This is a genomic window from Micromonospora carbonacea, assembly GCF_014205165.1.
GTDB lineage: Bacteria > Actinomycetota > Actinomycetes > Mycobacteriales > Micromonosporaceae > Micromonospora > Micromonospora carbonacea.
The window spans coordinates 5228999-5285519 of the sequence record NZ_JACHMZ010000001.1 but is presented as its reverse complement, the minus strand read 5'-3'; the positions used below and the strand labels follow the sequence as shown (position 1 = coordinate 5285519).

At 75.1% G+C, this 56521-nt stretch carries 56 protein-coding genes and 3 tRNA genes (2 of these 59 cut by a window edge); 37 read left to right on the top strand and 22 right to left on the bottom strand.

Going from position 1 to position 56521, the window contains the following annotated elements:
- Window positions 1-961: the 3' portion of a ketol-acid reductoisomerase gene (ilvC, locus tag HDA31_RS22110; protein ID WP_074473763.1), read on the top strand. 53 nt of this gene lie to the left of the window's left edge; 961 of the gene's 1014 nt are visible here — the last part of the coding sequence; its start codon lies off the left edge, out of view; the stop codon is at window positions 959-961.
- Between the two features lie 266 nt (window positions 962-1227).
- Entirely contained in the window at window positions 1228-2826 is a 1599-nt protein-coding gene (gene serA / locus HDA31_RS22105) for a phosphoglycerate dehydrogenase (protein ID WP_074473764.1), read from the top strand.
- Between the two features lie 139 nt (window positions 2827-2965).
- On the opposite strand, the gene HDA31_RS22100 is transcribed toward serA, so the two are convergent.
- Both HDA31_RS22100 and HDA31_RS22095 read right to left on the bottom strand, forming a co-directional pair.
- Complete coding sequence (locus tag HDA31_RS22100; protein ID WP_176734805.1) at window positions 2966-3322, bottom strand: hypothetical protein; 357 nt, start codon at window positions 3320-3322, stop codon at window positions 2966-2968.
- A gap of 405 nt (window positions 3323-3727) precedes the next feature.
- The gene (locus tag HDA31_RS22095; protein WP_178063755.1) at window positions 3728-4603 is read right to left on the bottom strand and encodes an FAD:protein FMN transferase; all 876 of its coding nucleotides are present in this window, start codon (window positions 4601-4603) and stop codon (window positions 3728-3730) included.
- Window positions 4604-4828: 225 nt separating this feature from the next.
- Here HDA31_RS22095 and HDA31_RS22090 point away from each other — a divergent pair, with 225 nt between their 5' ends.
- Both HDA31_RS22090 and HDA31_RS22085 read left to right on the top strand, forming a co-directional pair.
- Complete coding sequence (locus HDA31_RS22090) at window positions 4829-5860, top strand: 3-isopropylmalate dehydrogenase (protein ID WP_074473767.1); 1032 nt, start codon at window positions 4829-4831, stop codon at window positions 5858-5860.
- A gap of 176 nt (window positions 5861-6036) precedes the next feature.
- On the top strand, window positions 6037-7131 hold the full coding sequence (locus tag HDA31_RS22085) for a branched-chain amino acid aminotransferase (RefSeq protein ID WP_178063756.1): 1095 nt from the start codon (window positions 6037-6039) through the stop codon (window positions 7129-7131).
- Window positions 7132-7212: 81 nt separating this feature from the next.
- On the opposite strand, the gene HDA31_RS22080 is transcribed toward HDA31_RS22085, so the two are convergent.
- The 4 genes from HDA31_RS22080 to HDA31_RS22065 all read right to left on the bottom strand — a co-directional run bounded on the left by HDA31_RS22080 (window position 7213) and on the right by HDA31_RS22065 (window position 9843).
- Window positions 7213-7953, bottom strand: coding sequence for a tyrosine-protein phosphatase (locus HDA31_RS22080; protein WP_178063757.1), 741 nt, complete (start codon window positions 7951-7953; stop codon window positions 7213-7215).
- Between the two features lie 183 nt (window positions 7954-8136).
- On the bottom strand, window positions 8137-8595 hold the full coding sequence (locus HDA31_RS22075; RefSeq protein ID WP_178063758.1) for a PRC-barrel domain containing protein: 459 nt from the start codon (window positions 8593-8595) through the stop codon (window positions 8137-8139).
- 154 nt (window positions 8596-8749) lie between these two features.
- Window positions 8750-9280, bottom strand: a complete 531-nt coding sequence (ahpD, locus tag HDA31_RS22070; RefSeq protein ID WP_178063759.1) for an alkylhydroperoxidase, AhpD family — start codon at window positions 9278-9280, stop codon at window positions 8750-8752.
- A gap of 2 nt (window positions 9281-9282) precedes the next feature.
- Window positions 9283-9843, bottom strand: a complete 561-nt coding sequence (locus HDA31_RS22065; protein ID WP_043962272.1) for a peroxiredoxin — start codon at window positions 9841-9843, stop codon at window positions 9283-9285.
- Between the two features lie 372 nt (window positions 9844-10215).
- Here HDA31_RS22065 and cimA point away from each other — a divergent pair, with 372 nt between their 5' ends.
- A complete protein-coding gene (cimA, locus tag HDA31_RS22060) occupies window positions 10216-11799 on the top strand; it encodes a citramalate synthase (protein WP_178063760.1) in 1584 nt (527 codons plus the stop codon).
- A gap of 94 nt (window positions 11800-11893) precedes the next feature.
- Here cimA and HDA31_RS22055 read toward each other — a convergent pair whose 3' ends face one another.
- Window positions 11894-12973, bottom strand: a complete 1080-nt coding sequence (locus tag HDA31_RS22055; RefSeq protein ID WP_246384472.1) for an endonuclease/exonuclease/phosphatase family protein — start codon at window positions 12971-12973, stop codon at window positions 11894-11896.
- A 266-nt stretch (window positions 12974-13239) separates the two neighbouring features.
- On the opposite strand from HDA31_RS22055, the gene HDA31_RS22050 reads away from it, so the two are divergent.
- The 7 genes from HDA31_RS22050 (at window position 13240) to HDA31_RS22020 (ending at window position 19778) form a co-directional block, all read left to right on the top strand.
- Window positions 13240-13770: a hypothetical protein gene (locus HDA31_RS22050; protein WP_074473773.1), complete on the top strand. Its 531-nt coding sequence runs from the start codon at window positions 13240-13242 to the stop codon at window positions 13768-13770.
- 170 nt (window positions 13771-13940) lie between these two features.
- On the top strand, window positions 13941-14990 hold the full coding sequence (locus tag HDA31_RS22045) for an AAA family ATPase (protein ID WP_178063761.1): 1050 nt from the start codon (window positions 13941-13943) through the stop codon (window positions 14988-14990).
- 83 nt (window positions 14991-15073) lie between these two features.
- Window positions 15074-16090, top strand: coding sequence for a DUF58 domain-containing protein (locus tag HDA31_RS22040; protein WP_178067151.1), 1017 nt, complete (start codon window positions 15074-15076; stop codon window positions 16088-16090).
- Entirely contained in the window at window positions 16087-17046 is a 960-nt protein-coding gene (locus HDA31_RS22035) for a VWA domain-containing protein (protein ID WP_178063762.1), read from the top strand. The genes HDA31_RS22040 and HDA31_RS22035 overlap by 4 nt, the downstream gene beginning before the upstream one ends.
- Before the next feature lie 70 nt (window positions 17047-17116).
- Entirely contained in the window at window positions 17117-17980 is an 864-nt protein-coding gene (locus HDA31_RS22030) for a S1C family serine protease (protein WP_074473776.1), read from the top strand.
- A gap of 68 nt (window positions 17981-18048) precedes the next feature.
- Window positions 18049-18474 carry an alternative ribosome rescue aminoacyl-tRNA hydrolase ArfB gene (arfB, locus tag HDA31_RS22025; protein ID WP_178063763.1) on the top strand — a complete coding sequence of 142 codons (426 nt, stop codon included), beginning with the start codon at window positions 18049-18051 and terminating at the stop codon, window positions 18472-18474.
- A 134-nt stretch (window positions 18475-18608) separates the two neighbouring features.
- A complete protein-coding gene (locus HDA31_RS22020; RefSeq protein ID WP_178063764.1) occupies window positions 18609-19778 on the top strand; it encodes a cellulose binding domain-containing protein in 1170 nt (389 codons plus the stop codon).
- A 201-nt stretch (window positions 19779-19979) separates the two neighbouring features.
- On the opposite strand, the gene HDA31_RS22015 is transcribed toward HDA31_RS22020, so the two are convergent.
- The 3 genes from HDA31_RS22015 to HDA31_RS22005 all read right to left on the bottom strand — a co-directional run bounded on the left by HDA31_RS22015 (window position 19980) and on the right by HDA31_RS22005 (window position 23169).
- Window positions 19980-20696 carry a class I SAM-dependent methyltransferase gene (locus HDA31_RS22015; protein ID WP_178063765.1) on the bottom strand — a complete coding sequence of 239 codons (717 nt, stop codon included), beginning with the start codon at window positions 20694-20696 and terminating at the stop codon, window positions 19980-19982.
- 87 nt (window positions 20697-20783) lie between these two features.
- A complete protein-coding gene (locus HDA31_RS22010; RefSeq protein ID WP_178063766.1) occupies window positions 20784-21656 on the bottom strand; it encodes a 3-methyladenine DNA glycosylase in 873 nt (290 codons plus the stop codon).
- A 37-nt stretch (window positions 21657-21693) separates the two neighbouring features.
- Window positions 21694-23169 (bottom strand): hypothetical protein, encoded by a 1476-nt coding sequence (locus tag HDA31_RS22005; protein ID WP_178063767.1) that lies wholly within the window; start codon window positions 23167-23169, stop codon window positions 21694-21696.
- 167 nt (window positions 23170-23336) lie between these two features.
- On the opposite strand from HDA31_RS22005, the gene HDA31_RS22000 reads away from it, so the two are divergent.
- From HDA31_RS22000 to HDA31_RS21985, 4 genes are all read left to right on the top strand, one after another.
- Window positions 23337-24140, top strand: a complete 804-nt coding sequence (locus tag HDA31_RS22000; RefSeq protein ID WP_074473781.1) for a fumarylacetoacetate hydrolase family protein — start codon at window positions 23337-23339, stop codon at window positions 24138-24140.
- Window positions 24141-24265: 125 nt separating this feature from the next.
- Window positions 24266-24337 (top strand) — tRNA-Gln (locus HDA31_RS21995).
- A gap of 134 nt (window positions 24338-24471) precedes the next feature.
- Window positions 24472-24544: transfer RNA gene (locus HDA31_RS21990), tRNA-Glu, on the top strand.
- A 195-nt stretch (window positions 24545-24739) separates the two neighbouring features.
- Window positions 24740-24812, top strand: a tRNA-Glu gene (locus HDA31_RS21985).
- A 178-nt stretch (window positions 24813-24990) separates the two neighbouring features.
- Here HDA31_RS21985 and HDA31_RS21980 read toward each other — a convergent pair.
- Window positions 24991-25677, bottom strand: a complete 687-nt coding sequence (locus HDA31_RS21980) for an IclR family transcriptional regulator (RefSeq protein ID WP_013284529.1) — start codon at window positions 25675-25677, stop codon at window positions 24991-24993.
- 49 nt (window positions 25678-25726) lie between these two features.
- Between HDA31_RS21980 and leuC the strand changes: the two genes are divergently transcribed.
- From leuC to HDA31_RS33135, 4 genes are all read left to right on the top strand, one after another.
- Window positions 25727-27169 carry a 3-isopropylmalate dehydratase large subunit gene (gene leuC, locus HDA31_RS21975; protein ID WP_178063768.1) on the top strand — a complete coding sequence of 481 codons (1443 nt, stop codon included), beginning with the start codon at window positions 25727-25729 and terminating at the stop codon, window positions 27167-27169.
- A gap of 16 nt (window positions 27170-27185) precedes the next feature.
- The gene (leuD, locus tag HDA31_RS21970) at window positions 27186-27773 is read left to right on the top strand and encodes a 3-isopropylmalate dehydratase small subunit (RefSeq protein WP_074473783.1); all 588 of its coding nucleotides are present in this window, start codon (window positions 27186-27188) and stop codon (window positions 27771-27773) included.
- 172 nt (window positions 27774-27945) lie between these two features.
- Window positions 27946-28665 carry an HU family DNA-binding protein gene (locus HDA31_RS21965; RefSeq protein ID WP_178063769.1) on the top strand — a complete coding sequence of 240 codons (720 nt, stop codon included), beginning with the start codon at window positions 27946-27948 and terminating at the stop codon, window positions 28663-28665.
- Window positions 28666-28816: 151 nt separating this feature from the next.
- Window positions 28817-30793 (top strand): endonuclease/exonuclease/phosphatase family protein, encoded by a 1977-nt coding sequence (locus HDA31_RS33135; protein WP_178063770.1) that lies wholly within the window; start codon window positions 28817-28819, stop codon window positions 30791-30793.
- 147 nt (window positions 30794-30940) lie between these two features.
- On the opposite strand, the gene HDA31_RS21955 is transcribed toward HDA31_RS33135, so the two are convergent.
- From HDA31_RS21955 to cofC, 4 genes are read right to left on the bottom strand one after another with little or no spacing between them, the layout of a single operon-like run.
- On the bottom strand, window positions 30941-31819 hold the full coding sequence (locus HDA31_RS21955) for an NUDIX hydrolase (RefSeq protein WP_178063771.1): 879 nt from the start codon (window positions 31817-31819) through the stop codon (window positions 30941-30943).
- A 15-nt stretch (window positions 31820-31834) separates the two neighbouring features.
- Entirely contained in the window at window positions 31835-34270 is a 2436-nt protein-coding gene (locus HDA31_RS21950; RefSeq protein ID WP_376701406.1) for an RNA degradosome polyphosphate kinase, read from the bottom strand.
- 53 nt (window positions 34271-34323) lie between these two features.
- Window positions 34324-34521 (bottom strand): cold-shock protein, encoded by a 198-nt coding sequence (locus tag HDA31_RS21945; protein ID WP_074473787.1) that lies wholly within the window; start codon window positions 34519-34521, stop codon window positions 34324-34326.
- 55 nt (window positions 34522-34576) lie between these two features.
- Complete coding sequence (cofC, locus tag HDA31_RS21940) at window positions 34577-35215, bottom strand: 2-phospho-L-lactate guanylyltransferase (protein ID WP_178063772.1); 639 nt, start codon at window positions 35213-35215, stop codon at window positions 34577-34579.
- Window positions 35216-35338: 123 nt separating this feature from the next.
- Between cofC and HDA31_RS21935 the strand changes: the two genes are divergently transcribed.
- From HDA31_RS21935 to HDA31_RS21925, 3 genes are read left to right on the top strand one after another with little or no spacing between them, the layout of a single operon-like run.
- Window positions 35339-36085: a lysophospholipid acyltransferase family protein gene (locus HDA31_RS21935; RefSeq protein ID WP_178063773.1), complete on the top strand. Its 747-nt coding sequence runs from the start codon at window positions 35339-35341 to the stop codon at window positions 36083-36085.
- The gene (locus HDA31_RS21930) at window positions 36082-37089 is read left to right on the top strand and encodes an NAD(P)H-dependent glycerol-3-phosphate dehydrogenase (protein WP_074474037.1); all 1008 of its coding nucleotides are present in this window, start codon (window positions 36082-36084) and stop codon (window positions 37087-37089) included. Before HDA31_RS21935 ends, HDA31_RS21930 begins: the two co-directional genes overlap by 4 nt.
- A gap of 10 nt (window positions 37090-37099) precedes the next feature.
- Window positions 37100-38305: a cystathionine gamma-lyase gene (locus HDA31_RS21925; RefSeq protein WP_311774370.1), complete on the top strand. Its 1206-nt coding sequence runs from the start codon at window positions 37100-37102 to the stop codon at window positions 38303-38305.
- Window positions 38306-38629: 324 nt separating this feature from the next.
- Here HDA31_RS21925 and HDA31_RS21920 read toward each other — a convergent pair whose 3' ends face one another.
- Window positions 38630-38830 carry a DUF397 domain-containing protein gene (locus HDA31_RS21920; protein ID WP_074473790.1) on the bottom strand — a complete coding sequence of 67 codons (201 nt, stop codon included), beginning with the start codon at window positions 38828-38830 and terminating at the stop codon, window positions 38630-38632.
- A 3-nt stretch (window positions 38831-38833) separates the two neighbouring features.
- Window positions 38834-39679, bottom strand: coding sequence for a helix-turn-helix domain-containing protein (locus HDA31_RS21915; protein ID WP_074473791.1), 846 nt, complete (start codon window positions 39677-39679; stop codon window positions 38834-38836).
- A gap of 227 nt (window positions 39680-39906) precedes the next feature.
- On the opposite strand from HDA31_RS21915, the gene HDA31_RS21910 reads away from it, so the two are divergent.
- From HDA31_RS21910 to HDA31_RS21900, 3 genes are all read left to right on the top strand, one after another.
- Window positions 39907-40110: a hypothetical protein gene (locus HDA31_RS21910; RefSeq protein ID WP_074473792.1), complete on the top strand. Its 204-nt coding sequence runs from the start codon at window positions 39907-39909 to the stop codon at window positions 40108-40110.
- Window positions 40107-40322 (top strand): hypothetical protein, encoded by a 216-nt coding sequence (locus HDA31_RS21905; RefSeq protein WP_074473793.1) that lies wholly within the window; start codon window positions 40107-40109, stop codon window positions 40320-40322. The genes HDA31_RS21910 and HDA31_RS21905 overlap by 4 nt, the downstream gene beginning before the upstream one ends.
- Before the next feature lie 270 nt (window positions 40323-40592).
- Window positions 40593-41690 (top strand): D-alanine--D-alanine ligase family protein, encoded by a 1098-nt coding sequence (locus tag HDA31_RS21900; protein WP_074473794.1) that lies wholly within the window; start codon window positions 40593-40595, stop codon window positions 41688-41690.
- A gap of 86 nt (window positions 41691-41776) precedes the next feature.
- Here the strand turns inward: HDA31_RS21900 and HDA31_RS21895 are convergent, their stop codons facing one another.
- Both HDA31_RS21895 and HDA31_RS21890 read right to left on the bottom strand, forming a co-directional pair.
- The gene (locus HDA31_RS21895; protein WP_376701405.1) at window positions 41777-42409 is read right to left on the bottom strand and encodes a DUF3515 family protein; all 633 of its coding nucleotides are present in this window, start codon (window positions 42407-42409) and stop codon (window positions 41777-41779) included.
- A complete protein-coding gene (locus HDA31_RS21890) occupies window positions 42410-42643 on the bottom strand; it encodes an Lrp/AsnC ligand binding domain-containing protein (RefSeq protein WP_043962303.1) in 234 nt (77 codons plus the stop codon).
- Window positions 42644-42858: 215 nt separating this feature from the next.
- On the opposite strand from HDA31_RS21890, the gene HDA31_RS21885 reads away from it, so the two are divergent.
- Window positions 42859-43797 carry a thiamine-phosphate kinase gene (locus HDA31_RS21885; protein WP_178063774.1) on the top strand — a complete coding sequence of 313 codons (939 nt, stop codon included), beginning with the start codon at window positions 42859-42861 and terminating at the stop codon, window positions 43795-43797.
- Window positions 43798-43826: 29 nt separating this feature from the next.
- Window positions 43827-44294, top strand: a complete 468-nt coding sequence (locus HDA31_RS21880) for a GNAT family N-acetyltransferase (RefSeq protein ID WP_178063775.1) — start codon at window positions 43827-43829, stop codon at window positions 44292-44294.
- 49 nt (window positions 44295-44343) lie between these two features.
- Here HDA31_RS21880 and HDA31_RS21875 read toward each other — a convergent pair whose 3' ends face one another.
- Entirely contained in the window at window positions 44344-45600 is a 1257-nt protein-coding gene (locus tag HDA31_RS21875) for an ATP-grasp domain-containing protein (protein WP_178063776.1), read from the bottom strand.
- A gap of 92 nt (window positions 45601-45692) precedes the next feature.
- Window positions 45693-45884: a 50S ribosomal protein L28 gene (rpmB, locus tag HDA31_RS21870; RefSeq protein WP_007075181.1), complete on the bottom strand. Its 192-nt coding sequence runs from the start codon at window positions 45882-45884 to the stop codon at window positions 45693-45695.
- A 289-nt stretch (window positions 45885-46173) separates the two neighbouring features.
- Here rpmB and HDA31_RS21865 point away from each other — a divergent pair, with 289 nt between their 5' ends.
- Window positions 46174-47811: a fatty acid kinase ATP-binding subunit FakA gene (locus HDA31_RS21865; RefSeq protein ID WP_178063777.1), complete on the top strand. Its 1638-nt coding sequence runs from the start codon at window positions 46174-46176 to the stop codon at window positions 47809-47811.
- Window positions 47808-50039: an ATP-dependent DNA helicase RecG gene (recG, locus tag HDA31_RS21860; protein ID WP_074473799.1), complete on the top strand. Its 2232-nt coding sequence runs from the start codon at window positions 47808-47810 to the stop codon at window positions 50037-50039. Before HDA31_RS21865 ends, recG begins: the two co-directional genes overlap by 4 nt.
- 595 nt (window positions 50040-50634) lie before the next feature.
- On the opposite strand, the gene HDA31_RS21855 is transcribed toward recG, so the two are convergent.
- Complete coding sequence (locus tag HDA31_RS21855) at window positions 50635-51906, bottom strand: hypothetical protein (RefSeq protein WP_074473800.1); 1272 nt, start codon at window positions 51904-51906, stop codon at window positions 50635-50637.
- A gap of 318 nt (window positions 51907-52224) precedes the next feature.
- Here HDA31_RS21855 and rsmD point away from each other — a divergent pair, with 318 nt between their 5' ends.
- The 7 genes from rsmD to rnc all read left to right on the top strand — a co-directional run.
- Window positions 52225-52788: a 16S rRNA (guanine(966)-N(2))-methyltransferase RsmD gene (rsmD, locus tag HDA31_RS21850; protein ID WP_178063779.1), complete on the top strand. Its 564-nt coding sequence runs from the start codon at window positions 52225-52227 to the stop codon at window positions 52786-52788.
- A complete protein-coding gene (gene coaD / locus HDA31_RS21845) occupies window positions 52785-53273 on the top strand; it encodes a pantetheine-phosphate adenylyltransferase (RefSeq protein ID WP_074473802.1) in 489 nt (162 codons plus the stop codon). The genes rsmD and coaD overlap by 4 nt, the downstream gene beginning before the upstream one ends.
- 259 nt (window positions 53274-53532) lie before the next feature.
- Window positions 53533-54030 (top strand): hypothetical protein, encoded by a 498-nt coding sequence (locus HDA31_RS21840; RefSeq protein WP_074473803.1) that lies wholly within the window; start codon window positions 53533-53535, stop codon window positions 54028-54030.
- 109 nt (window positions 54031-54139) lie between these two features.
- Window positions 54140-54703, top strand: coding sequence for a YceD family protein (locus tag HDA31_RS21835; RefSeq protein ID WP_043962314.1), 564 nt, complete (start codon window positions 54140-54142; stop codon window positions 54701-54703).
- Window positions 54704-54708: 5 nt separating this feature from the next.
- On the top strand, window positions 54709-54882 hold the full coding sequence (rpmF, locus tag HDA31_RS21830) for a 50S ribosomal protein L32 (protein WP_043962315.1): 174 nt from the start codon (window positions 54709-54711) through the stop codon (window positions 54880-54882).
- A gap of 114 nt (window positions 54883-54996) precedes the next feature.
- Window positions 54997-56025, top strand: a complete 1029-nt coding sequence (locus tag HDA31_RS21825; RefSeq protein ID WP_074474040.1) for a phosphate acyltransferase PlsX — start codon at window positions 54997-54999, stop codon at window positions 56023-56025.
- Window positions 56026-56122: 97 nt separating this feature from the next.
- Window positions 56123-56521 carry the 5' end (the start) of a ribonuclease III gene (gene rnc, locus HDA31_RS21820; protein ID WP_246384474.1) on the top strand. 546 nt of this gene lie beyond the right edge of the window, so the window shows 399 of its 945 coding nt (coding positions 1-399); its start codon is at window positions 56123-56125; its stop codon lies off the right edge, out of view.

Here is a 56521-nt window from a genome sequence, read left to right as displayed (position 1 = left end):
CAAGAAGGTCGCGGTGATCGGGTACGGCAGCCAGGGCCACGCCCACGCGCTGTCGCTGCGCGACTCCGGCGTCGACGTGGTGATCGGCCTGCCGGCGGGCTCGAAGAGCCGGCCCAAGGCCGAGGAGCAGGGCCTGCGGGTGCTCACCCCGGCGGAGGCCGCGGCCGAGGCCGACGTGATCATGATCCTGGCCCCGGACACCGCGCAGCGCGGCCTCTACACCGAGGCGATCGCCCCGAACCTGGCCCCGGGCAAGGCGCTCTTCTTCGGCCACGGCTTCAACATCCGGTACGACCTGATCAAGCCTCCGGCCGACGTGGACGTGGCGATGGTCGCCCCGAAGGGCCCGGGTCACCTGGTCCGCCGCCAGTACGTCGACGGCAAGGGCGTGCCCTGCCTCGTCGCCGTCGAGCAGGACGCCAGCGGCACCGCGTTCGCCCTGGCCCTGGCGTACGCCAAGGGCATCGGCGGCACCCGGGCGGGCGCGATCCGGACCACCTTCAAGGAGGAGACGGAGACCGACCTGTTCGGCGAGCAGGCGGTCCTCTGCGGCGGCGCGGCGGCGCTGGTGCAGACCGGCTTCGAGGTGCTCACCGAGGCGGGCTACGCCCCGGAGATCGCCTACTTCGAGTGCCTGCACGAGCTGAAGCTGATCGTCGACCTGATGTACGAGGGCGGCATCGCCCGGATGCGCTACAGCGTCTCCGACACCGCCGAGTACGGCGACCTGTCCCGCGGCCCGCGCGTCGTCGACGCCCGGGTCAAGGAGGAGATGCGCAAGATCCTCTCCGAGGTGCAGTCGGGCGAGTTCGCCCGCGAGTGGATCGCCGAGGACGACAACGGCCGCCCCAACTTCGCCAAGTGGCGGGCCGAGGGCGCGGCGCACCCGATCGAGGCGACCGGCCAGAAGCTGCGGTCCATGATGAGCTGGGTCGACCGGCCGATCACCGAGACCGCCTGAGCACTGCCCGCACCGCGGCGACCCGCCCGACGCTCTCCCCGGCGTCGGGCGGGTCGCCGTGTCATTTCACCCAGCCTTAACACCCTTGACATGTCGGGTTTGTGAGGGCACTCACCCCAGCGTCCGGGGCACGCCGGGCGGCCCGCGCCCTACGATCGCGGGTAGGTGCGTAGCCGGCACCTGACGGCCATGGCACGAACCAGCGCAGGGCGCAGCGCGGCGCCCCGTCGCCCCGGCCGACCGCCAAACGACCTCTACGAGGACCGATGAATCCTGTCGTACTGATCGCCGAAGAACTCGCTCCCGCCGCCATCGAGGTGCTCGCCCACGACTTCGACGTCCGTCACGTCGACGGCACCGACCGCCCGGCCCTGCTCTCCGCGCTCTCCGAGGCCGACGCGGTGATCGTGCGCAGCGCCACGCAGATCGACGCCGAGGCGATCGCCGCCGCCCCGCGGCTGAAGGTGGTCGCCCGGGCCGGTGTGGGCCTGGACAACGTCGAGGTGCCGGCCGCCACCGCGCGGGGCGTCATGGTCGTCAACGCCCCCACCTCCAACATCGTCTCCGCCGCCGAGCAGGCCGTCGCGCTGCTGCTCGCCGTGGCCCGCAACACCGCCAGCGCCAGCGCCGCGCTCAAGGCCGGCGAGTGGAAGCGGTCCAAGTACACCGGCGTCGAGGTGCAGGGCAAGACCGTGGGCGTCGTCGGCCTCGGCCGCATCGGGGTGCTCTTCGCGTCCCGGATGGCCGCCTTCGGCACCCGGCTGATCGCGTACGACCCCTACATCCAGCCGGCCCGCGCCGCCCAGCTCGGCGTGCGCCTGGTCGGGCTGGAGGAGCTGCTGCGGGAGAGCGACTTCATCTCGATCCACCTGCCGAAGACCCCGGAGACCGTGGGCCTGATCGGCGAGAAGGAGCTGTCGATCGTCAAGCCGGGCGTGCGGATCGTCAACGCCGCCCGGGGCGGGCTGGTCGACGAGCAGGCCCTCGCCGACGCGATCGCCGAGGGCCGCGTCGGCGGCGCGGGCGTCGACGTGTACGCCAAGGAGCCGTGCACCTCCTCGCCGCTGTTCGCCTTCGACAACGTGGTGGCCACCCCGCACCTGGGCGCGTCCACCGCCGAGGCGCAGGACAAGGCCGGCCTCGCCGTGGCCAAGAGCGTGAAGCTGGCCCTCCAGGGCGAGTTCGTGCCGGACGCGGTCAACGTCCAGGCCGGCGGCGTCGTCGCCGAGGACATCCGCCCGCTGCTGCCGCTGGCCGAGAAGCTGGGCCGGGCGTTCACCGCCGTGGCCGGCGGGGTGGCCGCCAGCGTCACCGTCGAGGTGCGCGGCGCGGCCGTCGCCCACGACGTGTCGGTGCTCAAGCTCGCCGCGACCAAGGGCCTGTTCAGCTCGGTGGTCGAGGAGCAGGTCACCTACGTCAACGCGCCGCACCTGGCCGCCGAGCGGGGCGTCGAGGTCAACCTGGCCAGCCAGGCCGAGACGACCGACCACCCGACCCTGGTGACGGTCCGCGGCGCGCTGCCCGACGGCCGCACGGTCAGCGTCTCCGGCACGGTCGCCGCGGCGGGCGCCCGCGACGTGCTGAAGCTGACCGAGGTGGACGGCTTCGACGTGGAGATCGGCGCGGAGGGCATCCTGCTCTTCCTGCGCTACGTGGACCGTCCGGGCGTGGTCGGCACCGTCGGCACGCTGCTCGGCGAGGCCGGCATCAACATCGCCGCGATGCAGGTGGCCCGCCGGGAGGCCGGCGGCGAGACCCTGATGACCCTCACGGTCGACCAGGCCCTCGGCGCCGACCTGCTCACCTCGGCGGCCGACTCGATCGGCGCGACCGCGGCCAGCGCCGCGGACCTGCGCGACGAGTAGGCATCCGTCCACCGTGGACCGTCGCGCACGGTCCACCCGGGACGACCGCGGGGCCCGGCCGGATCGGCCGGGCCCCGCGTCGTGTCGGACGGCGTCGGATCGTGTCGTTCGGATGGGCGGACGGGCGGGAGCGGACGGGTCAGCGCCGGGTGCGGGCGGGCGGCGGATAGACCGAGCCGTCCTGGTAGTCGAAGAGCATCAGGTCGTACTCGCCGGCCAGCCGCTCGATGTCGAGCAGCACCTGGTCCTCGCAGGCGGGGTTGAGGTTCATCTCGATGTGGTCGTTCGCCGCGTGCAGCGGCACGACCTCCCACGGTGAACCCGGGCCGGCCGGCCGGTCGGGATAGCTGGCCGTGATCGCCCGGTAGAAGGCGACGACCCGCGGGTCCGGGTAACGTTCGCCGTGCTGCCCCTGCCGGCACCGTTGCACCGCTGCCCGCACGTCCGCGGGCGTGGCCCCGTCCGGGAGGGCCCACACGCTCAGATCGAAACTCACGGCGGACAGCGTGCCATCTTGGGCCCGGGAAGTCACCGCGACCCCACCGCAGGTGAACGGGGAAAGTTCCGAACGTCCCTCCGGGACGGTCCGCTGTGGAGACTCTTGCGTCGAGTTGCGTCGATTCGCTAGCGTACTCGTGCGGTCACTGGCTGAGTTCGGTCGTCGGCCCGTCTTCGGGTGGCGTGGTCTGACCTCGGGCCCGGCCGGTCCCGCACCCCTCGATTGCGCGAGCCACGCGCACTCGTCGCTGATCGGCCCCCACGGTCGTTGCCGAGACCGTGGGGGCCGATCGCCGACCACCCGGCGGCCGGGATGCGAAAGCCGGCCGGCGCGGGTGGCGGCGGCCCGCGACCGGTGGGTCGTGCCGGTTCACCCGGCGGCGGGCCCGGCGTCGAGGCCGGCTCAGCGCCGGCGGTGGGCGAACAGCGCCCGGTAGTCCGATCCGTTGCGGAACCAGGCCAGCCCCGCCGGGCCGGCGGCGTAGAGCGCGGTGGCGTAGGCGTCGGCCACGGCCAGGTCCGGGCCGATCACGGTGGCCGCGTCGAGCTGGTCGGCCGGCTCCCCGGTGTGCGGGTCGACCACGTGTCCCCGCCGGCCGGTCACCCCGGAGGTCCCCACCGCCCCGGCCGTCATCTCCAGCGCCAGCGGGGCGCGCCGGGGGTCGGTCGGGTGGTGCACCGCCACCCGCCACGGGCCGCCGTGCGGGGCGTGGCCGCGGACGACGAGGTCGGCGCCGGCGACCACGGCGTAGTCGTGGATGCCGGCGGCGCGCAGCCGGGCCGCGGCCCGCTCCACCGCCCAGCCGCCGAGCAGGCCGCCCGGGTCGAAGCCGCCGGGCACCGCCCACGCGTCGAACCAGCCGTCGGTGGCCGCCCGCATCGCGGCGCACCGGTCGACCAGGTCGGTCAGCGGCGCGTACGACTCGGGGCTGATCTCTCCCCGGCGCAGCCGGGAGACCAGGCTGTCGGGGCGGGTCGGGCTGTAGGTGAGGTCGACGGCGCGCAGCTCGGCGACGGCGTCGGCCAGCGCCTCGCCGACCCCGCGCCGGCCCAGCCAGCTCGGGGCGTTGAGCAGCAGCGAGTATTCGGCGGTGCCGGTCCGGACGGTGTGCTGCACGGCGATCCGGTCGACGGCGGCGCCACCGGCGGGGTCGAGGCGGTGGCTGCGGGCGCCCAGCCGCAGGTCGGGGCGGCGGCTGGCGAACGTCGACTGGTCGACCCAGCGGGTGCGCGGCTGTTCGTCGACCCGGCGGTGCCGAGGCTGCTCGTCGATGCGCATCCTGCCGCTCCTTCGCTGACGGTGCCGCGGCACCGCGGCGACCACCCGTCCGGGCCCCCGTGACCCGTTCGCCACCGACCCTACGCAGGGAAGTTGACCGCACCATGAATCTCACCTGGGAGCCTGCTGTGCATTCCGCTTTCCCGAATTGTGGAAGGCTCGTACCGGGAGGCGGGACGGGGCCGTACCGTTGGGCGGAGACGACGAGGTGAGGGAGCTGACGACGTGGCACGCATCGCGGTGGTGGCCGGGGACGGGATCGGACCCGAGGTGGTCGCGCAGGCCCTCAAGGTCGTCGACGCCGTGCTCCCCGGGGTGGAGACCACCGCCTACGACCTCGGCGCGGCCCGCTACCACCGCACCGGCGAGGTGCTGCCGGAGTCGGTGCTGACCGAGCTGGCCGGGCACGACGCCATCCTGCTCGGCGCGGTCGGCGACCCGACGGTCCCGCCGGGCGTGCTGGAGCGGGGCCTGCTGCTCAAGCTCCGCTTCGCCTTCGACCAGTACGTCAACCTGCGCCCCTCCCGGCTGTGGCCGGGCGTGGCCGGCCCGCTGGCCAGCGTCAAGCCGGGCGAGGTCGACCTGGTCGTGGTCCGCGAGGGCACCGAGGGGCTCTACGCCGGCGCCGGCGGCTCCCTGCACCGGGACACCCCGGCCGAGGTGGCCACCGAGGAGAGCCTGAACACCCGGCACGGCGTGGAGCGGGTCATCCGCGACGCGTTCGCCCGGGCGGCGCGCCGCGAGCGGCGCAAGGTGACCCTGGTGCACAAGACCAACGTGCTGACCCACGCCGGGTCGCTGTGGGCCCGCGCCTTCGAGGCCGTGGCCGCCGAGCACCCCGACGTCACCACGGAGTACCAGCACGTCGACGCCGCCGCGATGTTCCTCGTCACCCAGCCCCAGCGCTACGACGTGGTGGTCACCGACAACCTCTTCGGCGACATCCTCACCGACATCGCCGCCGCCGTCACCGGCGGGATCGGGCTGGCCGCCAGCGGCTGCATCAACCCGTCCGGGGCGTACCCGTCGATGTTCGAGCCGGTGCACGGCTCCGCGCCGGACATCGCCGGCCAGGGCGTCGCCGACCCGGTCGCCGCCGTGCTCTCCGCCGCCCTGCTGCTCGACCAGCTCGGGCACGCCGAGGCCGCCGCCCGGGTCACCGCCGCCGTCGGCACGGAGCTGGCCAACCGCACGGCCGGCGTACCGCTGCGCACCGCCGAGGTAGGCGACCGGCTCGCCGGCTACGCGGTGGCCTGAGCCGCCGGGGCCGTCGCGAGCACCCGGTGACCGGCCGGCACCGCCGGCACCCTGTCGGAGGCCACCGCCCGTCGGTTGGCGCTACCCGCTGAACGAGCGTTCGGGGTAGGTTTCTGGCAGCACTTTCCCCCGGCGTGCGGTCCCGCGCGCCGTCGTTCCCCAGGGAGGCACGCGCGATGAGCGGTGGTGACATGCTCGACTTCGAGATCCGTCCGAATCCCACGCCGGTATCCGCCGTCGAACGGGCGGCCCTGCTCGCGGCCCCGGGGTTCGGCCGCGTCTTCACCGACCACATGGTCACGATCCGCTACGCCGAGGGCAAGGGCTGGTACGACGCCCGGGTCGAGGCGCGCGGGCCCATCCCGATGGACCCGGCCTCCGCCGTGCTCCACTACGCGCAGGAGATCTTCGAGGGGCTGAAGGCGTACCGGCTCGCCGACGGGTCGATCACCATGTTCCGGCCGGAGGCCAACGCCGCCCGGTTCGTCGACTCGGCCCGCCGGATGGCGATGCCGGAGCTGCCGCCGGAGCTGTTCGTCGACTCGCTGCGCCGGCTCGTCGACATCGACCGGGACTGGATCCCCGAGGGCGACGGGGCCAGCCTCTACCTGCGCCCGTTCATGATCGCCAGCGAGGTCTTCCTCGGCGTCCGGCCGTCCAACGAATACCTCTACGTGGTGATCGCCTCCCCGGCCGGGTCGTACTTCTCGGGCGGGGCCAAGCCGGTCACGGTCTGGGTCTCGCCGGACTACACCCGCGCCGCCCCCGGCGGCACCGGCGCGGCCAAGTGCGGCGGCAACTACGCCGCCTCGCTCGCCGCCCAGGCCGAGGCGATCGAGGCCGGCTGCGACCAGGTCGTCTTCCTCGACGCGGTGGAGCGCCGCTACGTCGACGAGCTGGGCGGGATGAACGTCTTCTTCGTCTACGACGACGACACCCTCGTCACCCCGCCGCTGACCGGCACCATCCTGCCCGGCATCACCCGGGACGCGCTGCTCACCCTGGCCGCCGAGGCCGGCCACCGGGTCGAGGAGCGGCCGGTCAGCTTCGCCGACTGGGAGGCCGACGCGGCCAGCGGCCGGCTGCGCGAGGCGTTCGCCTGCGGCACGGCGGCCGTGATCACGCCGATCGGCCGGGTCAAGTACCCCGACGGCGAGTTCGCCGTCGCCGACGGCGGGCAGGGCCCGGTGACCACGGCGTTGCAGCAGCGGCTGGTCGACATCCAGCGCGGCCGGGCCGCCGACCCGCACGGCTGGGTCACCCGCCTGTAGGTGCAAGGAAGGGCCCCTTCTTAACACCTGGCGTAGAGAAGGGGCCCCTTCTCACTCCCGCCGGAGCGGGGGTGGTGCGGCTCAGGTCAGCAGGTGCGCGCGGAGCGCGGCGAGCTGGGCGTCGGTGACGCCGGCGTGCCGCAGGTAGCCCTCCGCCGAGCCGTGCCCCTCCCGCAGCTCGGCCAGGAACAGCGTCATCGCCTCGGCGGGCGAGGCCAGATAGGGCGCCGGCAGCTCCCGGGCGTCCGGCATCGTGGCGGCCACCCAGGCGCTGAACCGCTGCGACGCCTCGGTGCTCAGCGCGTAGTCGGCGGCGATGTCGGCGTCGCTCACGCCCAGCGCCGACAGGGTCAGCGCGCAGACGATGCCGGTGCGGTCCTTGCCGGCCACGCAGTGCACGACGACCGGCTCGGCAGCGCTGTCGGCGATCAGCCCGACCGCCTCGGCGAGCCCGGCCGCGCCGGTGCCGGCGAGGTCGGCGTACCGGTCGGCGAGGAAGCGGGCGAGGCTGGCCCCGGGCTCGTACTGGGCCTCCGCCCAGTCGGCGTGCTCCGGGTGGATGTGCCGGTAGGCGAGCCCGGGCAGCTCCGGCACCCGGCCGTCCCGGGCCACCTCGGTCGGGCGGCGCAGGTCGATCACGGTGCGCACGCCGAGGGCGACGAACGCGTCCCGGTCGGGGCCGTCGATGCGGTGCGGGGAGTCGGAGCGGTAGAGCCGGCCCCAGCGGACCGTGCGCCCGTCGCCGGCCGGGTAGCCGCCGACGTCGCGGAAGTTGAACAGGGCGGTGAAGGGGATCCTGCGCTTGTCCTCGGTCGCGTCCACGCTGACAAGGTAACGGCCGGTGGGTCGGAACCCCACCGGCCGTCACGGCGGGCGGTGGCCGTCGCGGTGAGCGCCGCCGGTTACGGCGGGCGGTGGCCGGCGCGGCGAGCGCCGCCGGGCACGGCGGGCGGTGGCCACCATGGCGAGCGCCGCACCGGCACCGCCACCGCGGCGGGCGGCGGCTCAGCGGGCGGTGCCCGGGGGCAGGTTGCCGTAGCTCTCGTCGTAGTAGCCGCCGAGCCGGTCGCGGAACGCCGGGTCGCCGTGGCTGTCCTCGTCGTACTCGGGGGCGGCCTTGATCTGGTCGCGCGTCCGGTCGACGTGCACGGTGCGGGCGTCGTGGTCGACGTGGTTGACCGTGCCGGCGGGCAGCATGACCTTCCTGCCGAAGATCCAGGGGCCGGTGTCGACCACCAGGTAGCTGCCGCCGACCTCGTGGCTCGCGCTGTCGATCTTGCCGATGCCGCCGTCGGTGGCCTCGACGTGGTAGCCGACGAGGTCGGCGTCGGCGACCGAGGGCCGGTCGCGGTAGCTCCACGGGTCGAACGCCCCGGCGGGGGCGCCGCCGGCGATCGCGCCCTGGTCGCCGTGCCGCATCGGGTCGGGCGTGCCGGTGGCGGCGTGCGGGTCGAGCCTGTCCATGGGTGCTCCTGCCCCGACCGTCGTGGTCGTCTGAGAGGGATCGTCTCGGCGGGGTCGTCCCCGAACGACCACCTACCCGGGCCCCGGGCCGCCTACACGCGGACACCCGCCGGGCCGCGGGGTGCGGCGTCGGCGGGTGTCCCGGGCGTACGGCTCAGGCGAGCGCGGCCTGCGCGTCGAGGGCCACGGCGGCGGCGTGCACGACGGCGGCGATGCGCAGCCCCTCGTGCACCTGCTCCCGGGTGAACCCGGCGGCGCGCAGGGTCTTCTCGTGCGACTCCAGGCAGACCCCGCAGCCGGTGATCGCCGAGACGGCGAGGCACCACAGCTCGAAGTCGCCCTTCTCCACGCCCGGCCGCGCGATGATCTGCATCCGCAGCCGGGCCGGCATCGACGCGTAGTTCTCGTCGCCGATGAGGTGCTTGGCCCGGTAGTAGACGTTGTTCATCGCCATGATCGTCGCGGCGCCCTTGGCGGCCTCGACCGCCTCGGCGGTGAGGTGGCCGGCCGCCTCGGCGGCGATCTCCCGCAGCACGACCGGGTTGCGGGCGGCGACGGCGCAGGCCAGCGCCGTGCCCCACGCCTGCTCCGGCTTGAGCGTGGAGGCGCCGACGGTGGAGCCCAGGTTGAGCTTGATGTCCTTGGCGTACTCGGGCAGGGCCGCCTTGATCGCGTCGAGGCCCATCGTCAGGCCCCGGCCCCGGCGAGCAGCTTGGTGGCGTCGAGGGTGTCGCCGCCCTTGTTCCAGTTGCACGGGCACAGCTCGTCGGTCTGGAGGGCGTCGAGCACGCGCAGCACCTCGGAGACGTTGCGGCCGACGGAGCCGGCGGTCACCATGGCGAACTGGATCTCGTTGTCCGGGTCGACGATGAAGGTGGCCCGCTGGGCCACGCCGTCGGCGCCGAGCACGCCGCAGGCGTCGGTCAGCTCGCGCTTGATGTCGCTGAGCATCGGGAACGGCAGCTCACGCAGGTCGGGGTGGTCCTTGCGCCAGGCGTAGTGGACGAACTCGTTGTCCACCGACACGCCGAGCACCTGGGCGTCCCGGTCGGCGAACTCGCCGTTGAGCCGGCCGAACTCGGCGATCTCCGTCGGGCAGATGAACGTGAAGTCCTTCGGCCAGAAGAAGACCACCCGCCACTTGCCCTCGTACGACTTGTGGTTGATCGACTCGAACGCCCGGTCGGCGTCCAGCGAGACGCAGGCGGTCAGCTCGTACTCGGGAAAGCGGTCACCGACAGTGAGCACGGGGTCCTCCTTGGCAGCGGCACGGGGCCGGTAACTTGATCGGTTCCAGATACTGCCGCAGCGGTGTTTCGGCTCGATAGCGGCCGGATGACTTGTGAAGTCGATCACCGACGGCGCGTTCCGCCCCGGGTGGGGCCCGCCCTGCGGTATGCAACCCTCCGTGACCGTCCCGGTATGTGGATTGTTCCTCCCGAAACCCGGGTGCGGGTGGCAGAGTGGCGACCGTGACCAGCACCGTCGCCATTATTGGCAGCTAGCGCGCCCGGCAACCGACTCGCCGAGCGCGCAGACCTCCCGCATCCGCGGGGGGTCTTTTTGTTGGTCCCCCTCCGCCGCCGTACCCCGTCCCGTCCGTGCCCGAAAGGACTCCCCATGACGTTCCAGCTGTACGACACGACGCTGCGCGACGGCGCCCAGCGCGAGGGGCTCACCTACTCGGTCGTCGACAAGCTCGCCGTGGCCCGGCTGCTCGACGAGTTCGGGGTGGGCTTCATCGAGGGCGGCTGGCCGGGCGCGGTGCCCAAGGACACCGAGTTCTTCCGCCGGGCCCGCACCGAGCTCGACCTGAAGAACGCCCTGCTCGTCGCGTTCGGGGCCACCCGCAAGGCCGGCGTCGCCGTCGCCGACGACCCGCAGGTGCGGGCGCTGCTGGACGCGCAGACGCCGGCCGTCGCGCTGGTCGCCAAGGCCGACCTGCGGCACGTCGAGCGGGCGCTGCGCACCACCGCGCAGGAGAACCTGGCGATGATCCGGGACACGGTGCGCCACCTCGTCGCCGAAGGGCGTCGGGTCTTCGTCGACGGGGAGCACTTCTTCGACGGCTACCGCAACGACCCCGCGTACGGCGCGGAGGTCGTGCAGACCGCCCTGGCCGCCGGGGCCGAGGTGATGGTGCTCTGCGACACCAACGGCGGCATGCTGCCGTCCCACGTGAGCGCGGCGATCGCCGACCTGACCGCCCGCACCGGGGTCGACCCCGCCCGCCTGGGCATGCACGCCCAGAACGACACCGCCTGCGCGGTGGCCAACACCATCGCCGCCGTCGAGGCCGGCGTCCGGCACGTGCAGGGCACCGCCAACGGCTACGGCGAGCGCCCCGGCAACGCCGACATCTTCGCCGTCGCCGCCAACCTCCAGCTCAAGCTCGGGCTGCCGGTCCTACCGGAGGGCTGCCTGGAGCAGATGGTGCGGGTCTCCCACGCCATCGCCGAGATCGCCAACATCGCCCCCGACACCCACCAGGCGTACGCCGGGGCCGCCGCCTTCGCCCACAAGGCGGGGCTGCACGCGAGCGCGATCAAGGTGGATCCGCTGCTCTACAACCACGTCGACCCGACCGTGGTGGGCAACGACATGCGGATCCTGGTCACCGAGATGGCCGGCCGGGCCAGCGTCGAGCTGAAGAGCCGCGAGCTGGGCCTGGACCTGGCCGGCCATCCGGAGACCCTGTCCCGGGTGACCAGGCGGGTCAAGGAGCTGGAGGCCGGCGGCTGGTCCTTCGAGGCCGCCGACGCCTCGTTCGAGCTGCTGGTCCGCTCCGAGCTGCCCGACGCCGCCCCGGCCCGGCCGTTCGCCCTGGAGTCCTACCGGGTGCTGGTCGAGCACCGGGAGGACGGCTCGGTGGTCTCCGAGGCCACCGTCAAGATCCGGGTACGCGGCGAGCGGCTGATCGCCACGGCCGAGGGCAACGGCCCGGTCAACGCCCTCGACGAGGCGCTGCGGGTCGGCTTGTCCCGGCACTACCCGGAGCTGCGCGACTTCGAGCTGGCCGACTACAAGGTGCGCATCCTGGAGGGCAGCCACGGCACCGGCGCGGTGACCCGGGTGCTGGTGGAGACGGCCGACGGGGCGGGCCGCGACTGGACCACGGTCGGCGTGCACCCCAACGTCGTCGAGGCGTCCTGGCACGCCCTCGTCGACGCCCTCACCTACGGCCTGGACCGCGCCCGCGTGTAAGGAGGGGCCCCCGGTTAACGCCTGCGGTAGAGAAGGGTCCCCTTCTCGCCACCGCAGGCGGCGCGGCGCGGCGCGGGGCGGCGCGGCGCGAGGCTCAGGCGGCGGGCAGGCGCAGCTCGGCGAGGACCGCGCGGTGGTCGCTGCCCGGCACCGCGCGCACCGACACGGACCGGACTGCGATCCGCCGGTCCGCCAACACGTGGTCGATCGTCACCGGCGGGATCGGGTCGCCGTCGTACGGCCCCCAGGTGCCGACGAGCCCGGTGCCGGTGGCGTCGGCCGCGTCGACGTACCCGGTGGCGAGCAGGTCGCGCAGCGGGGCGTGGTCGAGGGTGGCGTTGAAGTCCCCGGCGAGGATCGACAGCCCCGCATCGGGGGTGGCCGGCGGCTGCGCCGCCAGGTCGGCGCGCCAGAAGCCGACCTGGTCCAGCGCGTACGGGGCCGACGGGTGGACCGACTCGACCCGCACCGGCGGCCCGCCGGGCGGGGTGATCGTCCCGTACGCCTGGGTGAAGCCCCAGCCGCCGCGGTGCTGCCGGATGCCGCCCCCGGCGATCGGGAAGCGGGCGTAGAGCCCCGAGCCGACGGTGCCGACCTGCGGGTTGAGCTGCCGGTGGGGCAGCAGGGCGGCCAGGCCGAGCCGGTCCAGCTCGGCCGCCGCGCCCGGGGTGAACTCCTGCACGGCCAGCACGTCGACCCGCAGGTCGCGCACCAGCCCGACGACGGTGCCGGCGTCGGCGGCGCCGGCCAGCAGGTTGGCGGTGAGCACCCGCAGCGTCGGCCCGCCGGCCGGCGGCTGCGCCGACGGCACGGCCCGGGGCACGACCACGGCGATCAGCGCCGCCGCGACCAGGGCCGCGACCGCCGCCGGCCAGCGCCGCCGCAGGGCGAGCGCGAGCAGCAGCGGCACGGGCGTCCAGGCGGCGACGTACGGGGTGAAGGCGACCGCCTGCACCGCCGGCCCCCGTTCGAGGCCGGGCAGGCGCACCGCCGCCCACACCACCCCGGGGGCGACGGCGAGCCAGCACAGCCAGGCCCGGGTCCGGGCGGCGCGAGCGGCCGGTCGGGCGGGGGTGTCGGCGTGGGTGAGCACGTCGACACCGTAGCGGCAGGGCGCGACCGGCGACGCCGCCCGTGCCGGAGCGGCGGGCATCGTGAATTGTCGAGCGTTCATGTTTCGCAATTTGTGGGCTGGGCTGGAACAGTCTGAAACGCCGCCTTCCGCCATTGACCCCGCGCTTTTGCCGGTGCTACTTTCCACCTGGTTCCAGCCCCGATTCTCAGGGAGTAATAGCTGCTCAAGGCGGGTGTGGGTGCTTCTTCAGCCGGCTTGACGGTGGTCGCTTCAGCGACATTTTTCGGTGCTGGCAGGCTCGGATAAAGCCGGCTCGTTGTTTCGCGGGTCGGTCGTGTCGACACGGTCAACAAGGGGGACCTGTCATGGCAAGAATCATTTCCCGTAGGGCGGTCGCGGTCACGTTCGGCGCGCTGGTGCTGACGCTGGCCGGCGGCGGGATCGCCGCCGCCCAGACCACCACGGCGGCCAGGCCCGCGGCCCAGACCGGGCAGCCGGGTGGAAGCGCCGTCGCGCCGTCCGGACAGCCGCAGCCGACGGTGGCCGAGGCGGCGGCGGCCAAGGCGGCGATGAAGAAGGGGGTGAGCCCCTCCTACGTCAACGGCTCGACGTCCTTCGCCGTCGTCAGCAGCGCCGGCACCCTGCTCCGCTCGCGGGACGCCGTCTCCGCGACCAAGTACGGCCCCGGCCAGTACCAGGTCATCTTCAACCGCAGCCTGACCAGTGCCGCCTTCGTGGCCACCATCGGCACCACGGACTCGTGCTGCATCCCGCCGGCCGGCGAGATCTCGGTCGCGCCGCGGCTGGCCACGCCGAACGGGGTCTTCGTGCAGACGTACGACTCCACCGGCGCGCCCGCGGACCGGCCGTTCCACCTGGCCGTGTTCACTCCCTGACCCCGTACCGCCCGGCGCGGGTGCCGGCCCCGGTGACGGGGCCGGCACCCGCGTGCCGCCCGCGAGCCCTGCGGCCTTCGGTCGCGGTTGAGGGCGCTCGTCCCGGTTCGGCCCGGTAAGGTGCTCGAATTCCGACGTTTGCCCGGGTGCCGGCCCGGGAAGCAAGCACCGTGACGGACATCTCGGACACCCTGGCCAGCCTGCCCACCGCGGTCGATCCCGATCCGAGCGGCGTCGAGCTGGAACAGACCCTCTTCGAGGTCAAACGCGTGATCGTCGGGCAGGATCGGCTCGTCGAGCGACTGCTCACCGCCCTCGTCGCCGGCGGCCACTGCCTCCTGGAGGGGGTACCCGGCGTGGCGAAGACCCTCGCCGCGCAGACCCTCGCGACCGTGGTCGGCGGGACGTTCTCCCGGATCCAGTTCACCCCGGACCTGGTCCCCTCCGACATCGTCGGCACCCGCATCTACCGGGCGTCGAAGGAGAGCTTCGACGTCGAGCTCGGCCCGATCATGGCCAACCTCGTGCTCGCCGACGAGATCAACCGGGCCCCGGCGAAGGTGCAGTCCGCCCTGCTGGAGGCGATGGCCGAACGGCAGGTCTCCATCGGCGGGCGCGCCTGGCCGGTCCCCGTGCCGTTCCTGGTGCTGGCCACCCAGAACCCGATCGAGTCGGAGGGGGTCTACCAGCTCCCCGAGGCGCAGCGGGACCGGTTCCTCATGAAGATCGTCGTCGACTACCCCGGGGACGCCGACGAGCTGGCCATCCTCTACCGGATGAGCACCGACCGGCCCACCCCGCGCCGGGTCCTCGACCCCGACCGGCTGCGCGCGCTCCAGCGGCGGGCCGGCGACGTCTTCGTGCACCACGCCGTCGCCGAGTACGTCGTGCGGCTGATCCTGGCCACCCGGGACCCGGGCCGGTTCGGGTTGCCCGAGATCGCGCCGCTGCTGGCGTACGGGGCGAGCCCCCGGGCCACCCTCGGCCTGGTCGCCGCCGCCCGCGCCCAGGCCCTGCTGCGGGGCCGCGACCACGTGCTGCCCGAGGACGTCCGGGAACTGGCGGTGGACGTCCTGGCCCACCGGCTGGTGCTCTCCTTCGACGCGGTCGCCGACGGGGTCTCCGCCGAGGCGGTGGTGCACCGGCTGATCCAGGCCGTGCCCCCGCCCCGGGTCGCCGCCCAGCACACCGGACACGCCACCGACCTGGCGGCGGCGTGAGGGGCTTCGCCGGCCCGCCCGCCGGCGCCGCCCGGGCGACGCGGGCCGCCGGGGGAGCACCCGCCGCCGGGGGAGCCGGGTCGGTGCCGCCGGACCCGACCCTCGCCGACCTCGCGCCGGACCGGCGGCTGCGCCGGCTGGAGCTGACCGTCACCCGCCGCCTCGACGGGCTGCTGCACGGCGAGCACCGGGGCCTGCTGCCCGGCCCCGGCAGCGAGATCGCCGGCAGCCGCGAGTACCGGCCCGGCGAGGACGAGGTGCGCCGGATGGACTGGGCGGTCACCGCCCGGACCACCGTCCCGCACGTCCGCGAGGTCGACGCCGACCGGGAGCTGACCACCTGGCTGCTGGTCGACGCCAGCCCCAGCATGGAGTTCGGCACCGCCGAGCTGGACAAGCGCGAGCTGGCGGTGGCCGCCGTGGCGGCGGTCGGCTTCCTCACGGCGGGCTCCGGTAACCGGCTCGGCGCGCAGCTGCTCGGCGCGCACGGGCTGCGCCGGTTCCCCGCCCGGGGCGGGCGTACCCACCTGCTCGGTCTGCTGCGGGCCCTGCTGGCCGCGCCGCGCGCCGCCGCGACCGACCCGGCCGCCGGCCCGCCCGCCGCGCCCGGCCTCGCCGACGGGCTGGCCGCCGTGGGCCGGGCCGCCACCCGGCGCGGCCTGGTCGTGGTGGTCTCCGACCTCCTCGACGGGCTGCCGGACGACCCGGCGGACCCGCCGCCCTGGGAGGTGGCGCTGCGCCGGCTCGCGGTCCGGCACCAGGTGCTCGCCGTGGAGGTGACCGACCCGCGCGAGCTGGAACTGCCGGACGTCGGCCTGATCACCCTGGTCGACCCGGAGACCGGCCGCCGGCGGGAGGTCTGCACCGGCGACCGCCGGCTGCGCGAGCGGTACGCCGAGGCGGCCCGCGCCCAGCGCGACCAGGTCCGCCAGGTGCTGCGCCGGTGCGGGGCGGCCCACCTGCCGCTGCGCACCGACCGCGACTGGTGCGCCGACATCGTCCGGCACGTGCACGCCCAGCGCCGGCTCGCCCTGGCCCCGGCGGCCAGCGGCACCGGCCGGACGGCCCGCTCCGGAGCGCTGTCGGGAGGTGCCGCGTGAGCTGGGAGTCGCCCCTGCGGCTCTGGCTGCTGCTCGGGGTCGCCGCGCTCGCCGTCGGCTACCTGCTCGCCCAGCGCCGCCACAGCCGGTACGCGGTCCGCTTCACCAACCTGCGGCTGCTCGACCGGGTGGCCCCGCACCGCCCGGCCTGGCGGCGGCACGTGCCGGCGGGCCTGTTCCTGGCCATGCTGGCGCTGCTGGTGGTGGGCTTCGCCCGGCCCAGCGCCGAGGTGCGGGTGCCCCGGGAACGGGCCACCGTCATGGTGGCGGTCGACGTGTCCACCTCGATGCTCGCCTCCGACGTGGAACCGGACCGGCTCAGCGCCGCCAAGGAGGCGGCCCGGCGCTTCGTCGACGGCCTGCCCGACGAGTTCAACGTCGGGCTCGTCGCGTTCGCCGGCAGCGCCGCCGTGCTGGTGCCGCCCGGCACGGACCGCCAGGCCCTGCACGACGGCATCGAACGCCTCGCCGAGGGCAGCACCGGCGTGCAGGGCACCGCCATCGGGGAGGCGATCAACACCTCCCTCGGCGCGGTGAAGGCGCTGGACAGCCAGGCCGCGCAGGACCTGCCGCCGGCCCGGATCATCCTGCTCTCCGACGGCGCGAACACCTCCGGCATGGACCCGATGGAGGCCGCCGCCGAGGCCGTCGACGCGAAGGTGCCGGTGCACACCATCTCGTTCGGCACCCCGTCCGGGTTCGTCGACCGGGGCGGGCGGCCCATCCAGGTGCCGGTGGACGGGCAGACCCTCAAGGCGGTCGCCGACTCCACCGGCGGCGGCTTCCACGAGGCGACCACCCGCGAGGAGCTGCGGGCGGTGTACGACGACATCGGCACCTCCGTCGGCTACCGCACCCAGCGGCAGGACGTCTCCGCCCGGTTCATCGGGCTGGGACTGGTGCTGGCCATGGGGGCCGCGGCGGGATCGATGCGGTGGTTCTCCCGGCTGCCCTGAACACGGCGGCCCCACCGGCCGGCCCGGTCCGGCCGGACTCCCCGACAGACGTCGACGTGAGGAGCAGCGGATGGCAGTACAGACCGGACTGGGCGAGCCGCGCGGGCCGTGGTTCGTCTCGCCCGAGCTCGACCCCGACGGGCGTGGCCGGCGGGACGTACCCGGTGGGGGCGGGGCCGACCGGCGTCGGACCTGGCAGGGCCGGCTGCTGGCCGCCGCCGGGGTGGTGGCGCTGTCCACCCTGTCCGGCGCGGCGGCGGGCGCCTGGGTCGCCGACCCGGCCGCCGCGCCGGGCCCGGAGGCGGCGTCGGCCGCGCCCGTGCCGGCGGAGCTGGTGACCGCCGCCGAGCGCACCGTGCCGGGGGTGGTGTCGGTGCTGGTCGGCGGGGCCACCGGCAGCGCGGCGACGGGGTCCGGCTTCGCCATCGACGACCAGCAGCACCTGATCACCAACGACCACATCCTCGCCAAGGGCGGCGGCGGGGCGGTGACGGTGGAGCTGCCGGACGGCCGGCGGTTCGCCGCCGAGGTCGTCGGTCGGGAACCGGGCAGCGACCTGGCCGTGCTGCGGGTGCCGCCGGACGCCGGCCTGGCCCCGCTGCCGCTGGCCAAGCCGGGGGCCACTCGGGTCGGCGAGCCGGTGCTCGCGGTCGGCTCCCCGCTCGGGCTCGCCGGCACCGTCACCGCGGGCATCGTCAGCGCCCTCGACCGTCAGGTGCGCCTCGGCGCGACCCGGCACCGCGCCGTGCAGACCGACGCGTCCATCAACCCGGGCAACTCCGGCGGCCCGCTGGTCAACGCCCGGGGCGAGGTGGTCGGCGTGAACACCGCCATCGCCACCATCGACGGCAGCGGCTCGATCGGCATCGGCTTCGCCATCCCGATCGAGCAGGTGCAGCAGAGCGCCGACGCGATCATCGGAAAGGGCGGCTGACCCCGGCCGGGCCGCCGCCGGGCCCCACGGCCACCCACCACGCCCGGGCGGGGCGCTAGCCTGCTCACGTGGACGACGGACTGCGGGTGACCGACCGGCTGGTCGTGCCGGCCGCCGAGCTGCGGGAACGCTTCTCCCGCTCGTCGGGCCCGGGCGGGCAGGGCGTCAACACCACCGACTCGCGGGTGGAGCTGAGCTTCGACGTCGCCGGCTCGCCGAGCCTGCCCGAGCCGCTGCGCGTCCGGGCCCTGGACCGCCTGGCCGGGCGGCTCGTCGACGGGGTGCTCACCATCGCCGCCAGCGAGCACCGCGCCCAGCTCGCCAACCGGGAGGCCGCCCGGGAACGGATGGCGGCCCTGCTGCGCGAGGCGGTCGCCCCGCCGCCCCCGCCGCGCCGCCCGACCCGCCCGTCGCGGGGCGCGAAGGAACGCCGCCTCGCCGACAAGAAGCGCCAGGCACAGCGCAAGCGCGACCGCCGCGTCGACGGCGACTGACCGCGCCGCGCCCTGCACCGGCGCGACTGCCACCTCCGCGCGTTGCCCGCCGCGCCGGGGTCTGCTGGAATGGCTTCGGGAGCAACAGGGCCGTCACCGACCGCACGACGTCACGTGACAGGAGTCCCTCCACCATGCCCCGAAAGCCCTTCCTCACCGCCCTCCTCGCCGCCCTCGCGGCCGTGCCGCTGACGTTGCTGCTCGGGCTCGTCGCCGCGCCGCCCGCCCTGCCGGCCGCCGCCGACCCGGTGCGCGTCATGCCGCTGGGCGACTCGATCACCGGCTCGCCCGGCTGCTGGCGCTCCCTGCTCTGGAACCGCCTCCAGTCGACCGGCCACACCGGCGTCGACTTCGTCGGCACCCTCGGCCCGCAGGGCTGCGGCCAGCCGTACGACGGCGACAACGAGGGCCACGGCGGATACCTGGTGACGAACGTCGCCAACCAGAACCTGCTGCCCGGCTGGCTCTCCGCCACCGACCCCGACGTCGTGCTCATGCACTTCGGCACCAACGACGTGTGGAGCAACATCCCCCCGGCGACCATCCTGGCCGCGTACTCCAAGCTGGTCGACCAGATGCGGGCCAGCAACCCGGCGATGCGGGTGATCGTTGCGAAGATCATCCCGATGGCCCCCGCGAGCTGCGCCGAGTGCGGGCAGCGGGCGGTGGCGCTCAACAGCGCGATCGACGGCTGGGCGGCGGGCAAGACCACCGCGCAGTCGCCGATCGTGGTCGTCGACCAGTGGACGGGCTTCAGCACCGCCGCCGACACCTACGACGGGGTGCACCCGAACGCCGCCGGCGACCAGAAGATGTCGGACCGCTGGTATCCGGCGTTGGTCGCCGCGCTGACCGGCGGCACCCCGACGGCCACGCCCACGGTGACCCCGACGGCCACGCCCACGGCCACCCCCAGCGCGACGCCGTCGGTCACGCCGACGCCCACCCCCACCGTCACGCCGACGCTGTCGCCGCCGGTCACCCCGACCTCGAACCCCGGCGGCGGGTGCACGGCCAGCTACCGGATCGTCGGGCAGTGGCAGGGCGGCTTCCAGGGCGAGGTGACCGTACGCAACACGGGCACCGCGGCGCTGAAGGGCTGGACGGTCCGGTTCGGCTACGCCGACGGCCAGCGGATCGACCAGGCGTGGAACGCCGACGTGACGCAGAGCGGAACCGCGGTGACCGCACGGAACGTCAGCTGGAACGGGGCCCTCGCGCCCGGCGCCGAGGCGGCCTTCGGGTTCCTCGGCAGCGCCGGCGCCAGCAACCCGGTGCCGCAGCCGAGCTGCGCCACGTCCTGATCCCCGGCCGGGCCGTGCGCTCGGGCCGACCGACCTGCCGTCGCCGCCCCCCGTTTCCGCCCCTTTGCCCTGCACCCTGACACGCAACGGTCGCCCTCGGTGACCGCTGCGCCCGTGGGTGCAGAGCAAAGGGCGGAGAAGCGGCGGGTGCGGGGGTGGGTCGGCGGGTCGGTCGGTGGAGGCCGGCGCGCGGCGTCGCCGTCAGCGGGCGTGCCCGTGGGCCCGCCCCGGCAGCAGCCAGTGGTTGAAGTCCCAGCCGAAGACCGAGGTGCAGGTCATCCGCTGGATGCCGGGCTTGAAGCCCCAGAGGTCGAGCCGGCCGAGGCCGTGCGCGGCCAGCTCCGCCGCCGCCGGGTCGGTCGTCGCCAGGTCCGTGTCGTCGAGGACCACCAGGCCGGACGGGGCGAGGTGCTTCGGCGCGACCCGGGCGCAGACGGTGCGGGAGGCGCCGTCGATCACCACCACGTCCCAGGGGGCCCCGTCGGCGACCGCCGTCACGTAGGGGGAGTCCGCCGAGCCGTCCCACCAGCCGTCGGCGCAGGGCACGTGCCGGATCTCCCCGTTGGCCGGCTGGGGGAGCTGGGCGAACCAGGCGGCGTCGTGCTCGACGGAGACGATCTCGCCGACCCGGCCGGGCCGGGCGAACCAGGACGTCGACGACCCCGAGCCGTACTCGAACACCCGCACCCCGGGGTGCAGCACGTCGTCCAGCCACCGCACGGCGGAGTAGCTGAGCCAGGGCAGCGGCCGGCCCTCGCCGTCGACGGGCGCCGCCCCCACCGACCGGTGCCAGCCCTGCCCGCGCAGGGTGGCCAGCGCCTCCAGCGACGTCTGCGCCTCGCGGCGGGAGCGGGGGATGCCGGGCGCGGTGCGTCGGATCAGGCCCCGCGCCCGCCCGGCGAGTGATCGTCTGGTCATGGTGCTCCCGTTTCCTCGGTCCCGCGGGTACAGGAAGCCAACGAACGGAAAGCGCGAAAGGTGATGAAAGGTGCGAAAAGGGGAGGATCAGGCGATGTTCAGCGCGGCGAGCAGGCGGGCCCGCAGGCCGGCGGCGCGCTCGGCGAAGCCCCGCTGGGCGGCGGCGTACTCGGCCCGGCCCTCCGGCGTCTCCACCCGCACCGGCGGGTAGCCGAGCGCGGCCAGATCGTAGGGGCTGGCCCGCATGTCCAGCGTGCGGATCTCGCGGGCCAGCGCGAACGCGTCGGCGACCAGCTCGCTGGGCACCAGCGGCGACAGTTTGTAGGCCCACTTGTAGAGATCCATGTTGGCGTGCAGACAGCCCGGCTGCTCCAGCTCGTGCTGGCGCTCCCGGGTCGGGGTGAGCACGTTCAGCGGCCGGGCCGGCGCGGTGAAGAACCGGTACGCGTCGAAGTGGCTGCACCGCACGCCCCGCTCCTGCACGACCTCGGCGGTGCGCGCCGGGCTGAGCCGCAGCGGCCACGCGTTGTGGCGCACCTCCTCCTGGGTCTGCCGGTAGACCATCGCCCACTCGTGCATCCCGAAGCAGCCCAGGTGCGCCGGGCGGCCCGCCGTCGCCGTGAGCAGGGCACGGATCCAGTCGACCGACCCGGCCCGCCGGGCGCGTACCGCATCGGTGTCGAGGGTGAGCCCGGCGGCGGTGGCGCGGTAGTCCCGGCCGAACTCGGCCGGGTCCGCGCCCCGCAGCACCGCCCCCGCGCCCGGGTGCCAGCGGCGCAGCTGGGCGGGGCGGTGCGAGTAGTAGGTGAAGAGGAAGTCCTCCACCGGGTGCTTGCGCCCGGCGCGGCGGCGGGCCAGGTGCGGGGCCAGCCACCCGTCGACCCGCTCCTCGTGGGCCCGGCGCCGCGCCTGCCAGTCGGCCAGGTCGAGCGGCGCGGCGGGGGCGAGGGCGGCGGTCACCCGACCAGCGTACGACCGCCGCCCGGCCGACCCGGCCTCAGGGAACGTCGACCCGGACCCCGGCGGAGAACACCCCGCTGCGCAGCTCCAGTTGCTCGGGCCGGTCCCCGTCGTCGACGGTGAACACCAGCGGCAGCACCAGCCGGCTGCCCGCGGCGAGGGGCTGGCCGAAGACGTCCCGCCCCTGGTTGGCCAGCCGGGTGGCGGCCTCGTCGACGCCGACCCAGGTGCCACCCGGCAGGTACGCCCGCTGCATCTCGCCGTGCCAGGTCTGCTGCTCGGGGGTGAGGTTGCGCACCCCGACCGTGGCCTGGCACTGCCGCCCCGCGACGGACGGCGTCGACGGGCAGGCGACCCGGTAGACGGTGAACTCCAGCGCCTGCTCCCGCAGCGGCACGCCGACCACGCCGGTGGTGCTGGTGCCCACCCACGCGCCGCTGCTCGGCTGCTTGGTCGTGTCGATCGCGGCCACCCGCTGCGTGGCCGTCACCGTCGCGGCGAGCACCACGCCGGCCAGGACCGCGACGGCCGCCCCCACCACCAGCCACACCGGGGGCCTGCGGCGGCGGCCCACGGCGACCGTCGGGACCGGGCGGGGCGGCCCGCCCGCCCCGCCGGGTGCCGCCGCGCCCACGTCGGCGGACCCCGCGCCGGTGCCCGCGTAGACGGTCCCCGCCCCGGCGGCGCGGATCCCCGCCCCGGCGGATCCGGCACCCGGGCCGGTCGGCCCGGCCGTGGCCCGGGCCCGGCGGCGTCGCTGCCACCACCAGAGCCCGGCGGCCGTGAGCAGGAGCACTCCGGCCAGCGCGGCGAGCAGCGCCGCGGGCCGTCGCCAGGCCGGCGCGTCGGTGGCCTGGGCCGCCGGGACCGGGGAGCGGTCCCAGGTCGCGGTCGCGCAGTCGTACGGCCGGTCGCCGCCGGCCGCGAAGGCGCAGGCGGGCGCGGACAGGGCGCGGCCCGGCGCGGCGGTGGTGAGCGCCGTGTGCAGGGTGGTGGTGCTGCGCGCCGGGAGCCGTAGCTGCCAGGTCACCTCCGTGGTGGTGGCCGAGCGGCTGGTCCGCCCACCGGGCGTGACCCAGGTGGCCGACGTGCCGGGCGGCAGCTCCTGGCGCACCGTGGTGGCCACGGCCATGCTGCTGGCGTTGCGCACCTGGACCTGGTAGCCCGGGGCCGGCGTGCCGGCCGGCGTGACCAGCACCGTCACGGCCGACGCCGCGCCCCGCGTCGGCACGACCACGGACGGGGAGACCAGCGGCGGCGGCGCGGGGGCCGCGGGCGTCGCCGCGGTGCCCGTCGGCGTCGGCGTCAGCGTGGCCGCCGCCGCCCGGAGCACCCCCGGTGACGCGGCGGCGGCCCGGGGTGCGGTGGCCGGTGGCGCGGCGGCCCGGGGTGCGGTGGCCTCCGGTGCGGCGGGCTCCGGGGCCACCGTGGGCAGCGCCGGAACGGCGGCGAGAATGCCGAGGCAGTGCACGAACACTGCGAGGGCCCTGTGGTGTCGTCTCGATGCAGGCATACGAACGAACCTCCGGTAGCCGACGCTAGGTGCGGCTCCCCGCCGTGCGGGTACGAAGCGGCGAACCCGGCCCGCGGCGGCGGCATCCGGCGTACGCTGGCCCGCCGCGCGCCGGCCCGTGGCCGACGCGCCGGTGCCGCCCCGGCCGGGCGGGCTAGATTGGCCCGGTGCGTATCGCTCGTTTCGCTCATGCCAAGGGAATGTCGTTCGGGGTCGTCGAGGGCGAACCGGGGGCGGGCCCCGAGGGCCTGACCATCGCCGAGATCGAGGGCCACCCGTTCGGCCAGATCCAGTTCAGCGGCGCCCGGTGGGCGCTCTCCGACGTCCGGCTGCTCTCCCCGATCCTGCCCAGCAAGGTGGTCTGCGTCGGCCGCAACTACGCCGAGCACGCCGCCGAGCTGGGCAACGACGTGCCCAAGGAGCCACTGCTGTTCCTCAAGCCGTCCACCTCCGTGATCGGGCCCCGGGACGCCATCCGGCTGCCGATCTTCTCCAAGCAGGTCGAGCACGAGGCCGAGCTGGCCGTGGTGATCGGCGCGCCGGGCGCCCGCCGGGCCGACCGGGCCGCCGCCGAGCGGGCCATCTTCGGCTACACCTGCGCCAACGACGTCACCGCGCGGGACCTCCAGCGTTCCGACGGGCAGTGGACCCGGGCCAAGGGCTTCGACTCGTTCTGCCCCATCGGCCCGTGGATCACCACGGGGCTCGACGTGACCGACCTGGAGGTCCGCTGCGAGGTCGGCCGCAACCCGGAGGAGATGGAGGTACGCCAGCTCGGCCGCACCCGGGACATGGTCTTCGACGTGCCGGCCCTGGTGTCGTACGTCTCGCACGTGATGACGCTGCTCCCCGGCGACGTGGTCCTCACCGGTACGCCGGCCGGGGTTAGCCCGCTCACGGAGGGGGATACGGTCACCGTGCGTATCGAGGGGATCGGGGAGCTGAGCAACCCGGTCGTCCCGGTGACCTGAGTCGTCGGAAGCCCGAAGCCGCAGGCCAGATGCGGTTTCGGGCCCCCGATTTGGCCTGTGGGGGGCGGGAGGGTAAAGTTTCTCTCCGGTGCCGCAAGGCACCGAACGGCACCGCGAGGTGCCAATGGGGTATGGGGTAATTGGCAGCCCGACTGATTCTGGTTCAGTTAGTCTAGGTTCGAGTCCTGGTACCCCAGCAACCGGCGTTCGCGAGAGTGTCGGTCGCTGGATCACGTCGGAGAGCGTTCCGGCCCGCGCGAGCAGGCAGGAGTGATCGACCGGTAGTGTTCAGTGGCACCGCCCGGCAGGGCGGTGGAGCAAGGCAGGTTCTGGCCCCGTCGTCTAGCGGCCCAGGACGCCGCCCTCTCAAGGCGGTAGCGCGGGTTCGAATCCCGTCGGGGCTACAGGTGTCTCCAGCCCGTCTCACTGCGGTGAGGCGGGCTGATTTGCGTCACGGGCCCGCCCGCGGCGGGTCCTCTCGGCATGGTCGTCCCGTCGGCGCGCCTTCGCGCTCCGTCCACCCCTGCGCGCGCGCCCCGGGGACCCGTCGCTAGACTACAGCGGCACCGTCCGGCAGGGCGGTGAAGCAGGAAAGTTCTGGCCCCGTCGTCTAGCGGCCCAGGACGCCGCCCTCTCAAGGCGGTAGCGCGGGTTCGAATCCCGTCGGGGCTACACCCAGGAAGGCCCGTCTCACCCCGGTGAGCCGGGCCTTCCCCCGTCCCACCCACCTCGTGCGCGCCCTCCGCGCCCCTCCCGTGCCGGTGATCAAGAGGTTCGCGTCAGCTGTCGCGCCGAATCTGACGCAACCTCTTGATCACCGGGGCGGACGGGGCGGAACGGGGGGTGGGGGTTAGAGGCCGCTCAGGCGTTGGCCGGCTCGGACGACGGCCATGGCGTGACGTTCGCCGGGGCGGCGGCCGAGGCGCTCGATGGGGCCGGAGATGCTGATCGCGGCGATCACCCGGCCCGTGCGGTCCCGGATCGGGGCCGAGACGCTCGCCACACCCGCCTCCCGCTCGGCGACGCTCTGCGCCCAGCCGCGCCGGCGCACCTCGGCGAGGGTGCGCCCGGTGAACTTCGACCGGGGCAGCAGCGGCATCACCGCCTCCGGCGGCTCCCAGGCCAGCAGGATCTGCGCCGCCGAACCGGCGGTCATCGGCAGCACCGAGCCCACCGGGACGGTGTCCCGCAGCCCGCTGGCCCGCTCGGCGGCGGCCACGCAGATCCGCTCGTCCGCGCGGCGCAGGTAGAGCTGGGCGCTCTCCCCGGTGGCGTCGCGCAGCGCGGCCAGCAGCGGCTCCGCCGCCGTCAGCAGCACGTCCGGCGCGGCGTTGGCGAGCTCACCGAGCCGGGGCCCGGGGCGCCAGCGGCCCTGGGTGTCCCGGACGAGCATCCGGTGGATCTCCAGCGCCTGCGCCAGCCGGTGCGCGGTGGCCCGGGGCAGCTTGGTGCGTTCAACGAGTTCGGCCAGGCTGGCGCCGTCGACACAGGCGGCCAGGATGACCACCGCCTTGTCGAGAACGCCGACACCGCTCATACTGTGTCCCACAAGCCGAAATTTACCTCCCAGAATTTAGGATGTCCAGATGGTGGGAGACACTCGACCGAGGACCCTGGCCGAGAAGGTCTGGGACGCGCACGTCGTCCGGTCCGCCGACGGTGAACCGGACCTGCTCTACATCGACCTGCACCTGCTGCACGAGGTCACCAGCCCGCAGGCCTTCGACGGCCTGCGGCTCGCCGGCCGCCCCGTGCGCCGCACCGACCTCACGCTCGCGACCGAGGACCACAACACCCCCACGGGGTACGCCGACCCGGCGTTCTCGCAGCGGCGCGGCGACCTGCTCACGATCGCGGACCCCACCTCCCGCACCCAGATCGAGACGCTGCGCCGCAACTGCGCCGAGTTCGGTGTGCGGCTGCACCCGCTCGGCGACGCCAACCAGGGCATCGTGCACGTCATCGGCCCGCAGCTGGGCGTCACCCAGCCCGGCATGACGATCGTCTGTGGCGATTCCCACACCGCCACCCACGGCGCGTTCGGCGCGCTCGCGTTCGGCATCGGCACCAGCGAGGTCGAGCACGTGCTGGCGACCCAGACGCTGCCGCAGGCCCGCCCGAAGACGATGGCCGTGAACGTCACCGGCCAGCTCGGCCCCGGCGTCACCGCCAAGGACCTGGTGCTCGCCCTCATCGCCCAGGTCGGCACCGGCGGTGGGCGGGGTCACATCGTGGAGTACCGGGGCGAGGCGATCCGCGCGCTCTCCATGGAGGGGCGGATGACCGTCGCCAACATGTCGATCGAGTGGGGCGCCAAGGCCGGCATGATCGCGCCGGACGAGACCACGTTCGCGTACCTCAAGGGGCGGCCGAACGCGCCCCAGGGGGCCGACTGGGACGCGGCGGTGGAGTACTGGCGGAGCCTGCCCACCGACGACGGCGCGACGTTCGACGCCGAGGTGACCCTCGACGCGAGCCGGATCACGCCGTTCGTGACCTGGGGCACGAACCCGGGCCAGGGCGCGCCGCTGGGCGCTGCCGTCCCCGACCCGGAGGCGTTCGCCGGCGAGTCCGAGCGGGCCGCCGCCCGCCGCGCGCTGGAGTACATGGACCTCACCCCCGGCACCCCGCTGCGCGACCTCTCCGTCGACGTGGTCTTCGTCGGCTCCTGCACCAACGGCCGCCTGGAGGACCTCCGCGCCGCCGCCGACGTGCTGCGCGGACACACGGTCGCCGACGGCGTACGGATGCTCGTGGTGCCCGGCTCGGCCGCCGTCCGGGAGGCCGCCGAGGCCGAGGGGCTGGACAAGGTCTTCACCGACGCCGGGGCCGAGTGGCGGTTCGCCGGCTGCTCGATGTGCCTGGGCATGAACCCGGACACGCTCGCCCCGGGTGAGCGTTCCGCCTCGACCTCCAACCGCAACTTCGAGGGCCGCCAGGGCCGGGGCGGACGCACCCACCTGGTGTCGCCTCCGGTCGCCGCCGCCACCGCCGTGGTCGGCCGGCTCGCCGCCCCCGCCGACCTGTAGAAGGGCAGCCGCACAGATGGACAAGTTCACCGTGCACACCGGCACCGCCGTGCCGCTGCGCCGCTCCAACGTGGACACGGATCAGATCATCCCCGCCGTGTACCTCAAGCGGGTGACCCGGACGGGATTCGCCGACGGGCTCTTCAACGCGTGGCGGGAGGATCCCTCATTCGTGTTGAACGATGCCGCGTATTCGGGTGCGTCGATTCTTGTGGCGGGCCCGGAGTTCGGCACGGGGTCGTCCCGGGAGCACGCCGTGTGGGCGCTGCGCGACTGGGGGTTCAAGGCGGTGGTCTCGCCCCGCTTCGGTGACATCTTCCGTGGCAATGCCCTCAAGGAGGGTCTGCTGCCGGTCGAGTTGGAATTGCGGGCCGTCGAGGAGCTGTGGGCCCTCGTCGAGTCCGACCCGACGACCCCGGTCACCGTCGACCTGACGTCCCGTGAGGTCCGGGCCGGTGACGCCACCTGGTCCTTCCCCCTCGACGACTTCAGCCGGTGGCGGCTGATGGAGGGGTTGGATGACATTGGACTCACACTTCGGCACGAGGCCGACATCACCTCCTACGAGCGCGGCCGGAGCCCGTTCCTGCCCTCCGTGGCATAGCCGTACGCCCGATCCCGCATCGGTTTCCGCCCCCACCGGCCCCGCCGGTGGGGGCGAATCCGTTACGACACAAGGGCTTTTTTCCACCGAATGTTTGTGTCCAGGCAGCACAGGGCATACCGTGCGCGCAGAATGGCTCGCGTCGAGTCAGTTGCACAATCGGGAGGAAGTAGTGAACAAGGCCGAGCTCATCGAGGCGCTCGCCGTTCGCCTGGGGGACCGGAAGACGGCGACGGCCGCGCTCGACGCGGTCCTCGCTGAGGTCCAGGCGGCGGTCACCAAGGGCGAGAAGGTGGCGATCACCGGATTCGGAGCGTTCGAGAAGCGCGTCCGGGGTGCGCGAACAGCGCGCAACCCGCGTACCGGCGAGGCGGTGAAGGTCAAGAAGACATCCGTCCCGACCTTCCGGGCCGGCGCCGGTTTCAAGGAGATGGTGGCCAGCGGGAAGGTGCCGAAGGCCACGGTGGCGGCGAAGAAGACCGCCACGGCCGCCACCAAGGCGACGACCGCCAAGGCCACCACGGCCAAGGCGGCCGGGACCAAGGCCACCACGGCCAAGGCCACCACCGCGAAGGCGGCCGGGGCCAAGGCCACCGGGGCGAAGGCCACCACGGCCAAGGCGGCGGGGGCCAAGGCGGCGGGGGCGAAGGCCACCACCGCGAAGGCCGCCGCGACGAAGAAGGCCGCCCCGGCGAAGGCGACCAAGACGACGGCGGCCAAGACCGCCACGAAGAAGGCCGCCCCGGCGAAGAAGTCGGCGGCGGCGACCAAGTCGACCGCGGCAAAGAAGACCACCACGGCGGCGACCAAGAGCACCACGGCCAAGAGCACGGCGGCCAAGAAGGCGCCGGCGAAGAAGTCCCCGGCCAAGAAGGCGGCCACCAAGCGCTGACCGGCCGGCACCGTCCCGCGGGGCGTCCACCCGAACGGTGGGCGCCCCGCGGCGTGCCTGGGTGGGGCAGCGTCGCTCCCCGACCGTTGACCGACGGCGTGCCACGCGCGGAGAATCGCCGAACCCCTCACCGGTCGGCGAAAGGCAGCCCGTGCGCTACCGCCACCTCAGCACCGCCGCGCTCGCCCTCGGCGTCGTCGTGCTCACCGACGTGCTGCGGGTCTTCCTCCCGTCGGTCATCACCATCTTCGGGCAGGCCGCCACCACCCCCGCCGAGCTGCTCGGCGCGTTCGCGCTGGGCTGGTTCGTGCTCGCCCTCGCGTTCCCGCCGCTGGTCCGCCGGCTCGGGGCGCGGCCCGTCACGCTCGCCGCCGCGGTCGCGCTGGGCGGCGCGCGGCTCGCCCTCACCGCCGCGCCGGGCGGTCGTACGCAGCTCTGGCTGGCCACCGCCGGCCTGCTCGCCGGACTGCTCTGGCTGGCCGGCACCGCCGCCACCATCGGCCGGCCGGTGCCGGGGCTGGCGCTGGGCATCGCCCTCGGCGCGGTCGGGCACGCGGTGCTCGGCACGTACGACCTGGTCTGGCGGGGTGGCCCGGTCGGGTGGGCCGGCAGCGTGGCCCTCGTGGTGGTGTTCCTGGCTGCCGCGGCGGGCCCCGCGCGGCCGGCGGAACCGGGCGGGGCCCGCGCGTGGCTGCTCGCCGGCCCGGCGTTGCTGCTGACCGGCCTCGTGGCGCTCTCCCCGGCGGTGGCCGCGACCGCCGCCTCCTACTGGCGTGGCCCCGGCGGCGGGCTCTCCTGGCCGCCGGAACCCGGCGACATCGCCACCCTGCCGGCCTGGGCGGTCGGCATCTTCCTGCTCGCCGCGCTGGGCCGGCCGCCCCGGGGGCGCTGGCGGCTGGCCGGCCCGCTGGCGCTGGTGGCGGGCGCGGTGCTGTTCGCCACCGGCGACCCCGGGCTGCTGGGGCCGGCGGTGGTGCTGACCGCCGCCGGCACGGGTGCCTGCCTCGCCCTCGCCGGCAGCGCACCGACCGTCGTCGCACCGCCCGCTGCCGCCGGGCCGCCCTCCGCCACTGTGCCGCCCTCCGCCGCCGCGTCACCCGCCGTCGGGGCCCCCGCCGCGCCGTCACCCGGCAGGGACCCGAGGCGGGCGTCCCGGCCCGGCCTCGCGGCGGTGCTGGGCATGCTGCTCTTCGCCGTCGCCGCCGTCGGCTACTACGCCGCCTACGACCTCGGCTACCCCAACGCCGCCGTGCCGGTCGCGATGGCCGCCCTCGTCGCCGCCGTGGCCCTCGGCGGGCCCCGGCGGGCGACGTCCGCGCCGCCTAGGCGGTGGGTGCCGGGCATCGCCGCGGCCGGCGGCCTCGTCGTGCTCGCCGCGACGGGACTGCCGGCCGGCGTCCCCGTCCCGTCGCGGCCGGGCACGCCCCCGGCGGCGGTCCGGGTGGTGGCCTACAACATCCGGATGGGGTACGGACTGGACGGGCGGTTCGACCCCGACGGGCTGGCCCGGGTGGTCGCCCGCGAACGCCCCGACGTGGTGGTGCTCGGCGAGGTGGACCGGGGCTGGCTGCTCAACGGCGGCCACGACACCCTCGCCCTGCTCGCGGCGCGGCTGCGCATGCCGTACGTCTTCGCGCCCGCCGCCGATCCGCTCTGGGGCGACGCGGTCCTCAGCCGGTTTCCCGTGGCGGCGGCCCGCAGCGAGCGGCTGGCCCCGGCCGGCGCGCCCACCGGCGCCCAGGCGCTCGGCGTGACCGTCGACGTCGGCGGCGGCGTACGCCTCGCGGTGGTCGCCACCCACCTGCAACCGCCGCCGGGGCGGGAGCCGGTGGCGCAGGCCCGCGCGGTGGCGGGCTTCGCCCTGCGGTACGCCGCCGGGCTGCCCCTCGTGGTCGCCGGTGACCTGAACACGGAGCCGGGCGCACCGGGGTACGCGGAGTTCACCCGCGTCGGGCTGGTCGACGCGCTGGCCGCGGCCCGGCCCCTGCCCACGAGCCCGGCCGACGAGCCGCGCGAGCAGATCGACCACGTGCTGGTCTCGGCGGGCGTGCGGCCCGCCGGCCCGGTGGCGCCCCGCAGCACCGCCAGCGACCACCTCCCCGTCGCGGTGACCCTGGCCCTGCCGTGACGCCCGCCCCAGCCCGGCTGCGACACCCGCGCGCCGCCTGCCGCACCCGCCCGGGGCCCTGTCGCGCCCGCCCGCTGCGTCGTGCTGCGGGCGTGGGGGTGAGAGGGGAACCCCTCTCTACCGAATGCGTTAGGAAGGGGCCCTTCCTTACCAGCGGTCGGCGGCGAGGAGACGGTCGGCGGCGAAGGCGAGCAGCCAGCCGCCGCCCTTCTCGGTGGTGAAGTCGCCGGCGTGGCCGGTGAGGCGCTCCAGCGCGCCGGGCATCACCCGGCCCTGGCTGCACGCCCCGGCCGCACCCCCGGCGGCGGCCAGCTCGGCCAGGCAGGCGGCGGCGGCCAGCGCCCGCTCGTGCGGGTCCTGACCGGGCCGTGGCTCGTCCAGGTCGCCGGTCACCTCGACCGGCAGGTCGAGCAGGGCGGCGGCCGGGTCGAGGGTCTGCACGCACCGGCGGGCGGAGGCGGACAGCAGCCGGGTCGGGCGGACGAGGGCCACCAGGGGCGCGAGGGCGTGCGCCTGGGCCCGACCGGTCTCGTCGAGCGGCCGGGCGGAGTCCGGGCCGGACCAGGTGCCGCGCCGGCCGGCCTGGGCGTGCCGGACCAGGGCCACCGTCGCGGTGACCGGTGGGAGGGCGGCGAACGCGGTCAGCACCTCGGCGTCGTGCGGGTAGCTGACCAGCCGGGCGGCCTCCCCGACGGGCAGCCAGCGGATGTCGTCGACCTCGGTGTCGGGCTGGAAGCCCCCCGTGTCGACGGCCCGCATCGACCAGTAGTGGACGACCTTCGGCCGGCCCTCGCTGCGGTAGCGCACGGTGGGCAGCCGCACCTGCGGCACCGCCCGCACGTCGGCCTCCTCGGCGACCTCCCGCACGGCGGCCAGCAGCGGGTGCTCGCCCGGCTCCAGCTTGCCCTTCGGCAGCGACCAGTCGCCGTAGCGGGGGCGGTGCACGAGGCAGACCAGCACGCCGCCGTCGGCCTGACGCCAGGCCACCCCGCCCGCCGCCCGGATCACGCGTTCCCCCTCCGGCATCCGCTCAGCCTAGGCTCATCCGGCCGTGCCGCCGACCCGGCGTAGCAGCAGGTCCTGTAGGTGGGTCGGCGGGGCCTGCCCCGTGCCGGTGCTCCGGGTCCAGGAGCCGTCGCCGTGCAGCTCGAACGCCTCCACGTCGGGGCTGAACGCGGCGGTGAGCACGTGGTCCAGTTCGGCGCGGGCCACCGGGTCGCTCACCTGCACCAGCGCCTCCACGCGGCGGTCCAGGTTGCGGTGCATCAGGTCGGCCGAGCCCATCCAGAACTCGGCCGAGCCGTTGTTGCCGAACCGGAAGATCCGGGAGTGTTCCAGGAACCGGCCGAGGATCGAGCGGACCCGGATGTTCTCCGACAGCCCCGGCACCCCCGGGCGCAGCGTGCACATGCCCCGGATCAGCAGGTCCACGTGCACCCCGGCCCGGGACGCCCGGTAGAGCGCGTCGGTGACCTCCTCGTCGACCAGCGAGTTGACCTTGAACTGGACCAGGCCCGGCATGCCGATCCGGACGTGGCTGACCTCCCGCTCGATCCGCTCGATCAGCCCCCGCCGGATGCCCTGCGGTGCCACCAGCAGCCGGCGGTACGCGGTCTGCCGGCTGTAGCCGGTCAGCACGTTGAACAGGTCCGTCAGGTCCGCGCCGATCTCGGGGTCGGCGGTGAGCATGCCGAAGTCCTCGTAGAGCCGGGCCGTCTTCGGGTGGTAGTTGCCGGTGCCGATGTGGCAGTAGCGGCGGATCTGGTTGCCCTCCTGGCGGACGACCAGGGCGGTCTTGCAGTGCGTCTTGAGGCCCACCAGGCCGTAGACGACGTGGCAGCCTGCGCGTTCCAGGGTGCGCGCCCAGCCGATGTTGGCCACCTCGTCGAAGCGGGCCTTCAGCTCCACCAGCACCACCACCTGCTTGCCGGCCGCCGCCGCGTCGACCAGCGCGTCGACGATGGGGGAGTCCCCGCTGGTGCGGTAGAGGGTCTGCTTGATGGCCAGCACGTCGGGGTCGGCGGCGGCCTGTTCGATGAAGCGCTGCACGCTGGTCGCGAACGAGTGGTACGGGTGGTGCACCAGCACGTCGCCGTCGCGCAGGGTGGCGAAGACGCTGCGTGGCACCTCGCCCTCGGTGAGCCGGGGATGGGTGGCCGGCACGAACGGCGGGTCCTTCAGGTCGGGGCGGTCGGCGTCGCCGTAGAGCTGCCACAGCGCCGACAGGTCGAGCAGCCCGCGTACGCGTAGCACGTCGTGGCTGTCCATGTCCAGCTCGCGGACGAGCAGCTCCAGCATGTGGTCGGAGATCGAGGCGGCGACCTCCAGCCGCACGGGCGGGCCGAACCGGCGGCGGGCCAGCTCCCGCTCCAGGGCCTGCAGGAGGTCCTCGTCGCGGTCCTCGTCGACCTCCACCTCGGCGTTGCGGGTGACCCGGAACAGGTGGCACTCGACGACCTGCATGCCGGAGAAGAGCTGCCCCAGGTGCACCGAGATCAGCTCCTCGACCGGGAGCACCCGCACCCCGGGGGACTCCCGGTCGACCCGGACGAAGCGCGGCACGTTGTTCGGCACCTTGACGCGGGCGAACAGCTCCGAGCCGCCGTCGGGGTCGCGGACCGCCACGGCCAGGTTCAGCGACCGCCCGGAGATGTACGGGAACGGGTGGGCCGGGTCGACCGCGAGCGGCGTGAGCACGGGAAAGATGTGTTCCCGGAAGTAGGTGCGCAGCCGCTCCCGCTCGGGGGCGTCCAGGTCCGTCCAGCGCAGGATGCGGATGTCCTCGGCGGCGAGCTTCGGCAGCACGTCGTCGACGAAGCAGGAGGCGTGCCGGCCGACCAGTTCGGCGGTCCGCTCGCCGATCCGCTCCAGTTGGGTACGCAGCGGCAGCCGGTCCCCGCCGCGCACCGGCAGCCCGGCGGACTGGCGGCGCTTCAGGCCGGCCACCCGGACCATGTAGAACTCGTCGAGGTTGCTGGCGAAGATCGCCAGGAACTTGGCCCGCTCCAGCAGCGGCGTGCGCGGGTCCTCGGCCAGGGCGAGCACCCGGGCGTTGAAGTCGAGCCAGGACAGCTCCCGGTTGAGGAACCGCTCCTCGGGCAGCGGCTTCGGCGGCGCGGGCTCGTCGTCGGGGAGGGGGTCGGCGTCGAGCACCTCCTCCAGCCCGGTCGACGCCGCCGCCCGGCCGGGCGGGGCCGCCGTCGGGTCGCCGGGCCCCGGGGCGGCCCCGGCCGTCGGGGGTTCGCTCCCGTTCGTCCCGGCGGCCTCGGCGGGGCCGGCGGCTGCGGAGGCGTCGCGCGGACGGAACCGGCCGTCGGTGCCGCGCCGGCGGGACCCGTCGCGCCGACGCGCCGGATCGCCGGGCTCGGGTCGGTCGGCGACGGCGGGATCGGGTCGGTCGGGGCCGGGCTCGGGTCGGTCGGCGGCGGGGCGGTGGTCGGCGGCCGGGCCGGTGGGGTGCTCGCGAGGGGTGCTCACCCGCTCATAATGTCCCGGAACGGGTTAACGCAAAATGAACTTGGGCGGGGAGCTCACGGCATCGTCGGCAACGTCACCCGGACGATCGCCCCGGCGGCGTCGGTCTCGACCCGCACCCGCTGGCCCAGCCGCAGCAGCCGCAGGCCGGAGGCGTCGAAGGCGCGCGCCGGGAACGCCAGCTCGGTGCCGTCGTCGAGCAACAGCACGCCGCTGCGCGTCGCCGCGTCGTAGGTGGCCACGGTGCCCTGCATGCCAGCACCGTACACCGGGGCCGGCGGTGGCTCAGCCCGCGCGGGCGGCGGTGGCTCAGCCCGTGCGGGCGGCGGTGAGGGCGGCGGTGTGCGGCCCGAGCCCGAGCCGGGCGGCGGCGGCCAGGTCGGCCGCGGTGTCGACGTCCCGGCGCAGGGTGGGCCAGTCGCCGGCCAGCGGCAGCGCCCCGCCCGCCTCGTGCGCCGCGGCCGAGCCGACCCCGAACCGGGGGTCCAGCGGCACGCCGGCCGGCGCGGCGAGCAGCACCGTGCCGCTCCCCGGGGCGTCGGCGACGAAGCGGCGTACCCCCGGTGGGCCGGCGGCGATCGCGTGCAGCGCGGCCGTCAGCTCGGCCGGGCGCAGCGCCGGCAGGTCCGCCGTGAGCCCGGCCACCCACCCCCCGCCGCCGGCCGCGACCGCCGCGCCGAGCCGGAAGGCCGCGTTCAGGCCGGCGTCCGGCGCGTCCGGCACGACCCGCACGCCCGCCGCGCGGACCGCCGCCGCCACGCGGGCGTCGCGGGTGACGACGACCACCCCGGCGACCGCCGGGCACGCCCGCACGGCGGCGACCGTGTCGGCCGCCAGGGCCAGCGCCAGCTCCTCGTGGGGTACGGCCGGCAGCGCCCCCCGCAGCCGGCTCTTCGCCACGCCGAGGCGCTTCACCGGCACCACCACAGTCCAGGTCCGCTGCCGCACGGCACAATCCTGCCAGTCGGCCCGGCGGTACCCTCACTGGCCGTACCGGGGGCGAGCAGGCATGATTTCGCTGCGGGCGGCACGGGCGGGTGCGGCGTGGGGTCGGGGCTACGAGGAGGCAGGGTGACGCGGCGCAGGCTGGGGTTCTGGCAACGGTTCGCCGTGGCGCTGGTCAAGCCCGTCATGACGGTCTGGACCCGGCGCACCTGGCGGGGCATGGAGCACCTGCGCCACGACGGCGGCGTCATCATCGTCCCCAACCACCTCTCGCACGCCGACCCGCTGGTCTCCGCGCACTTCATCTACGACGCCGGGCGCTGGCCGCGGTACCTCGGCAAGGCCAGCGTCTTCCGGGTGCCCGTGGTGGGCTGGATCCTGCACCGCTGCCTCCAGATCCCCGTCGAGCGCGGCACGGTCGACGCCGTCAAGTCCCTGGACGCCCTCGTCGCCGCCCTGCACGAGGACGGCGCGGTGGTGATCTACCCGGAGGGCACCACCACCCGGGAACCCGACCTGTGGCCGATGAAGGGCAAGACGGGGGCCGCCCGGCTCGCGCTGGCCACCGGCGCGCCGGTGATCCCGGTCGCCATGTGGGGGCCGGAGCGGCTCTTCGACCCCCGGAACAACCGGCTGGGCCTGCGGCCCCGCATCCCGGTGACCGTCGTCGCCGGGCCGCCCGTCGACCTGAGCCGGTGGGCCGGCTCCACACCCACCAAGGCCACCCTGGAAGAGATGACCGACACCATCATGCTGCGCCTGCGCGACCAGCTCGCCGAGATCCGGGGCGGGACGCCGCCGCCGCTGTGGGAACGACCGGCGCGGGCCGCCGGCGCCGCCCGCCCGACGCGGGGCCGGGAGGACGCGGCGTGACCGGCCACGTGGCGGTGCTGGGGGCCGGGTCGTGGGGGACCGCCTTCGCCAAGATCCTCGCCGACGCCGGCCGGGACGTGACGATCTGGGCCCGGCGGCAGCCGGTGGCCGAGGCGATCCGGCTGCGCCGGCACAACCCGGAATACCTCCCCGACCTGCGGCTGCCCGACCGGGTCACCGGCACCGGCAGCGCCGCCGAGGCGATCCGGGGCGCGGAGATCGTGGTGCTCGCGGTGCCGTCGCAGACGCTGCGCGGCAACCTCGCCGAGTGGGTCGGCGACCTGCACCCGGACGCGACCCTGGTGTCCCTGATGAAGGGCATCGAGCTGGGCACCACCAAGCGGATGAGCGAGGTGATCGTGGAGACCGCCCGGGTCACCCCGGACCGGGTGGTCGTCGTCTCCGGCCCCAACCTCGCCCCCGAGATCGCCGCCGAGCAGCCCGCCGCCACCGTGGTCGCCGGCACCGACGACCGCCGTGCCCAGCTCGTCCAGGCGTCGATCCGCACGCCCTACTTCCGGCCGTACACCAACGACGACGTGATCGGCTGCGAGCTGGGCGGGGCGGTGAAGAACGTGATCGCCCTCGCGTACGGCATCGCCACCGCGATGGGCTTCGGCGACAACACCCGGGCGATGCTGATGACCCGGGGGCTCGCCGAGACCGCCCGCCTCGGGGTGGCCCTCGGCGCGGACCCGATCACCTTCGCCGGCCTGGCCGGGATGGGCGACCTCGTGGCGTCCTGCTCGTCGCCGCTGGCCCGCAACCGCACCTTCGGCGAGCACCTCGGCCGGGGCGAGAACCTGGAGCAGGCGCAGGCGGCCACCCGGCAGACCGCCGAGGGCGTGAAGAGCTGCCTGGCGATCCGGGACCTGGCCCGCGCGCACGGGGTGGAGATGCCCATCACCGAGCAGATCGAGCGGATCTGCCACGAGGGGATGGACCCCCGGCTCGCCGTCGACGCGCTGATGAGCCGCACCGCCAAGCCCGAGTCGTACGAGTGAGGCGGCCCGCGTGACGACCCCCGGCACCGACGGCGAACCCACCGACGGCGAACGCGTCGACGGCGAACGCGTCGACGGCGAACGCGTCGACGGCGAACGCGTCGACGGCGGGAGCGTCGACGGCGACGGCACCCGGTGCGTGCGGGCCGGGCTGCCCGAGCCCGCCCCGGGGCAGCCGTTCCTGCCCGGCCCGGTCTTCGCCGCGCCCTATCACCTCGACCCCCGGCAGGGCCCGGCGGCGGCACCGAACGGGTACGGCCGGCCCGACAACCCGACCCGGCGGCTGCTGGAGGCGGCCATCGGCGAGCTGGAGGGCGGCGACGTGCGCGTCTTCGCCAGCGGGCAGGCGGCGATCACCGGCCTGCTGCTGGCCGTGCTGCGCCCCGGCGACACGGTGGTGCTCCCCGCCGACGGCTACTTCCCGGTGCGGGCGTTCGCCACCGACACCCTCGCCGGGATCGGCGTGCGGGTGCTGTTCGCGCCGACCGCCGGGCCGTACCCGTCGTTCGCGGGGGTGCGGCTGGTGCTGCTGGAGTCGCCGGCGAACCCCGGCCTGGACGTCGCCGACGTGCCGGCCCTGGCCGCCGCCGCGCACGCCGCCGGGGCCCTCGTGGCGGTGGACAACACGACGGCCACCCCGCTCGGCCAGCGCCCGCTGGACCTCGGCGCCGACGTGGTCGTCGCCTCCGGCACGAAGGCCCTCACCGGCCACTCCGACCTGCTGCTCGGCTACGTGGCGACCCGCTCCGCCGGGCTGCTCGACCCGGTCACCGCCTGGCGCACCATGACCGGGGCGGTGCCGGGGGCGTTCGACGCGTGGCTGGCGCACCGCTCGCTGGCCACCCTGGACCTGCGGCTGGCCCGGCAGAGCGCCAACGCGGCGGCGCTGGCCCGGCTGCTCGCCGGCCGTCCCGACGTCACCGGCGTGCGCTGGCCGGGGCTGCCGGGCGACCCGGCGTACGCGCTGGCCTCGGCCCAGCTGCGCCGGATGCCCGGGGTGGTGTCGTTCGACCTCGGCGACGCCGAGCGGGTGGCCCGGTTCCTCACGGCGTCCCGGCTGGTGGCCGCCGCGACCTCCTTCGGCGGGCTGCACACCACCGCCGACCGGCGGGCACAGTGGGGCGACGACACCCCGCCCGGGTTCGTCCGGCTCTCCTGCGGCGTGGAGGACACCGCCGACCTGGTCGCCGACGTCACCGCCGCCCTGCTCGCCTGAAAGGAAGGGCCCCCTGTTAACGCCTCCGGTAGAGGAGGGTTCCCTTCTCACGCCGAACAGCCCGGCCCGCCGGGGCGGGGCGCCGGCGGGCCGGGAACGAGGTGGTGGTCCACCCGTCGGCCGGCGGTGCGGACCGGGCGGCGGGTGGACCACGACGAGGGGCCGGACGTGCCGGCCGGTGGGGCCGCGCGGTCCGGCCGGGACGGGACCTCCCGGCCGGACCGCGCGGCGGTCAGCGGCGGTCTGCGCCGGTCACGCGGCCACTGACGGTCGTGCGACCGGTGGCGGTCACACGGCCACTGACGGTCGCGCGGCCGGTGGCGGTCACGGGCGGGGCGGCGCGGCGGCGAAGGCGGCCCAGGCGGTCGGCGGGAAGAGCAGCGCCGGGCCTGTCGGGTCCTTCGAGTCGCGGACGGCCACCGCGCCGGGTACGACCGCCATCTCCACGCAGGCTCCCTCGTCGCCGCTGCGGCTGCTCTTGCGCCATCGCGCCGTGGCGAGGGCCGCGCTCGTCGTCGGGGTCATGTTCTACCGTCCCTTCAGGAGTCGGAGGAGCTGGTCCCGGGTGGCCGCGGGGCTGAGTGCGACCGTCCGCAGGTGCTCCATGATCTTGGTGCAGGTACGCAGGTCGCCGGGCCGGTCGAGGACCATCTGACCGGCGACGGTTTCCACCGACGCGATGATCGGGTCCTCCGGGTCGGGGAACTCCAGGATGTGCAGCGACCCCCTGGTGCCCCGGTGGTAGCCGGCGGACAGGGGGATCACCTGGACCGTGATGTTGGGCAGCTCGGCCATCTTGAGCAGGTGGTGCAGCTGCGCCTCCATCACGGCCTGGCCGCCCACGGGGCGCAGCAGGGCGCCCTCGTCGATGATCGCGTCGAGGATCGCCGGGTCGTCGCCGGTGATCCGCTGCTGCCGGTCGAGTCGCAGGTGGACCCGCTGCTCGACCTGCTCGTCGCTGAGGGTGTGCGGGCCGCCCCGCATCACCCCCCGGATGTAGTCCGCGGTCTGAAGCAGGCCGGGCACCACCGACGGCTCGAAGTTGGCGATGCCGGTGGCCTCCGCCTCGAGCGCGATGAAGTCGATGGTGCGCCGGTCCAGCAGGTACGAGTAGGACACCCACCACCCGGGCTTGCGGGCGTCCTTGGCGAGCTGGACGGCGGCGGCGATCTCGTCGGCACCCACCCCGTACAGGGTGAGCAGGGCGCGCACCGTGGCCGGGCTGATCAGCGTCTGGGCGTTCTCGTACCGGGACAGGGTGCTGCGGGTGCTGTTGATCTCGTCGGCGGCCGCTTCGAGGGTGAGGCCGGCCGCCTCCCGGTGCGTACGCAGCGCGATGCCGAGCCGTCGGGCCCGGGCCGTCTTCGGTGCCATGCGTCGATGGTGGCACACCTTCCCGGGAAGATGCACATGAGAGAACGGCGATGAGAGTTGCATTCACGCCGATCAGCGTGCAATCTGTGACCAGTTCCTCACCGCCGGTTGTCGTGGCGACGGCGGTGGTGAGTGACCGGAGGGGATGGGGCGCGTGGCGATCGGGTTTTCTCCCCCGTACCCGATCGCCGCGTGCCGCCACCCGGGACGCACCGGAAGGGACTCGCATGACGGTGACCGCCTGCTGGCCCCGGGTGTCGCGGTGCCGCTGGTGCGCACACCCCGTGCTGCGCGACAACGACGATGCGTGGATCCACGCCCACCTGGCGTACGTCTGCCGGGACCGTTCCGGCGGGCTGGCGGCGACCACCGCGGAGCCGGAGGGTTCGCCCGGCCGGCCGGCGTGGGGAGCTGCGGGAGGCCGGCGGTGACCCGGTTCCTGGTGGTGCTCACCGACGTCCGCCCGGTGGACGGCGTGCGCCGGGACGAGCGGCAGGCCCCCGAGCGGCGGCGGCAGGTCGTCGGGGCGAGCAGCCGGGAGGCGGCGGACCGGATCGCCGGCGCGTTCATGGCGCTGGGCATGGTGCGGGCCGGGCGGCAGCGGGTGAAGGTGATCGCCGTCGGCCGCCGCTACGGCCTCTGACCACGAGTTGTCGGTCGCCGCTACGGCCTCTGGCAGTGAGGATGTAGGAGCGGATCCGGCGGGCCGTCGCTCGCCGCCACGGCCGCTGGCGGGGCTGCTGTCCGGCGTGGCCCGATTACGCAGCGTATATGCAGTGTTGACCGGTTGCGCAGTGCTGCCGCTTCTCCCCGGGTATCAACTCCGTTGTCCGGCCACGCACAGTAAGGTCATCCGGGTGGGCGCCACCGGCGAGCACCACGAGCCTCGCAGTCGCGACGAAAGGGTGACCGAGTGACCACCCCAGGCAAGACCCGTGTGGCCCTCGTCTTCGGCGGCCGCAGCCCCGAGCACGGCATCTCCTGCGTCAGCGCCGGCAGCGTGCTCGGCGCGCTCGACCCGGACGAGTTCGAGGTGGTCCCCGTGGGCATCACCCGCGCCGGCAAGTGGGTGCTGACCAGCGGCGATCCGGCCCAGTTGGCGATCAGCGCCCGGCAGTTGCCGGAGATCACCGCCGAGGCCGGCGCCGACCTCGTGCTGCGGGCCGACCCCACCGGCAACGGGCTGCTGGTGCTCGACCCCGCCGCAGGGCCCCGGGTGCTCGCCGACGTCGACGTGGTCTTCCCGGTGCTGCACGGCGCGTACGGCGAGGACGGCACCATCCAGGGCATGCTGGAGATGGCCGGCATCCCCTACGTCGGGGCGAACGTCTTCGCCTCCGCCGCCGCGATGGACAAGGAGTTCACCAAGAAGCTCTGCGCCGTCGAGGGCATCCCCGTCGGCCCGTACGCGGTGCTGCGCAGCGGGGTCACCCTGTCCGAGGAGGACAAGCGGCGGCTCGGGCTGCCCGTCTTCGTCAAGCCGTCCCGGGCCGGCTCGTCGTTCGGCATCACGAAGGTCGACGACTGGGCCGACCTGGAGGCCGCCGTCGCCACGGCCCGGGAGATCGACCCGAAGGTGCTGGTCGAGGGCGCGATCGTCGGCCGGGAGGTCGAGTGCGGCGTGCTGGAGGGCGAGGCCGGGGGCGGCGCGGAGGCGTCCGTCCTGGCCGAGGTGCGGGCCGGGGGCGACCACGACTGGTACGACTTCGAGGCGAAGTATCTCTCCGAGCCCGAGTACGACCTGCCGGCCACCCTGCCCGACCACGTCACCCGGCAGGTCCAGGACTACGCCGTCCGCGCGTTCGCCGCCCTGGACTGCGCCGGGCTGGCCCGGGTCGACTTCTTCGTCACGCCGGACCTGGACGTCTACCTCAACGAGATCAACACGATGCCCGGCTTCACCCCGACGTCGATGTTCCCGCTGATGTGGGCCGCCTCCGGGCTGGAGTATCCGAAGCTGGTCAACCGACTGATCCGCACCGCCCAGCGGCGCGGCGTCGGCCTGCACTGAACGCGCGCACCAGCCGGCGGCGGCCGGCCGGCGCAGCCGGTGACGGCGGGTCGGCCGGCGGTGGCTGGACCAGGCCAGCCTCACGGTCAGCCGACGCAGCCGCCGGGGGCGTCGCCGCCGGAGGGCACCGAGGCGACCACCACGTCGGAGATGGGACTCACCCACTGCAGAGCCGAACCGTAGGTGCGGGGCACGGTCACCCGCACCGCAGTCTCCCGGTCCAGCGTGGTGAGCACCGTCGCGTCCGGCCCCTCGGCCGCGTGCCAGCAGACCTTGTTGACGACCCAGACGTCGTCGGTGTCGCCCGGCTCCGGCTCCGCGCCACCGCAGGCGATGGTGAGCGCCGGGTCGCCGTACGCGGCGTTCTGTTCGGGGCCGGCGGTGACCGGCCGCTGGGCCAGGTCGCGCACGGTCGGCGGGAGCTGCGACGTCAGGGCCCGGCACACCGTCTCGGGCCGCTCGGCCAGCCGGGGGGCGGCCATCTCGACCGGCGCGGTGGACCGTGGCCCGGCGCTGGTCGCCGTCGGGCCCGGCCCGGCGGCCGGGGCGTCCGGGGTCAGCTTGGCGAAGGTGAACCCGGCCACGGCCACGGTGACCGGCACCGCGACCAGCGTGGCCAGCAGCGCGGCGCTGCGGTTGGTGCGGTCCCGGCGCGGCGCGTCGGCGGCGGTCGCCTCCGGCCCGGCCGGGGACTCGGTGGAGGAAGTGATCTCGTCCACTTACAGGCGCACCACCGAACACGTGAGGGTGCGGGTGATGCCGGGCACCATCTGCACGTTGCTGACGATGAGTTTGCCGAGCTCGTCGACCGTGTTGGCCTCGGTGAGCACGACCACGTCGTACGGCCCGGTGACGGCGTCGACCCGCACCACGCCGGGAAGGTCGCCGATCAGGCCGGCCACGTCACGCGCCCGACCCACCTCTGTCTGGATGAGGATGTACGCCTGTACCACGACTCGACCTCCGTCCGTCGCCGCCGCTGGGCGGCCCGAAGGGTGAAACTACCTTACGGACCAGGTCTGATCCCTATCGGTGGCCAAGGAGAAGCGGTGAGCGAGCGCGACGGGCGCGACGGCGGGCGGGCGGCGGGACGATCCCGGGTCCCCGGCGGGCGGGGCAGGGGACCGTCCCGGGTCCACGGTGGGCACGGGCGCGGCGGGGAGCGGGCATGAGCGTGACCGGAATCGGCGAGTTCGGGTTGATCGACCGGGTCACCGCCCGGCTGCCCCAGGGGGCGTCGTGCCTGCTCGGGCCCGGCGACGACGGGGCGGTGCTGGCCGCGCCGGACGCCCGGGTGGTCGCCTCCACCGACGTGCTCGTCGAGGGGCGGCACTTCCGCCGGGACTGGTCCGCCGCCCGCGACGTCGGGCACCGGGCGGCGGCGGCCAACCTGGCCGACATCGCGGCGATGGGCGCCACCCCGACGGCCCTGCTGGTGGCCCTGTGCATGCCGGTGGATCTCGACCCGGCCTGGGCCGAGGAGCTGGCCGACGGGCTCGGGGCCGAGGCCGCCACCGTGGGCGCGAGCGTGGTCGGCGGCGACATGTCGGCGAGCCCCACGCTGACGATCGCCGTCACCGCGCTGGGCGACCTGGGCGGCCGGGCCCCCGTCGTCCGCTCGGGGGCCCGCCCGGGGCACGTCGTGGCGCTCGCCGGCCGCAGCGGGTACGCCGCCGCCGGCTACACCGTGCTGTCCCGGGGCTTCCGCACGCCGAAGATCCTGGTCGAGGCGTACCGGCGGCCCGAGGTGCCGTACGCGGCCGGGGCGCACGCCGCCCGGCTCGGGGCCACCGCCATGATCGACGTATCGGACGGGCTGCTCGCCGACCTCGGGCACGTCGCCCGCGCCAGCGGGGTCGGCATCGACGTGCGGCGGGACGCCTTCGAGGTGCCCCGGCAGATGCGCGACGCCGCCCAGGCGCTCGGGGTCGACCCGTACTCGTGGATCCTCGCCGGCGGCGACGACCACGCGCTGGCCGCCACGTTCCCTCCGGCGGTGGCGCTGCCCGACCCGTGGCGGGCCGTCGGCCGGGTGACGGAGGGCGCCGGCGTCACCGTCGACGGCGAGGCGTACGACGGCCCGACCGGCTGGGACCACTTCCGGTAGGGGGCCGGCCGGCGACGTACCCTTTCCCCGTGAGCGAGATCGAGATCCGTCCGGCCCGCTTCGACGCCCCGGAGGCCCAGGCGCTCATCCGGGGCGCCCTGGCGGACCTGGGCCGGCGGTACGGGGGCAGCGGCGACGACACCCCGGTCGACGCCGCCGAGTTCGTGCCGCCGCACGGCGCGTTCCTGGTGGCCTACCTCGCCGGGGAGCCCGTCGGGTGCGGCGGCTGGCGTAGCCACGGCGACGCCGGGGAGACCGCCGAGCTGAAGCGCATGTACACCAGCCCGCAGGCGCGGGGGCGGGGCGTGGCCCGGGCGGTGCTCGCCGCCGTCGAGCGGTCCGCCCGCGAGCACGGGCGCAAGCAGCTCGTCCTGGAGTGCGGCGACAAGCAGCCCGAGGCGATCGCCATGTACAGCACGGTCGGCTACGAGCGCATCCCGAACTTCGGCTTCTACCGGGACCACCCGGGCTGCCTCTCCTTCGGCCGCACCCTCTGACCGACCCGCCCGGCTCGCCGCCGGGTCGGCCGCTGCGGGCGGCGGGCCGTCAGGCGACGGTGACGCGGATCTCGGCGGCGGCGGCGCGGGCGGCCCGCTCGGCCTCGGCCGGGTCGACGCCCCAGGCCAGCACGTGTCCGCTGCGCCGGCCCGACGACGTGACCGGCGCGACGGGCGCGCCGACGGCGGTGTCGAGCTGCACCTCCAGCACCCCGGCCACCCGGCGGGCCGGCCGCAGCCCCTCGATGCCGGTGACGGTGCCCGGCTGCGCGAGCAGGAACTCCACCGCCGCCGCCCCGGTCGGCCGGGCCGGCAGCGCCGGCCGCTCGCCGCGCAGCACCCGCAGGTACGCGTCGATGAAGCCGAACTCGTAGCCGATCGAGATCAGCGCGGTGATCATGTCGCCGGGCAGCCGGGCGGCGCACTCCACCAGGTGCGGAACGCCGTCGACGACGATCCACTCGCTGTGCAGCACCCCGGTGCGGAAGCCGGCGGCGGCGCACAGCCGCCCCGCCGCGTCGAGCAGGTCGCGGCGGGCCGCCCCGGGCAGCGCCGACGGGACGGTGTGCCCCGTCTCGACCGGCAGGGGACCGGGCAGCACCCGCTTGTCGGTCACGTTGCCGAAGATCACCTCGCCGTCGGCGACGAGCAGCTCGACGCTGTGCTCCCGGCCGTCGAGCACCTGCTCGGCGAGGACCTGCGTGGGCAGCCCCCGGTCGGTGGCCTCCGGCGGGGCCTCCGGGGCCGCGGTGGCCGCCCAGGCGGCCGGGATCTCGGCCGGGTCGGCGACCAGCCGCACCCCGAGGCTGCCCGAGCGCCGGGTCGGCTTGAGCACGCAGCGACCGCCGTGCCGGCGCGCGAACTCCATCGCCTCCGCCGGCTCGCCCACCAGCGCGTACGCCGGGTTCGGCAGCCCGGCCCCGGCGGCGAGCAGCCGCATCCGGTGCTTGTCGGAGAAGACGTCGGCGGCCTGCGCCCCGGCGCCGGGCAGGCCGAGGCGGGCGGCGAGGCGCGCGGCGGCGCCGACGGCGTACTCCAGGCCCGGCATGACGAGGCGGGCCCCGGCCAGCTCCGGCTCGCGGGCGAGCAGCGCGTCCGCGTCGAAGCCCGTCTGGTATTCGGCCGGCACGACCCGGGCCAGGACGGACAGCCGCCCGACCAGCTCGTCGACGCCACGCCGGTCGATCACGTCGGGCTCCTCGACGACGACCACGCTGCCCGCCGGCAGCTCCTCGTCGAGCCAGCGCAGGGTGCCCAGCGAGGCCCCGACGACGATCATCTCGGCGGGGCCCAGGTCCAGGTCCAACGGATGCCTCCCTGCTGGAACGCGCACACCACAAGCCGGCGGGCCCGAGGGCCCGCCGGCTTGTCGACGATGGGTGGGTCGGCGCTACCGCGTCAGGCGCGGGTGACCTTGCCGGCCTTGATGCAGGAGGTGCAGACCTTCAGCTTCTTGGTGGTGCCGCCACCGGCCGGGGTGCGCACCGACTGGATGTTCGGGTTCCAGCGGCGGTTGGTCCGCCGGTGCGAGTGGGACACGTTGTGGCCGAAGCCCGGCCCCTTGCCACAGACGTCGCACACGCTAGCCACGGGATACTCCTGGGATTGATACGTTCATGAGGTCGCCGCCAGGCGCAGCCCGGGCAACCTGGCCAGGTTACCCGATGCCCCCGCCGCCGCCCAACCGGGCCCCTGGTGACGCCGCGGCAGGGGCGTTCCCGGCACCGGTCGCCGCCCCCGGATCGCCGTTGTGCCGCAGCGGTGCCGCCCCCGGATCGCCTTCGGGGCATCGCCGTGCCGCGGCGGTGCCGCCGCCGGGCCGCCGACATGGTGGCGTCGTCCCGGGCGGGTGTCGGTGCGCGCCAGTAGGCTTCCCGACGTGCTGGACACCCTCGACGCCGCCGCGGTGCGCCGCTGGTGCGCGGGCGGGCTGGCCGCGCTGCGCCGGCACCAGGGCGAGATCGACGACCTCAACGTCTACCCGGTCCCCGACGGCGACACCGGCACCAACCTGGTGCTCACCCTCACCTCGGCCCAGCAGGCGCTCGCGATGGACCTGGCCACCCTGCCCGACGGCGGGCCCACCGCACACGGGCACGCGCTGCGGCTGATGGCGCGCGGCGCGCTGCTGGGCGCCCGGGGCAACTCCGGGGTCATCCTGTCGCAGATCCTGCGCGGCCTCGCCGACGCCCTGGCCGCCGCCCCGGCGGTGCGGGGCCGGCAGCTCGCCGCCGCGCTCGGCGACGCCACCGCCGCCGCCTACTCCGCCGTGGCCGAGCCCGTCGAGGGCACCGTGCTCAGCGTGGTCGCCGCGGCGGCCCACGCGGCCGGCGCGGCCGACAGCGACGACCTGCCCGCCGTCGCCCGGGCGGCGGCCGGCGCGGCGGCCGAGGCGCTGGCCCGCACCCCCGAGCAGTTGCCGGCGCTCGCCCGCGCCGGCGTGGTCGACGCCGGTGGCCGGGGGCTCTGCCTGCTGCTCGACGCGCTGGTCGAGGTGGTCACGGGCGAGAGTCCGCGCCGGCCGGCCCCCGCGCCCCGCCCGGTCCGCCCGCCGGCCACGGCCGCCCGCGAGACCGGCTCGCCGGACTACGCGTACGAGGTGCAGTTCCTGCTCGACGCCGACGCCGACGCGGTGGCCCGGATGCGGCGGACCCTGGCCGGGCTCGGCGACTCGCTGGTGGTGGTCGGCGACGGGGCCGGCGGCGCGGCGTCGGCCACCTGGAACGTGCACGTGCACGTCAACGACGTCGGCGCGGCGATCGAGGCGGGGGTGTCGGCCGGCCGGCCGCACCGGATCTCGGTGACCCGCTTCGCCGACCAGCCGCCCGCCGCCCCGGTCGACGCCGGCGCGGCGGCCTCGACGGGCGACGGCCGGGCGGCCGTGGTGGTCGCCTCGGGGGCGGGCATCGCCGAGCTGTTCGCGGGGGAGGGGGCGACCGTGGTGCCGGGCAACCCGTCCACCGGCGCGCTGCTCGACGCGATCCGCGCCACGGCGGCGGCCCGGGTGGTGGTGCTGCCCAACGACCCGAACACCCAGGCCGTCGCCCATGCCGCCGCGCGGGAGGCGCACGCCCTGGGGATACGGGTCAGCGTGGTGCCGACCCGGTCGCCGGTGCAGGCGCTGGCCGCGCTCGCCGTGCGCGACCCGCAGCGCCGCTTCGCCGACGACGTCATCGCGATGGCCGAGGCGGCTGGGGCCTGCCGCTACGCCGAGGTCTGCTGGGCCAGCCGCGAGGCGCTCACCGTCGCCGGCCCGTGCCGCCCCGGCGACGTGCTGGCCCTCGTCGAGGGCGAGGTGCACCTGATCGGGGCCGACCTCGCCGACACCTGCACCGCCGTGGTCGACCGAATGCTCGGCGGCGGCGGGGAACTGGTCACCCTGCTCTCCGGGGCGGACGCCCCCGAGGGGCTGGCCGACGCCGTCGCCGAGCACGTCGCCCGACGCTGGCCGTTCGTAGAGGTCCAGGCCTACCCGGGCGGCCAGCCGCACTATCCGCTCCTGGTGGGGGTCGAATGACGACGACGTCCGAGCCGGCCACGGTCGACACGCCGCTGAAGAAGCTGGTCGGGGAGAAGACGGCCAAGGCCCTGGCCGCCCACCTCGACCTGCACACGGCCGGCGACCTGGTCCACCACTTCCCCCGCCGCTACGACGAGCGCGGCGAGCACACCGACATCCGGTCGCTCGACGTCGGCGAGCAGGTCACCGTGCTGGCCCAGGTGCGGCGCACCGACGTGCGGCCGATGCGCCAGCGCCGGGGCAAGCTGCTGGAGGTCACCGTCGGCGACGACTCCGGCGGGGTGCTCACCTGCACCTTCTTCGGCAACCAGGCGTGGCGGGAGCGGGAGCTGCGCCCCGGCCGGTGGGGGCTGTTCGCCGGCAAGGTCACCGAGTTCCGGGGCAAGCGCCAGCTCAACGGCCCGGAATACGTGCTGCTCGGCGAGGGCGGCGACGGCGAGGCCGCCGCCAACGAGGAGGTCGAGGAGTTCGCCGGGGCGCTGATCCCGGTCTACCCGGCCGCCGCGGCCGTGCCGACCTGGGTGATCGCCCGCTGCGTGCGGGTGGTGCTGGACACCTTCACCCCGCCGGAGGACCCGCAGCCCGCCGCCGTCCGGGCCACCCGCAACCTGATCGACCTCGGCACCGCCCTGCGCGAGATCCACCGGCCGTCGAGCAAGGAGGCCCTCTACCGGGCCCGCCGCCGGCTCAAGTGGGACGAGGCGTTCGCCGTGCAGCTCACCCTGGTGCAGCGCAAGCACCGGGCCGCCGCCTGGCCGGCGCGGTCCCGGCCGCCGCGCGCCGGCGGGCTGCTCGACGCGTTCGACGCCCGGCTGCCGTACGAGCTGACCGGCGGGCAGCGGGCCGTCGGCGCGGAGATCGCCGCCGACCTGTCCACCGCCCACCCGATGCACCGGCTGTTGCAGGGCGAGGTCGGCTCAGGCAAGACGGTGGTGGCGCTGCGGGCGATGCTCCAGGTGGTCGACGCCGGGGGCCAGGCCGCCCTGCTCGCCCCGACCGAGGTGCTCGCCGCCCAGCACCACCGGGGCATCCTCGACCTGCTCGGCCCGCTGGCCCGGGCCGGGGAGCTGGGCGCCGCCGACGGGGCCACCTCGGTGGAGCTGGTCACCGGCTCGCTGGGCGCGGCGGCCCGCCGTCGGGCCCTCGCCGAGGTCGCCGCCGGCCGGGCCGGCATCGTGCTCGGCACCCACGCCCTGCTCTACGAGGGCGTCGACTTCGCCGACCTGGGCCTCGTCGTGGTCGACGAGCAGCACCGGTTCGGTGTGGAGCAGCGCGACGCGCTGCGCGCCAAGGCGGAGCAGCCGCCGCACGTGCTGGTGATGACCGCGACGCCGATCCCGCGCACGGTGGCGATGACCGTCTACGGCGACCTGGAGGTCTCCGCGCTCACCCAGCTCCCGCAGGGGCGCTCGCCGATCGCCTCGCACGTGGTGCCGGCCGCCGAGAAGCCGGCGTTCCTCGACCGGGCCTGGCGTCGGCTGCGCGAGGAGGTCGCCGCCGGCCACCAGGCGTACGTGGTGTGCCCCCGGATCGGGGACTCGGCGTCGGGGTCGGGTGGCTCGGGGTCCGGGGCGGAGGAGGAGCCGCCCCGGGAGGACGACAACGGCCGGCGGCCCCCGCTCGCCGTCACCGAGGTCGCCCCGCTGCTCGCCGAGGGGCCGCTGCACGGGCTGCGGATCGGGGTCCTGCACGGGCGGCTGCCCGCCGACGAGAAGGACGCCGTGATGCGCGCCTTCGCCGACGGCGAGCTGGACGTGCTGGTCGCCACGACCGTCATCGAGGTCGGCGTCAACGTGCCCAACGCCACCGTGATGATCGTGCTGGACGCCGACCGGTTCGGCGTCTCCCAGCTGCACCAGTTGCGCGGCCGGGTGGGCCGGGGCTCGGCGGCGGGGCTCTGCCTGCTGGTCACCGAGGCGGCCGAGGGCTCGTCGGCCCGGGAACGCCTCGACGCGGTGGCGTCCACCACGGACGGCTTCAAGCTCGCCGAGCTCGACCTGGAGCAGCGCCGCGAGGGCGACGTGCTCGGGGCGACCCAGTCCGGCCGGCGCTCGCACCTGCGGCTGCTGTCGCTGCTGCGCGACACCGACCTGATCCGTGACGCCCGCGCCGAGGCGATCGCGCTGGTGGAGGAGGACCCGGAGCTGGCCCGTCATCCGGCGCTGGCCGCCTCGGTGGCCGCCCTGGTCGACGCCGAACGCGCGGAATACCTGGAAAAGGGCTGACCGGCCCGGGCTTCCCGCCCCGCCGTTCTCCCCGCCTGGCCGTTTTCCCCGCTCGGCCGCTCTTTCCGCTTGGCCGTTCTCTCCGCTTGGGCGGGTTTCCGCCTGGCTGTGTCCCTCCGCCTGGCTCGGGTTCGCGCCTGGCTCGGGTGGCGCTGGCCACCGCGACCGCCGGGCTGGGCCTGACCTTCTGGCGGTGCTGGCTGCTGGGCCTGGGCCTCGGCCTGGGGACGGTCGTCTTCGCGTTCGTGTCAGGCCGATGATCGACTCCATGTCGGCGACATGGTGGGATCAGCAGGGCCCGGTTACCGCCATGTCGCCGACATGGCTTCCGTTGCGGGCCCCGCCGGGCCGGACCGCGCCCTGGGCGAGGGGCGCGATGCCACTCGATCGTCGATCGAGCACGATCTACCCGTTGGGTGCCGGGCGTGCGGGGCGAGGCACCCGCCGCCTGCCACGAGGTGCCCGCCACGAGGTGCCCGCCACGAGGCGCCCGCCGCCCAGACACGGGCACCAGACCACGCCACCAGACACACGGCGAGGGCGCGTCGACCGGGGTGGTCGACGCGCCCTCGCCGGTGCGTCAGATCAGTTCAGCTCAGGCGGTGAAGCGGATCCGGCGACGCCGGGCCAGCACGAAGAGCACCGCGCCGACCGCGAGCAGGGCCGCCGCGCCGGCGGCGATGCCGCCGGCCGCCGCGCCGGTCACCGGGAGGCCACCCTCCTGGTCGCCACCGCCGGAGCCGCCCTCCTCGCCGCCCTCGCCGTCCTCGCAGTCCTTCGGCTGCTCCCACTTGATCGCCTCGCCGGAGGCGAGGTCACCGGTGACGGTCACGGTCAGGCCCGGGCTCGCCGGGAAGGTGACGGTGACGTCGCGGCCGGGCTCGACCGTGACGGTCTTCGGCTCGCCGGTGCTCGGGGTGAAGGTCGAGGTCAGGGTCGCGCCGTTCTCCGGGTTCGCGATCCGGAAGATCATCTCGTCGCAGGTCGACTCGTAGCCGCCGTCGGGCTCGCCGACCTCGGGCTCCTGGCAGTCCTCGGGCTTGGCCCAGCCGCCGGTGAAGTCCTCCATGCCGGGCGCGGTGACCTTGAGCTCCTGCGCCTGGCCGGGGTTCAGCTTGCGGGTCTCGATCTTGCGCATCGGCACGGAGACGGTCTCGGTGTAGCCGCCGCTGCCGGTGATGGTGAACGCCGCCGCCGCGTTGCCGCTGCGGTTGACCAGGGTCAGCTCGACGTTGCCTTCGCAGTCGGACTGCGCGATGACCTCGGGGACCGGGCTGCACGTCTCGGAGCCGCCGTTGTACCAGGCCTGCGGGCCCTTCGACTGGGAGCCGATGCCCTTGGGGCTGCCGACCTTGCGGTTGTTGTACCGCGGGCCGGTCTCGGTGAGCGGGTCGATGATCTCGTCACCGAAGACGAAGTCGACCTGGGTGTAGCACTGGGGGACCTCGACCTTGAAGTCGAGGGTCGCCACGCCCAGCTCGCCCGCGCCGACGCCGGTGAACTTCTTGACCGACTTGTCGAGCACGTACTGGGGGAAGGCGATCTTCGCCGACGGGGCGACGTAGGAGACCAGCGCGAGGGCCTGCTCCTCGCCCTCGCAGAGCGGGCCGTTGACCAGCGTGATGCTGGCCTCGCCGCGCTTGCCCTTGAAGGTGTGCGTGTAGCGGGCGTCGGCCGCGCTGACGCAGGCCGGTCCCTCGTTGGCGGGCGGGGTCGCCGCGGCGGTCGGGGTGGGCGACGCCGTGGCGGTCGGCGAGGGGCTGGTCGCCAGGGCCGGCGACGAGACCGCGAACGCCGTGGCGAGGCCGGCCAGGGCGGCGGCGGCCACGACGAGCGGTCGCCGTGGCGACAGCTTGGGACGGATCACGCGTACTCCCGGGGTGAAGAAACGTCAGGGTGCGGCGCGGGCAACGGCGGTCAGCGGTCGCGGCCGGGTCAGGCGCGCCCGCGACGACGCCTCCCGGCGCCGGTGGGCCGGCGGAGCGCAGCCGGCACCCGGCACCCGGCAGACCCTAGCGAGAACGCGCCGACCGTTACAGCGCTCAGATAGCCCTAAGGGTGATGTTATGAACTTGAGATCATTGATATACGTAACGTGTTCGCGTGGGGACGCCGGCGGCACGCACGGTGCCGCCCGCCCCGGTGCCGGCGTCGCGTAGCGTCGGGGCATGAGCAGGAGCAGTCGGTGACCCGGATCGTCGCCGGGGCGCTCGGCGGCCGGCGCATCGCCGCGCCGCCCGGCGCCGGCACCCGGCCCACCTCCGACCGCGTCCGGGAGGCGCTGTTCAGCGCCGTGCAGGCCGAGGTCGACCTGGCCGGGGCGCGCTTCGCCGACCTGTACGCCGGGTCGGGCGCCGTCGGCCTGGAGGCGCTGTCCCGGGGGGCGGCGCACGTGCTGCTGGTCGAGTCCGACCCGCGCGCCGCCCGCGTGGTGCGGGAGAACATCGCCGCGCTGCGGGCCGCCCCGGCCGCCCGGCTCGTCACCGGCAAGGTCGCCACGGTGCTGGCCGCCGGCCCGGACGCCGGGCCGTACGACGTGGTCTTCGCCGATCCCCCGTACGCCGTGCCCGATGCCGACGTCACCGCGATGCTGGCCGCTCTGGTCGACGGCGGCTGGCTGGCGGCGGACGCCCTCGTGGTGGTCGAGCGCTCCAGCCGGACCGGGCCGGTCGGCTGGGTGGAGGGCGTCACTGCCGAGCGCAGCCGCCGTTACGGCGAGACCACCCTTTGGTACGGTCGCCGATCATGAGACGTGCGGTGTGTCCCGGCTCGTTCGACCCGGTCACCAATGGACACCTCGACATCATCGGGCGGGCCGCCCGGCTCTTCGACGAGGTGATCGTCGGCGTGCTGATCAACCAGTCGAAGAGTGGCCTGTTCACCGTCGAGGAGCGGATCGAGATGCTCCGCGAGGTCACCTCCTCCTACGAGAACGTGCGGGTCGCGTCCTTCCGCGGCCTGCTTGTCGACTTCTGCCGCGCCCAGCGGGCCAGCGTCCTGATCAAGGGCCTGCGGGCGGTCAGCGACTTCGACTACGAGCTCCAGATGGCCCAGATGAACATCGGCCTGGCCGGCGTCGAGACGCTGTTCATGCCGACGAACCCGCTCTACTCCTTCCTCTCCTCCAGCCTGGTCAAGGACGTGGCCAAGTGGGGCGGCGACGTCTCCGCCCACGTGCCCGACCTGGTCCGCGAGGCCCTCCAGGTCCGGCTCGGCCCGCCGCCGCGTTCCTGACCTGCGGCGGTGGTCCTTCGCCCGGGCCGGGTCGCCCGGCCGCGCGGCGGGCCGGCCCGGCGGCGGGCCGACGCCCCCGACCGGCGGGTCCGGCGCGCCGGCCCGGCCGTGCACGACGCTCTGACCGGCCGCGACACGACGCGCCGGGCGGGGTGGATCGGCGGGCGGTGGCCGGGGCGCGACATGATGGTTCGAGCGGGAACCCGGCCGTAGCCCGCATCATGTAGGTCGGCCGACGAACGACAGGAGTGAGGTACCGGTGGACCCGCTCGACCGCATCGACGAACTGATCGCCATGGTGGAGCAGGCCCGCTCCGTCCCGATGTCGCGGAACAACTGCATGGTCGACCGGGGCGAGATGATCGCCGCGCTCGACGAACTGCGCGCCGGCCTCCCCGCCGACCTGCGCCGGGCGGCGGCCCTGCTGGAGGAGCGGGACAAGATCATGGATGCCGGCAAGCGGGAGGCCGACCGGATCATCAGCGAGGGTGAGGCGGAACACGCCCGCCTGGTGTCGGTGAACGAGATCACGGTCTCCGCCGAGCACGAGGGCGCCCGGATCATCGCCGAGGCCCGGGCCGAGGCGCAGCGGCTGCGCGAGGAGGTCGACGACTACGTCGACACCGCGCTGGCCAACTTCGAGCAGTTCCTCACCCGGGCGCTGGCCTCCATCGAGCGTGGCCGGGACAAGATGCACGCGCTGCGCGAGATCGGCACCTTCGGTGGGGACGAGGCCGACCGCCCGCTACCCTTCTGAGCGGCACCTCAGCAGCCGACAGGCGGGGCGGGCGTCGCCCCCGGTTCGACGGTCCGGGGGCCGCCCAGGTAACCTTTTTTGTCGGCCTCTCACTGGCCGGAGTCTGACTATGCCCAAACACTCGCCTTCATCACTCAACCCCAAGGCGCCGCTGGTCCTCGACACGAGGGACCTGCCGCGTCGCCCTGGCGCGTTGCGTACGCTCCGGCGGGTCGTACCGGCACCGAAGGACCTCGGCGTGGAGTTGATCGGCGTGCCGGAGGGCGCGGACCTCGACCTCGACCTGAGGCTGGAGTCGGTGTCCGAGGGGGTGCTCGTCTCCGGGACCGTCAGCGGTCGCGTCAAGGGCGAGTGCGGGCGTTGCCTGCGTGAGATCGACGACTCGGTGGCCGTGCCCGTCCAGGAGCTGTACGCGTACGAGAACAGCACCACGGACGCCACGACCGACGAGGACGAGGTGGGCCGGATGCAGGACGATCTGATCGACCTGGAGCCGGCGCTGCGGGACGCGGTGGTGCTCATGCTGCCGACCAACCCGCTCTGCCGGGAGGACTGCCCAGGGTTGTGCCCCGAGTGCGGGGTGCACTGGGACGATCTGCCGGCCGACCACAGTCACGAGCAGATCGACCCGCGTTGGGCGGGCCTGTCGCAACTGAACCGTACAGAGGAGTAGGAACCGTGGCCGTCCCGAAGCGCAAGATGTCGCGCAGCAACACCCGGTCCCGCCGGGCGAACTGGAAGGCGACCGTGGTGGCGACCACCGCCTGCCCGCAGTGCAAGTCCCCGAAGCTGCCGCACGCCGCGTGCTCCGTCTGTGGCACGTACAACGGCCGCCAGGTTCTCGAGGTCTGACCTGGACGCCGAGTGACGCCCCCGACCCCCGGTCGGGTGGCGCGCGCATCCTGGCGATCGCCCGGTGCCCCGGCTCCCGCCGTCGCCGGCCGGCCCGTTCCGGCCGGTGTCCCGCTGGAGCCGGGCACCGCGCGGATCGCCGTTGACCTCCTCGGCGGGGACGACGCTCCCGCCGTCGTGGTTGACGGCGCTCTGCTTGCCATGCGCGCCGACCCGGACCTGCACCTCCTGCTCGTCGGCCCCGCCGAGGTCGCCGACGAGCTGATCGGTGCCCTCGACCCGGCGCAACGCGCCCGGGTCACGGTCCGGCCGGTGCGCGCCGCCGTCGGCATGGCCGAGAACCCGGTCGCCGCCCGCGCCGACAGCACCGTACGCACGGCCGCCACCGCCGTCCGCGACGGCCTCGCCGACGCGATGGTCTCCGCCGGCTCCACCGGCGCGACCGTCACCGCGGCGGCGCTCGGCCTGGGCCGCTGGCCGCACGTGCGCCGGCCGGCCCTGGTCGCGACCCTGCCGGCGGTCGCCGGACCGGTGGTGCTGCTCGACGTCGGCGGCTCCCTGGAGCCCGGCCCCGCCACCCTCGCGCGGCACGCCGTGCTCGGCGCGGCCTACGCGGCCGTCGCGCACGGCGTGGTCGAGCCGCGCGTCGGGCTGCTGTCGGTGGGCACCGAGGCGGGCAAGGGGGACCGGTTGCGGCGCAGCGCCGACCCGACGCTCGCCGCCGCGCCGCTGCCCTGCGCCGCGCGCTACGTCGGCCTCGTCGAGGGCTACGACATCGCCTCCGGCCTGCGCGCCGACGTGGTGGTCACCGACGGGTTCACCGGCAACGTGCTGCTGAAGGCGATCGAGGGCGCGTACGCGATGGCCGGCGGGCCCCCGCCCGGCGGCGGCGCCCCCCGGGCCGCCGCCCTGCTCGGGGTGGCCGGCACGGTGGTGGTCTGCCACGGCGCGGCCCGGGGCGAGGACGTCGCCTCCGGCATCGCCCTGGCCGCCCACCTGTGGCGTCGCCGGGCCACCGACACCGTCTCCGTCCTGCTCGGCGTCCCCGGTGGCGTCGGCCCGGCCGCCGGGATGGCCCTGGAGAGCTCCGCGCAGTCCGGTGACCACACCGAGCGCACCACCGACACCGAGGTGAGCCTGTGACCGCCCGTACCGTCCCGACCGGCCGCGTCGACGCGCCGGCACCGGCGGGCGCGCCCGGCGCGCGCCGTCCGGTCGTGAACCGAGAGGTAACCGCATCATGACCATCGACAAGCGGCGGCGTGCGCCGATCGGTCACCTGGAGACCGCGTTCGGGGTCTCGCTGGACCCGGAGCTGCTGGAGAGGGCGCTGACCCACCGCTCGTACGCGTACGAGAACGGCGGTCTGCCCACCAACGAGCGGCTGGAGTTCCTCGGCGACTCGGTCCTCGGGGTGGTGATCACGACCGCGCTGTTCCACAACCACCCCGACCTGCCGGAGGGCCAACTCGCCAAGCTGCGGGCGAGTGTGGTCAACATGCGGGCGCTCGCGGACGTGGCGCGGGGCCTGGGCCCGGACGGGCTCGGCGCGTACCTGCTGCTGGGCAAGGGCGAGGAGAGCACCGGCGGCCGGGACAAGGCGAGCATCCTCGCCGACACCCTGGAGGCCCTGCTCGGC

Bases quoted from the DNA above. Each gene is read 5' to 3' on its own strand.
- serA (WP_074473764.1), top strand. From the start codon at position 1,228: ATGAATCCTGTCGTACTGATCGCCGAAGAACTCGCTCCCGCCGCCATC.
- HDA31_RS22095 (WP_178063755.1), bottom strand. From the start codon at position 4,603: ATGCGCATCGACGAGCAGCCTCGGCACCGCCGGGTCGACGAACAGCCG.
- HDA31_RS22085 (WP_178063756.1), top strand. From the start codon at position 6,037: ATGAGCGGTGGTGACATGCTCGACTTCGAGATCCGTCCGAATCCCACG.
- HDA31_RS22075 (WP_178063758.1), bottom strand. From the start codon at position 8,595: ATGGACAGGCTCGACCCGCACGCCGCCACCGGCACGCCCGACCCGATG.
- ahpD (WP_178063759.1), bottom strand. From the start codon at position 9,280: ATGGGCCTCGACGCGATCAAGGCGGCCCTGCCCGAGTACGCCAAGGAC.
- cimA (WP_178063760.1), top strand. From the start codon at position 10,216: ATGACGTTCCAGCTGTACGACACGACGCTGCGCGACGGCGCCCAGCGC.
- HDA31_RS22055 (WP_246384472.1), bottom strand. From the start codon at position 12,973: ATGAACGCTCGACAATTCACGATGCCCGCCGCTCCGGCACGGGCGGCG.
- HDA31_RS22050 (WP_074473773.1), top strand. From the start codon at position 13,240: ATGGCAAGAATCATTTCCCGTAGGGCGGTCGCGGTCACGTTCGGCGCG.
- HDA31_RS22030 (WP_074473776.1), top strand. From the start codon at position 17,117: ATGGCAGTACAGACCGGACTGGGCGAGCCGCGCGGGCCGTGGTTCGTC.
- HDA31_RS22020 (WP_178063764.1), top strand. From the start codon at position 18,609: ATGCCCCGAAAGCCCTTCCTCACCGCCCTCCTCGCCGCCCTCGCGGCC.
- HDA31_RS22015 (WP_178063765.1), bottom strand. From the start codon at position 20,696: ATGACCAGACGATCACTCGCCGGGCGGGCGCGGGGCCTGATCCGACGC.
- HDA31_RS22005 (WP_178063767.1), bottom strand. From the start codon at position 23,169: ATGCCTGCATCGAGACGACACCACAGGGCCCTCGCAGTGTTCGTGCAC.
- HDA31_RS21980 (WP_013284529.1), bottom strand. From the start codon at position 25,677: ATGAGCGGTGTCGGCGTTCTCGACAAGGCGGTGGTCATCCTGGCCGCC.
- leuC (WP_178063768.1), top strand. From the start codon at position 25,727: ATGGTGGGAGACACTCGACCGAGGACCCTGGCCGAGAAGGTCTGGGAC.
- leuD (WP_074473783.1), top strand. From the start codon at position 27,186: ATGGACAAGTTCACCGTGCACACCGGCACCGCCGTGCCGCTGCGCCGC.
- HDA31_RS21955 (WP_178063771.1), bottom strand. From the start codon at position 31,819: ATGCCGGAGGGGGAACGCGTGATCCGGGCGGCGGGCGGGGTGGCCTGG.
- HDA31_RS21945 (WP_074473787.1), bottom strand. From the start codon at position 34,521: ATGCAGGGCACCGTGGCCACCTACGACGCGGCGACGCGCAGCGGCGTG.
- HDA31_RS21920 (WP_074473790.1), bottom strand. From the start codon at position 38,830: ATGACCCCGACGACGAGCGCGGCCCTCGCCACGGCGCGATGGCGCAAG.
- HDA31_RS21915 (WP_074473791.1), bottom strand. From the start codon at position 39,679: ATGGCACCGAAGACGGCCCGGGCCCGACGGCTCGGCATCGCGCTGCGT.
- HDA31_RS21910 (WP_074473792.1), top strand. From the start codon at position 39,907: ATGACGGTGACCGCCTGCTGGCCCCGGGTGTCGCGGTGCCGCTGGTGC.
- HDA31_RS21885 (WP_178063774.1), top strand. From the start codon at position 42,859: ATGAGCGTGACCGGAATCGGCGAGTTCGGGTTGATCGACCGGGTCACC.
- recG (WP_074473799.1), top strand. From the start codon at position 47,808: ATGACGACGACGTCCGAGCCGGCCACGGTCGACACGCCGCTGAAGAAG.
- coaD (WP_074473802.1), top strand. From the start codon at position 52,785: ATGAGACGTGCGGTGTGTCCCGGCTCGTTCGACCCGGTCACCAATGGA.
- HDA31_RS21835 (WP_043962314.1), top strand. From the start codon at position 54,140: ATGCCCAAACACTCGCCTTCATCACTCAACCCCAAGGCGCCGCTGGTC.